This window comes from Neisseria basseii, from assembly GCF_962707005.1.
GTDB lineage: Bacteria > Pseudomonadota > Gammaproteobacteria > Burkholderiales > Neisseriaceae > Neisseria > Neisseria bergeri.
Window position 1 is genome coordinate 1 of record NZ_CAUIXH010000008.1, and the last position, 57,671, is coordinate 57,671.

At 52.6% G+C, this 57,671-nt stretch carries 50 protein-coding genes and 3 pseudogenes (1 of these 53 running past the window's edge); 23 read left to right on the forward strand and 30 right to left on the reverse strand.

The features are described from left to right. Both Q9I99_RS05635 and Q9I99_RS05640 read right to left on the reverse strand, forming a co-directional pair. Positions 1-875 (reverse strand): DNA-binding protein (locus Q9I99_RS05635; RefSeq protein WP_304666194.1); only part of this gene is annotated, 875 nt, incomplete at its 3' end. Positions 876-882: 7 nt separating this feature from the next. After that, positions 883-1,059 (reverse strand): DNA-binding protein, encoded by a 177-nt coding sequence (locus Q9I99_RS05640; protein ID WP_301668475.1) that lies wholly within the window; start codon positions 1,057-1,059, stop codon positions 883-885. Positions 1,060-1,164: 105 nt separating this feature from the next. On the opposite strand from Q9I99_RS05640, the gene Q9I99_RS05645 reads away from it, so the two are divergent. The 3 genes and pseudogenes from Q9I99_RS05645 to Q9I99_RS05655 form a co-directional block, all read left to right on the forward strand. Beyond that, positions 1,165-1,524 carry a helix-turn-helix domain-containing protein gene (locus Q9I99_RS05645; RefSeq protein ID WP_118846636.1) on the forward strand — a complete coding sequence of 120 codons (360 nt, stop codon included), beginning with the start codon at positions 1,165-1,167 and terminating at the stop codon, positions 1,522-1,524. Between the two features lie 161 nt (positions 1,525-1,685). After that, entirely contained in the window at positions 1,686-2,039 is a 354-nt protein-coding gene (locus tag Q9I99_RS05650; RefSeq protein ID WP_301668474.1) for a helix-turn-helix domain-containing protein, read from the forward strand. 64 nt (positions 2,040-2,103) lie between these two features. After that, positions 2,104-2,360 (forward strand): annotated as a pseudogene (locus tag Q9I99_RS05655) (S24 family peptidase); the annotation flags it as partial. 149 nt (positions 2,361-2,509) lie between these two features. Here Q9I99_RS05655 and Q9I99_RS05660 read toward each other — a convergent pair. The 4 genes from Q9I99_RS05660 to Q9I99_RS05675 form a co-directional block, all read right to left on the reverse strand. Further along, positions 2,510-2,746: an SWIM zinc finger family protein gene (locus Q9I99_RS05660; RefSeq protein WP_301668472.1), complete on the reverse strand. Its 237-nt coding sequence runs from the start codon at positions 2,744-2,746 to the stop codon at positions 2,510-2,512. Between the two features lie 284 nt (positions 2,747-3,030). Further along, positions 3,031-4,602: an ATP-dependent nuclease gene (locus tag Q9I99_RS05665; protein WP_301668471.1), complete on the reverse strand. Its 1,572-nt coding sequence runs from the start codon at positions 4,600-4,602 to the stop codon at positions 3,031-3,033. After that, a complete protein-coding gene (locus tag Q9I99_RS05670) occupies positions 4,584-7,484 on the reverse strand; it encodes a DUF3418 domain-containing protein (RefSeq protein WP_301668490.1) in 2,901 nt (966 codons plus the stop codon). The genes Q9I99_RS05665 and Q9I99_RS05670 overlap by 19 nt, the downstream gene beginning before the upstream one ends. A 66-nt stretch (positions 7,485-7,550) precedes the next feature. Next, positions 7,551-7,922 carry a helix-turn-helix domain-containing protein gene (locus Q9I99_RS05675; RefSeq protein WP_070679239.1) on the reverse strand — a complete coding sequence of 124 codons (372 nt, stop codon included), beginning with the start codon at positions 7,920-7,922 and terminating at the stop codon, positions 7,551-7,553. A gap of 139 nt (positions 7,923-8,061) precedes the next feature. Between Q9I99_RS05675 and Q9I99_RS05680 the strand changes: the two genes are divergently transcribed. Further along, a complete protein-coding gene (locus tag Q9I99_RS05680; protein WP_301668470.1) occupies positions 8,062-8,415 on the forward strand; it encodes a hypothetical protein in 354 nt (117 codons plus the stop codon). A gap of 226 nt (positions 8,416-8,641) precedes the next feature. On the opposite strand, the gene hrpA is transcribed toward Q9I99_RS05680, so the two are convergent. The 7 genes from hrpA to Q9I99_RS05715 form a co-directional block, all read right to left on the reverse strand. Next, positions 8,642-10,036 (reverse strand): ATP-dependent RNA helicase HrpA, encoded by a 1,395-nt coding sequence (hrpA, locus tag Q9I99_RS05685; RefSeq protein WP_301668489.1) that lies wholly within the window; start codon positions 10,034-10,036, stop codon positions 8,642-8,644. A gap of 227 nt (positions 10,037-10,263) precedes the next feature. Beyond that, positions 10,264-11,673 (reverse strand): chloride channel protein, encoded by a 1,410-nt coding sequence (locus tag Q9I99_RS05690; protein WP_301668488.1) that lies wholly within the window; start codon positions 11,671-11,673, stop codon positions 10,264-10,266. Between the two features lie 58 nt (positions 11,674-11,731). Next, positions 11,732-12,952 (reverse strand): bifunctional glutamate N-acetyltransferase/amino-acid acetyltransferase ArgJ, encoded by a 1,221-nt coding sequence (argJ, locus tag Q9I99_RS05695; RefSeq protein ID WP_301668469.1) that lies wholly within the window; start codon positions 12,950-12,952, stop codon positions 11,732-11,734. A gap of 66 nt (positions 12,953-13,018) precedes the next feature. Continuing rightward, complete coding sequence (locus tag Q9I99_RS05700) at positions 13,019-13,711, reverse strand: LrgB family protein (RefSeq protein WP_301668468.1); 693 nt, start codon at positions 13,709-13,711, stop codon at positions 13,019-13,021. After that, the gene (locus Q9I99_RS05705; protein ID WP_002219918.1) at positions 13,711-14,055 is read right to left on the reverse strand and encodes a CidA/LrgA family protein; all 345 of its coding nucleotides are present in this window, start codon (positions 14,053-14,055) and stop codon (positions 13,711-13,713) included. Before Q9I99_RS05705 ends, Q9I99_RS05700 begins: the two co-directional genes overlap by 1 nt. Before the next feature lie 144 nt (positions 14,056-14,199). Further along, entirely contained in the window at positions 14,200-14,418 is a 219-nt protein-coding gene (locus Q9I99_RS05710; protein ID WP_301668466.1) for a hypothetical protein, read from the reverse strand. 18 nt (positions 14,419-14,436) lie between these two features. Further along, positions 14,437-15,018 carry a C40 family peptidase gene (locus Q9I99_RS05715; RefSeq protein ID WP_301668465.1) on the reverse strand — a complete coding sequence of 194 codons (582 nt, stop codon included), beginning with the start codon at positions 15,016-15,018 and terminating at the stop codon, positions 14,437-14,439. A 245-nt stretch (positions 15,019-15,263) separates the two neighbouring features. Here Q9I99_RS05715 and hslO point away from each other — a divergent pair, with 245 nt between their 5' ends. Next, the gene (gene hslO, locus Q9I99_RS05720; protein ID WP_301668464.1) at positions 15,264-16,172 is read left to right on the forward strand and encodes an Hsp33 family molecular chaperone HslO; all 909 of its coding nucleotides are present in this window, start codon (positions 15,264-15,266) and stop codon (positions 16,170-16,172) included. 75 nt (positions 16,173-16,247) lie between these two features. Here hslO and mgtE read toward each other — a convergent pair whose 3' ends face one another. Next, positions 16,248-17,702 (reverse strand): magnesium transporter, encoded by a 1,455-nt coding sequence (mgtE, locus tag Q9I99_RS05725; protein ID WP_301668463.1) that lies wholly within the window; start codon positions 17,700-17,702, stop codon positions 16,248-16,250. 228 nt (positions 17,703-17,930) lie between these two features. Here mgtE and Q9I99_RS05730 point away from each other — a divergent pair, with 228 nt between their 5' ends. Then, entirely contained in the window at positions 17,931-18,725 is a 795-nt protein-coding gene (locus Q9I99_RS05730; protein ID WP_301668462.1) for a hypothetical protein, read from the forward strand. A 75-nt stretch (positions 18,726-18,800) separates the two neighbouring features. After that, the gene (locus tag Q9I99_RS05735) at positions 18,801-19,109 is read left to right on the forward strand and encodes a hypothetical protein (protein WP_301668461.1); all 309 of its coding nucleotides are present in this window, start codon (positions 18,801-18,803) and stop codon (positions 19,107-19,109) included. Between the two features lie 88 nt (positions 19,110-19,197). Here Q9I99_RS05735 and Q9I99_RS05740 read toward each other — a convergent pair whose 3' ends face one another. The 3 genes from Q9I99_RS05740 to purL form a co-directional block, all read right to left on the reverse strand. Next, positions 19,198-19,398, reverse strand: coding sequence for a hypothetical protein (locus Q9I99_RS05740; RefSeq protein ID WP_301668460.1), 201 nt, complete (start codon positions 19,396-19,398; stop codon positions 19,198-19,200). A gap of 15 nt (positions 19,399-19,413) precedes the next feature. Continuing rightward, positions 19,414-20,166, reverse strand: coding sequence for a hydroxyacylglutathione hydrolase (gene gloB / locus Q9I99_RS05745; protein ID WP_301668458.1), 753 nt, complete (start codon positions 20,164-20,166; stop codon positions 19,414-19,416). 92 nt (positions 20,167-20,258) lie between these two features. Continuing rightward, positions 20,259-24,215, reverse strand: coding sequence for a phosphoribosylformylglycinamidine synthase (gene purL, locus Q9I99_RS05750; RefSeq protein ID WP_301668457.1), 3,957 nt, complete (start codon positions 24,213-24,215; stop codon positions 20,259-20,261). Between the two features lie 223 nt (positions 24,216-24,438). Here purL and Q9I99_RS05755 point away from each other — a divergent pair, with 223 nt between their 5' ends. The 3 genes from Q9I99_RS05755 to Q9I99_RS05765 all read left to right on the forward strand — a co-directional run bounded on the left by Q9I99_RS05755 (position 24,439) and on the right by Q9I99_RS05765 (position 25,804). Continuing rightward, positions 24,439-24,774 carry a hypothetical protein gene (locus Q9I99_RS05755; protein ID WP_107819180.1) on the forward strand — a complete coding sequence of 112 codons (336 nt, stop codon included), beginning with the start codon at positions 24,439-24,441 and terminating at the stop codon, positions 24,772-24,774. Between the two features lie 123 nt (positions 24,775-24,897). Further along, positions 24,898-25,236, forward strand: a complete 339-nt coding sequence (locus Q9I99_RS05760; protein ID WP_002218119.1) for a P-II family nitrogen regulator — start codon at positions 24,898-24,900, stop codon at positions 25,234-25,236. A 94-nt stretch (positions 25,237-25,330) separates the two neighbouring features. Next, a complete protein-coding gene (locus tag Q9I99_RS05765; RefSeq protein WP_003713577.1) occupies positions 25,331-25,804 on the forward strand; it encodes a DUF2004 domain-containing protein in 474 nt (157 codons plus the stop codon). 32 nt (positions 25,805-25,836) lie between these two features. On the opposite strand, the gene Q9I99_RS05770 is transcribed toward Q9I99_RS05765, so the two are convergent. From Q9I99_RS05770 to fetA, 6 genes are all read right to left on the reverse strand, one after another. Beyond that, complete coding sequence (locus Q9I99_RS05770) at positions 25,837-26,595, reverse strand: iron ABC transporter ATP-binding protein (protein ID WP_301668487.1); 759 nt, start codon at positions 26,593-26,595, stop codon at positions 25,837-25,839. A gap of 84 nt (positions 26,596-26,679) precedes the next feature. Further along, complete coding sequence (locus Q9I99_RS05775; RefSeq protein WP_301668454.1) at positions 26,680-27,306, reverse strand: FmdE family protein; 627 nt, start codon at positions 27,304-27,306, stop codon at positions 26,680-26,682. A gap of 89 nt (positions 27,307-27,395) precedes the next feature. Then, positions 27,396-28,367, reverse strand: coding sequence for an iron chelate uptake ABC transporter family permease subunit (locus tag Q9I99_RS05780; RefSeq protein ID WP_301668453.1), 972 nt, complete (start codon positions 28,365-28,367; stop codon positions 27,396-27,398). Next, on the reverse strand, positions 28,357-29,325 hold the full coding sequence (locus tag Q9I99_RS05785) for an ABC transporter permease (RefSeq protein ID WP_301668452.1): 969 nt from the start codon (positions 29,323-29,325) through the stop codon (positions 28,357-28,359). Before Q9I99_RS05785 ends, Q9I99_RS05780 begins: the two co-directional genes overlap by 11 nt. A gap of 331 nt (positions 29,326-29,656) precedes the next feature. After that, complete coding sequence (locus Q9I99_RS05790) at positions 29,657-30,616, reverse strand: siderophore ABC transporter substrate-binding protein (RefSeq protein WP_301668451.1); 960 nt, start codon at positions 30,614-30,616, stop codon at positions 29,657-29,659. A gap of 135 nt (positions 30,617-30,751) precedes the next feature. Further along, positions 30,752-32,914 carry a TonB-dependent siderophore receptor FetA/FrpB gene (gene fetA, locus Q9I99_RS05795; protein ID WP_301668450.1) on the reverse strand — a complete coding sequence of 721 codons (2,163 nt, stop codon included), beginning with the start codon at positions 32,912-32,914 and terminating at the stop codon, positions 30,752-30,754. 1,272 nt (positions 32,915-34,186) lie between these two features. Between fetA and groES the strand changes: the two genes are divergently transcribed. The 5 genes from groES to Q9I99_RS05820 all read left to right on the forward strand — a co-directional run bounded on the left by groES (position 34,187) and on the right by Q9I99_RS05820 (position 39,117). Continuing rightward, positions 34,187-34,474: a co-chaperone GroES gene (groES, locus tag Q9I99_RS05800; protein WP_219195283.1), complete on the forward strand. Its 288-nt coding sequence runs from the start codon at positions 34,187-34,189 to the stop codon at positions 34,472-34,474. Between the two features lie 21 nt (positions 34,475-34,495). After that, entirely contained in the window at positions 34,496-34,738 is a 243-nt protein-coding gene (locus Q9I99_RS05805; protein WP_301668448.1) for a hypothetical protein, read from the forward strand. 18 nt (positions 34,739-34,756) lie between these two features. Next, positions 34,757-36,391, forward strand: coding sequence for a chaperonin GroEL (gene groL / locus Q9I99_RS05810; protein WP_301668447.1), 1,635 nt, complete (start codon positions 34,757-34,759; stop codon positions 36,389-36,391). A 1,101-nt stretch (positions 36,392-37,492) separates the two neighbouring features. Continuing rightward, entirely contained in the window at positions 37,493-39,028 is a 1,536-nt protein-coding gene (locus Q9I99_RS05815; RefSeq protein ID WP_301668446.1) for a sodium-dependent transporter, read from the forward strand. Next, positions 39,025-39,117: a methionine/alanine import family NSS transporter small subunit gene (locus Q9I99_RS05820; protein ID WP_010356218.1), complete on the forward strand. Its 93-nt coding sequence runs from the start codon at positions 39,025-39,027 to the stop codon at positions 39,115-39,117. The genes Q9I99_RS05815 and Q9I99_RS05820 overlap by 4 nt, the downstream gene beginning before the upstream one ends. A 50-nt stretch (positions 39,118-39,167) precedes the next feature. Here Q9I99_RS05820 and Q9I99_RS05825 read toward each other — a convergent pair whose 3' ends face one another. The 3 genes from Q9I99_RS05825 to lptM form a co-directional block, all read right to left on the reverse strand. Beyond that, positions 39,168-39,599, reverse strand: coding sequence for a toxin-antitoxin system YwqK family antitoxin (locus Q9I99_RS05825; RefSeq protein WP_301668443.1), 432 nt, complete (start codon positions 39,597-39,599; stop codon positions 39,168-39,170). 204 nt (positions 39,600-39,803) lie between these two features. Beyond that, entirely contained in the window at positions 39,804-41,024 is a 1,221-nt protein-coding gene (gene lysA, locus Q9I99_RS05830) for a diaminopimelate decarboxylase (RefSeq protein ID WP_301668442.1), read from the reverse strand. 10 nt (positions 41,025-41,034) lie between these two features. Continuing rightward, complete coding sequence (gene lptM / locus Q9I99_RS05835) at positions 41,035-41,205, reverse strand: LPS translocon maturation chaperone LptM (RefSeq protein ID WP_301668441.1); 171 nt, start codon at positions 41,203-41,205, stop codon at positions 41,035-41,037. Between the two features lie 70 nt (positions 41,206-41,275). Here lptM and cyaY point away from each other — a divergent pair, with 70 nt between their 5' ends. The 6 genes and pseudogenes from cyaY (at position 41,276) to mnmE (ending at position 47,376) form a co-directional block, all read left to right on the forward strand. After that, a complete protein-coding gene (gene cyaY / locus Q9I99_RS05840; RefSeq protein WP_301668440.1) occupies positions 41,276-41,599 on the forward strand; it encodes an iron donor protein CyaY in 324 nt (107 codons plus the stop codon). Positions 41,600-41,631: 32 nt separating this feature from the next. Next, the gene (locus Q9I99_RS05845; RefSeq protein ID WP_301668439.1) at positions 41,632-42,051 is read left to right on the forward strand and encodes a DUF2251 domain-containing protein; all 420 of its coding nucleotides are present in this window, start codon (positions 41,632-41,634) and stop codon (positions 42,049-42,051) included. 21 nt (positions 42,052-42,072) lie between these two features. Continuing rightward, positions 42,073-42,579, forward strand: coding sequence for an S-ribosylhomocysteine lyase (luxS, locus tag Q9I99_RS05850; protein WP_050894943.1), 507 nt, complete (start codon positions 42,073-42,075; stop codon positions 42,577-42,579). A gap of 78 nt (positions 42,580-42,657) precedes the next feature. Next, the gene (locus Q9I99_RS05855; RefSeq protein WP_308447953.1) at positions 42,658-42,927 is read left to right on the forward strand and encodes a hypothetical protein; all 270 of its coding nucleotides are present in this window, start codon (positions 42,658-42,660) and stop codon (positions 42,925-42,927) included. Positions 42,928-43,119: 192 nt separating this feature from the next. Next, positions 43,120-45,819, forward strand: a pseudogene (gene glnE, locus Q9I99_RS05860) (bifunctional [glutamate--ammonia ligase]-adenylyl-L-tyrosine phosphorylase/[glutamate--ammonia-ligase] adenylyltransferase); the annotation flags it as partial. A 210-nt stretch (positions 45,820-46,029) separates the two neighbouring features. Then, positions 46,030-47,376, forward strand: a complete 1,347-nt coding sequence (gene mnmE, locus Q9I99_RS05865) for a tRNA uridine-5-carboxymethylaminomethyl(34) synthesis GTPase MnmE (RefSeq protein ID WP_301668437.1) — start codon at positions 46,030-46,032, stop codon at positions 47,374-47,376. Positions 47,377-48,491: 1,115 nt separating this feature from the next. Here the strand turns inward: mnmE and hupB are convergent. Both hupB and hupA read right to left on the reverse strand, forming a co-directional pair. Continuing rightward, complete coding sequence (gene hupB, locus Q9I99_RS05870; protein ID WP_301668435.1) at positions 48,492-50,924, reverse strand: hemoglobin-haptoglobin-utilization protein HupB; 2,433 nt, start codon at positions 50,922-50,924, stop codon at positions 48,492-48,494. Between the two features lie 30 nt (positions 50,925-50,954). After that, positions 50,955-51,969 (reverse strand): annotated as a pseudogene (gene hupA / locus Q9I99_RS05875) (hemoglobin-haptoglobin-utilization protein HupA). A 176-nt stretch (positions 51,970-52,145) separates the two neighbouring features. On the opposite strand from hupA, the gene Q9I99_RS05880 reads away from it, so the two are divergent. After that, the gene (locus tag Q9I99_RS05880; RefSeq protein WP_301668434.1) at positions 52,146-53,663 is read left to right on the forward strand and encodes a surface lipoprotein assembly modifier; all 1,518 of its coding nucleotides are present in this window, start codon (positions 52,146-52,148) and stop codon (positions 53,661-53,663) included. A 60-nt stretch (positions 53,664-53,723) separates the two neighbouring features. Here Q9I99_RS05880 and Q9I99_RS05885 read toward each other — a convergent pair whose 3' ends face one another. Further along, positions 53,724-55,610, reverse strand: a complete 1,887-nt coding sequence (locus Q9I99_RS05885) for a bifunctional chorismate-binding protein/class IV aminotransferase (protein WP_301668433.1) — start codon at positions 55,608-55,610, stop codon at positions 53,724-53,726. Between the two features lie 168 nt (positions 55,611-55,778). Between Q9I99_RS05885 and ppk2 the strand changes: the two genes are divergently transcribed. Continuing rightward, entirely contained in the window at positions 55,779-56,708 is a 930-nt protein-coding gene (gene ppk2, locus Q9I99_RS05890; RefSeq protein WP_003711028.1) for a polyphosphate kinase 2, read from the forward strand. Positions 56,709-56,789: 81 nt separating this feature from the next. Here the strand turns inward: ppk2 and aldA are convergent, their stop codons facing one another. Continuing rightward, positions 56,790-57,671, reverse strand: partial view of an aldehyde dehydrogenase gene (gene aldA, locus Q9I99_RS05895; protein ID WP_002214856.1) — the 3' portion only. It continues 561 nt past the right edge of the window; 882 of the gene's 1,443 nt are visible here — the last part of the coding sequence; its start codon lies beyond the right edge, outside the window — the gene reads right to left on this strand; the stop codon is at positions 56,790-56,792.

Below are 57,671 nucleotides of genomic sequence, written 5' to 3' on the forward strand. Positions count from 1 at the left end.
TGGCCGTCGCCGATCCAAACATCGTTCGGCTTCAAAGCCCCCCAATCACGTTTCACATAAGGCAGCAGCGATTTATAAGCCGCCCCCGTTTTCCTGCCGCGCTCCTGCATAATCAGCGGCAGCTTGCCCCAAACGCGCCGCACCATACTCAAGCTAGGCACATCATTGACCGGCATATTTTCCGCTTCCGCCCACTGCACAAACCGGCGGTAGCTGTGCGCCAATTTTGGCGCGGACGGAATATTGTGAAACTGCATAAATGTCGGCAACCAACCGTAGCTCTCAATCGGTTTGACCGCCTTAGTTACCTTCGGAGCCAAAGAGACCAACCGCTCCGTCGCGTTTTCCGCTTTCAAATAAGCAGAAATCCAGCCGTCTAAAGTACGTTCGCCAACCTTTGCCGACCGACTGCGGTCATTTGCTGTTTCCAAGTTGCCGAGCGTAACCTCGTCCAACTTACCCTCCGCCAGCAGCCTCAAAAACTGAGCCACCGCAACCTTGGCAGAGCAACCGTATTGGTATTTAATCCCCAACACCGCCGCCACCACCGCGCATCGCGCATCCGCCACCGACCGTTGTTTCTCGTTCAACAGCTTGTCCGCTTCAGCCAGTGCCTGAGCCGACATCGCCGTTCCAGGTCTGACTTGGGGCAGGGTTTTCGGCATCTTCTCCGCCAGATCGTCCGACTGCCGTTTCATAATGGCGGCGCGGATTTCGGCAGGGAGGGAAGCGATTAAGTATTGCTTGACTTTCCCGCCTTTGACTTGGCCGTCTGAAAATTTATAAAGCCAGTTTTCTTTTAAAGCTTTTTTGTCTAATGCTTGCCTTGATTTATTTAATATTTCAGATAACTCTCGGCTAGATATTTCATTCATATCAACCTCACTTCAGCCCAAGTTTTCTCGCAATTTCAAAACCCTTGCCGTATTTAGCCTTATTCTGCCCGCCGACAACTAAGTAAACTTCGCGTGGCTGATAGCCGTTTTCACGAGCCCAAGAAGCCAGAGTCTTGCCTTCTTTTTTAAAATTTTCTTTTAATTTCTCGACAGTTATCAACATAGATAGTCCTTTCTGACTGTGTTAGAATACATAACTAAATAAGCACTAGTGCTGTTCTCTTTTTTGAATTATGAGAAAAATATTTCTCTTTTTAATGATTATTTTATGGAAAATATTTCTCTTTTTGCTAATCGATTGAAAGTAGAAAGAAAAAAGTTAGGTTTGACTCAGTCTCAACTTGCTGAGAAATGCGGCATTACACGTGAGATGTGGGGAAAATATGAGCGTGGTCAATTTCTACCAAACTGTGAAATTATTTTCTCTTTTTGTGCATTAGGTGCAGATGTAAATTTTCTTTTCACAGGAAATAGGCCGTCTGAAAATTCAAACGAACTCAGCAAAGATGAATTAGAACTGCTTCAAAACTATCGACAATCAACAAATAAAAGTCGTGAGATTATTTTGACTATCGCCAAAACACAGGAGAAAAAAGAAGTCGGTATTACGGCTGGTGAAGTAGCCTGAAGGATAAGGCTAAGCAACTATTTTTAAAAAATTGGTTGCTTAGTTACAATTTTATTCAAAAATCATATTTATATATCTATATGATATTAAATAATTTTAACTAAGCAACCGAAAAAATTTTGTTGCTTAGTTAATTGCTTAAATATCTAGAAGGAAGAAGAATGGAAATTGTTTCTTGGTTCTCAAATCGTCTTCAAGCTGAGAGAAAACGTTTAAAATTGTCAGTACGTGAGGTCGCAAAAGCCTGCGAAGTAACTGCTGCAAAATGGACTCGTTTTGAAAAAGGTGAAGAAGCTCCAGAAGCTAAGACGTTATTTTTATTTGCTGAATTAGGTGCAGATATGAATTATGTTTTTAAAGCAGAATTTCTTGATAAAGAAGAAATACAGTTAATAGAAAAATACAGAGAAGCTGACCTAATAGGTAAGGCCGCTATAGATTATGTTGCGCAAGGTTGTAACAAAGATTATGCTCCTGGTTCAAGCATTCAGTGCATTATTAAATTTCTAGAATAATTTCAATAGACTAGTACGACACCATAGGCTCCCGTCAACCTGTCAGAGTTTGTATTCGTGCCGCGCTACAAAAGGCGATTCAATGGAGGGCGTGCTCAATCCATTCTCATCAATCACGCCAAAACCGACCCGCGTGACGGCCTGTACGTCCTACGCATAGGAAACGACCTGTTTGTCAAAAACATCCAACGCCTGCCCGGACGGCTCTTGGTTAAATCCGCCAATCCCCTCTACGAACCTTTTGAAATCGACCTCACAGCCGACAACATCGATACAGCCATCATCGGCCGGGTAGAATGGTTCGGCCGTACCGTAAACTGATTTTAAAACCCTCTTAAAATAGTTTTAAAAAATTCCCAATCCCGTCAGCTTTCAACAAAAAACCGCGCATTCCGGCGCGGTTTTGTGAAAAAGCTGGCGTAACTTTTCCGGATACAAAAAAACGCCGAAATCCACGTCTTTAGAAGATTTCAGCGTTTTTTTACTCTATTTGTTCCTTGTGCAAAAACTAACAGTCCCCCACATTTAATGTACAAATCACTATCCAGCTTCAGCCATACCCAATAGTTTTCCGAACCGCATACCTCCGCCCGATAATGCCCAGCGGAAGTTTTTTGGATATCGCAAACCTTACCCTGCTGAAAATACAGCAGACCACGTTCGACGATGTGGGGCGGGAACAGGTGGAGCGGATGGATACGGGGCATGGTTGGTTTCCAAGAAGTTTTTGAAATATGGGGAGTTTACTGGTTTGGACGACGTTTGGGGTGGCGGCGGGAATTCTTGTTTGGCAAAGAGGTAAAAGGTCGTCTGAAAATGGGTTTCAGACGACCTTTGGGGGTGGTTGGGAAAGGAGTAGTTTAGAAAGACCATGTGCGTACCTCACACACGCTACACACGGATTACAAGTTTTGCGTGATTTGTAGGTGGAATGTGTTCCGAAAGGCACGCACGCGGTTTGATGCAGGCTACGGGTTGCTTGTAATTTAGTTCATAATGCCTGAAAGTTTTGAGTATTTAGAATAGATAACATAGATTGAATGGATTGTTTTAGCTCTAATGGCGTAAAAGGTGGGTTCAACGTGTTTTCTGGATGATGAATAGCATGTCTAATATAAGTCATTAAAGTTACTTGTTCAGTTACTTGGTTTCCATTTCGCAGGATTCTCTCTCGAGATTTTGTAAATGGGATATTGCAATTCGCATTTGTCCATGTGTCAAATCTATTATTTTGGCTATTTTTTAAAATTCTTTCCTCAATATATCCATATAGTTCATTATGAAAATCATTGGAGATTATATTAAAAGCAAAATATCCAATTTCTGCTAAAGTTGGTGAAAATGTAAAGGTATCCATGCCTGAAACTGGGACAACAAGATTTTGCGGATCATTTTTTTGTGTTATTAAAATCTTTGTATTTTCATTTTTAAACATGCTTAGTAAATAGGCAGAATGTGTTGTAATGAATATTTGATGTTGATTTGCTATATTATTTAATGCATTAATTAGCATATCTTGTGCTTTAGGATGTAAAGATATTTCCGGTTCATCAATAAAAAAGAATAGTGGTTTTGTGAGATGTGGGTTATCTGGATGTATTGATAAGGATCGTGCATATACTTCAATAACTGACAATGCAAAAGCTCGTTGCATACCACTACCTTTTTCTGATAATAAAGTTTCTATTCCATCATCAATCTTTATATTACCAAGTTTTATAAATGAGGCTGGGTCAGGAATTGCAAAGTCAAGTTTAATGTTAGCATTTCCATAAAAATTACTTAATGAAGTTTCTAAATCTGAAATTAAATTCTGTGATTGATTACATAATGAGTTTTCATTATCAATAAATGCAGCCTTATGTGCTGCTGCAAAATCAATCCAAACTTGACTTTGTTCAAATTGATTACTCAATTCTTTTAATAATTTGCCTAAAATCTTGGTATTACCAAAATCTACTACATCATCAGCGTTCATATCCGACCATACAAAAATATTGTCAAATAGAGAGCCAATCGCTTTATCAAAACCTGTTGGATTCTCAAATTGTTGTGTGTTTGGGTTGAAAGTACAAATTTTCTTTTCATTTAATGTAACTGATCTATTATTTTGAGTAATTGTTATAGTCTGTGAGCTTCGACGTAATCTCATAGTTTCAATACCATTAGTATCAGTTTCTATATAATCTAAATATCTAGTTTCAGAAAAGTTATTAATTGTTTCAGTTAAGTTTCCTGAAATAGTAATCTCAACAAACACATCAGTATCTAGCTGATTTGTGTTTTTATAATCATCAATTGTTTTATCTTTTGTTACGCCATTACGTAAAAAATCTATAGCACGAAAGATTGTCGTCTTGCCAGTATTATTTTCTCCAACAAAGCAAATAATTGGTTTATCTGTATTAATTTCAACTTGATTAGCAAAAGATTTAAAATTACTAATAATAATCTTGGTAATTTTCATAATTTCCCTCATTTCCATAAAAATTAGATTAGGACAAACAGCTTTAGCTATCTGAAAATTTTCAGGTAGCCTTAAATTTATTTCAACCCCTCCCACTCCTTCAACAACCTCTTCACCGATACCGGATGCGGTGTCTTCAATTCCTGTGCAAACAGCGACACTCTTAATTCTTCAGTCATCCATTTAAACGCAGCGAGGCCGTCTGAAACGGGCTGTCCTTGTTTCACCAAACTGTCGGTTTTTTCCTGCCACATTTGTTCCAGCTCTTGGATATCAGCTTCGCGGGCCGCGTCTCGGGCGGGGTTGCCGCTGTATTTTTCGAGGCGCAGGGTCATGGCTTTGAGGTAGATGGGCAGGCGCGGCCATTGTGCCCACGGGGTGCGGGTGGCGAAGCCGGGGGCAAGCAGGGTTTGCAGGCGTTGACGCAGAAGGTGTGTAAGCGGGTGTTTGCCGAGTTTGCCGTTGAGTTCGGCATAGGCGGCGGCGGTTTCCTGCAGGTAACGACTGAGGGCTTCTTTGACGGCGGGCAGGCGGCTGCGGGCGCGTTTGATTTGTTCTTTGAAGGTTTTTTCGTTGCGCGGCAGCTCGTCTTCGCCGATAAAGGCGCGGTCGCAGACGGCTTGGGTGAGGTCGTCGCGCAGGGTGTCGGCGTTGATGTGTTTGAGCAGCATGGCGGCTTGGGTGAAGCCTTGGATGCCTTTGTTCAAATCTTTTACCTGCTCTTTTAATTGCAGCTTCATCAATTCGATTACGCCTTGACGGTGTGCCTGTTCGGCGGCTTCGTTAGTGTCAAACAGGCGCAGGGCGATGCGGCCGTCTTTTTCTTTTTGCAGGCCGAGATAGCCGGTGAGCTGTTGTTTGCCGCGTGCGAACTTGATGGATTCGGGCAGGGTGCCGATGTCCCATGCGGTAACGTTGTCGCGCTCGAATTCTTGGGTGTTGTCGCGGAAGGTAACGGCGGCGGCTTGGCCGAGTTGTTGTTGCAATTCGTGCAGTTTGCGGCCGCCGGCAAGCTCTTGTCCGCCGTCGTCGATAATACGCAGATTCAGATAGCAGTGTTCGGGCAATTCTTGCGCCGCCCATGCGTCTTGGTCGATTTGCTCGAGAATCCGCATATCGCCGGCGCTTTTGGCGATAAAGTGCGCCAACTGGGGAATGATGGCCGCTTGGCGGTCGGGATTGCTTTCGAGGAATTTGGTGATGAAATCGGGTACGGGCACGCAAATGCGGCGGATTTGCTTCGGCAGTGCTTTAATCAGCAGCTGGATTTTTTCGCGCAACATACCGGGCACCAGCCATTCAAGCGACGGCGCGTGCAGGCGGTTGAGGACGGTCAGCGGCACGGTCATGGTCACGCCGTCGAGCGGATGGTGCGGCTCGAAGCGGTAGGAAAGTTTGAACTTGCCGTCTGCGGTTTGCCAGAATTTGGGGAATTGCTCTTCGGTAATGTGCGCGGCGGCGTGTTGCATCAGATCGTCGCGGCTGAGGAACAGCAGGCGCGGATTGTCGCGCTCGGCGGTTTTGAGCCAGGCTTGGAAGGTGCGGATGTCGGCAAGGGGCAATGGTTTCAGACGGCCTTTTTGAGATGTAGGCTGCTTTTGGTGTTTGGGGTCGTCTGAAACATTTTGTCGGGTATGTGAACTCGGTTCACGCTCGCGGTTGGACGCATCTTTGGAATTCGCGTGCGCGGCTTGCGCCACATGCCCTGCATTGCGCTGGTTTGCTTGTCCGTTTTGTCCGGCTGTCTTGTCCGACTGGGTTTGTTCACCCTCTTCGCTTCCCAAAACGCCGCCTTTCGCGTCTTTCCACACCAGCTCGGGCAGCCGTTCGTTATAAAACGCAAACAGGGCTTCGTCATCGACCAATACGTCTTGCTTGCGCGATTTGTGTTCGAGTTCGGTAATTTCTTTAATCAGCTTTTTATTGTGGGCAAAAAAGGCCGTCTGAAGATTGCTTTCCTGCGCCACCAATGCGCCGCGGATAAAGATTTCGCGCGCTTCTTTGGGCGCAACTTTGCCGTAAGACACGGGGCGGCGCGGCAATACGGTCAGGCCGTAAAGCGTCACGCGTTCGCTGGCGACGACTTCGCCGCGTTTTTGCTCCCAGTGCGGCTCGAAATAGTGGTAGCGGACGAGGTGCGGCGCTTCCTGCTCTATCCATTCGGGCTGGATAACGGCGACGTCGCGCGCGTAAAGGCGCGTGGTTTCAACCAATTCTGCCGCCATCACCCATTTGGGTTTGGCTTTGAACAGGGCTGAGGCGGGGAAAAGGTGGAAACGGCTGCCGCGCGCGCCGGTGTAGTCGTTGCCGTCGGGCGATTTCATGCCGACGTTGGCGATAAGGCCGGTGAGCAGGGCGCGGTGGATTTGTTCGTAGCCCGCTTCTTTGGCGGCGCGGATTTGGGCGCGGTGTTGTTTCTTATCCAGTTGTTTTTGTTTGAGTTTAGCCGCCAAATCTTGGTCGCCTTGGCTTTCAGACGGCCTTAATTGTTCTTGGGAAGGAGGTCGTCTAAACGCGGCTTCTTTGGTGGTCAAACCCATTTCAATCGCGGTTTGGGCAAGCTGGTGGTGCAGCTCGCGCCATTCGCGCATACGCAGGTGCGACAGGAAATATTGACGACACCATTGCACCAGCTGCTTGTTGGACAAACCTTTGTCGCGCTCGCGCTGGAAGCTGTCCCAAATATTCAGATAGGCAAGGAAATCGGATTGCTTGTCGGTAAAGCGTTCATGCGCCTTGGCCGCGGCATCGCGCGCCTCCAGCGGCCGCTCGCGCGGGTCTTGAATCGACAGCGCGGACGCAATCACCAATATTTCCGCCATGCAGTCGTGTTTCTTCGCCGCCAATAAAATGCGCGCGATTTTCGGGTCGATGGGCAGGCGCGCCATTTGTTCGCCGAGTTTGGTCAGGCGGTAGCGTGGTTTGGGGCTGCCTGAACGGTTTTCAGACGGCGTGTTGGGAGTTTGGATGTTTTGCATGGTTTGTAAGTCAGGCATCTATATCTGGCGTTTTTTAAATTTACCAGTGCTTGTCAGGCTACTTGTTTACTTATTTTCTGTATTTTTTAGTAAATCAATTACCTGTCTTAAAGCGGCAATCTCATCATTTTTTGCTTCTAATAATTCTTTTAAATTTTTATTTTCTAACAATAGTTTTTCATCAGAACCCACATAGTTTTGGTTATTAGTATTGTCTCCGATAGAGAAGAAGAAAGATTTATCTTGTGTAGCAAATAATTCAACCACATCAATATTAAATATTTGTGCAATCTGCTTTAATTTTTCTATGTTGATATTGCTTTGTCCGCGTTCAATTTTGGCATATCCGTTGGGGGACATAGACAGTTTTTCAGCCATCTCTTCTTGCGACCATTGGTTAATTTCTCGCAGAACTCGGATTTTTTCGTGAATTTCCATTTTTATTCCTTAAAGTGTGGATTGTATGATTAAAAGTAGAGAATTTAGATACTGTTAGTTTGTGGATTACATAATTAGTTTTTCTTACTATACAACTGTTGTTGCCTATTTTTAACGTATTTTGACAAGGATTTAAATTATGAAAAAGGTTTATTTGGCTTTGATTGTAGCTGTTTTAAGCTCAACCGCATTTGCAGATATGTATGACTATGGTTACAGCAATGACACAACATATACGCAAATTGGTAATACTACCTATGAGAGTAATGGTACAAGTTACACCAATATTGGTAATACTACCTATGGCAGTAATGGTTCAAGTTATACACGAATTGGTAACACCACTTACGGTAATGATGGCTCAAGTTATACACGAATTGGTAATACCACTTATGGTAATGATGGTTCAAGCTATACCACAATCAGTAATACTACCTACGGCAGCGATGGGTCAAGCTGTACCCAAATAGGTAGCCAAATCTATTGCAGATAGAGCTAAAAATATGGGCGTTTATGTTACTGGGGCGATTATAACGTTTTGCCTTGTCGGTTGGGCGACAGGCGGAAGACAGCTTTTAACCCCTATCTTTATAGCACTTATCTGGCCACTTTTTTTGGTAGAACGGATTATTGTAATTTTGCTAATTGCTCTCGGAGTAATAAAAAAATAATTCCTACGCAAGGCAGCCTGAAAAACCTTTCAGGCTGCCTTTTCCTTTTCAGGCTGCTTCTTCCACCGCCCCCAATTCCAGCAACACCTGAAACCCGTCATTGATATACCTCGAATCGGGTATTTCTAAAAACGGGAATGCCGCCACATCGCCGAGTTTCAATGCCGCCATGCGCAGGATGACGGCGGCGAGGTTGCTGCGGACGATTTCGGGGTCGGTGAATTCGGTGCGGCTGTTGAAATCTTCTTCTGAAAACAGTCGGATACACACGCCTGCGGAGACGCGTCCGCAGCGGCCGGAGCGTTGGCGCGCGGCGGCTTGGGAGATTTTTTCGATATGAAGCTGCTCCACTTTCGCCCGTGCGGAATAGCGTTTAACACGCGCGAGGCCGGTGTCGATGACGTATTTGATGCCCGGCACGGTAAGCGAGGTTTCGGCGACGTTGGTTGCCAGCACAATGCGGCGTTTTACGCCTGAGGGGTGGAAGATTTTGTGCTGTTCGGCGTGCGACAGGCGTGCGAACAGGGGCAGGATTTCGTCGTTGCGGCGCAGCGTGGATTTGCGCAGGGCTTCGGCGGCTTCGCGGATTTCGCGCTCGCCCGGCAGGAACACCAAAATATCGCCTTCGCCGTGTCGCGCCAATTCGTCCGCCGCATCGACAATCGCGTCGGTCAGCTCCACTTCGGCATCGTCTTCGTCTTTGCTGGTCAGTGGGCGGTAGAGGATTTCAACGGGATAGGTCCGTCCGCTTACTTCTAAAACTGGCGCGCCGTTGAAATGTTGGGAGAAGCGTTCTGCGTCTATGGTTGCCGAGGTGATGATGACTTTCAAATCGGGGCGGCGCGGCAGCAGCTGTTTCAAATAGCCCAAGAGGAAGTCGATGTTCAGGCTGCGTTCGTGTGCTTCGTCGATGATAATCGTGTCGTAGGCGGCGAGATAACGGTCGGTCTGCGTTTCCGCCAGCAGGATGCCGTCGGTCATCAGCTTGACGCAGGCATCGCGCGAAGTATGGTCGGTGAAGCGCACTTTATAGCCGACCGCGCTGCCGATTTCGGATTTCAGCTCCTCGGCAATCCGTTCTGCTACGGAACGCGCGGCCAAACGGCGCGGCTGGGTATGCCCGATTAGCCCCGCCGCCCCGCGCCCGAGTTCCAGACAAATCTTGGGCAACTGCGTGGTTTTGCCCGAACCGGTTTCGCCGCAAATAATCGTTACCTGATGTTCGGCAATGGCTTTTTTGATTTCCTCAAGCTTCTCGTGAACGGGCAGGGTGTTGTCGAATTCGGGTTTGGGCAATGCTGCCAAACGTTTCAAAAAGATTTCGTGCGATTTTTGGTATTTTTCTTCGACTTTGGCCAAGCCGCCGTATTTGTTGGGATTTTTGAAGGCGGATTGCAGGAAGTGGCGGTCTTTGGAGAGGGTTTGGGAGAAATCAGGGAACATGATTGGTGCGTGTGCGGTAAAAAATAGAATTATAGCAAACGCTTTGGTTGGGTTCGGGCAATATCGGGATGGGGAAATGCCGTCTGAAAACCGCATTCTGTCGTTCAGACGGCATTGTTGCTGAAGTTTCAAGCGGCGGCGGAATGGTATTCGAATCAAGGCGGTTTGCCCTGCGCCCCGTCCCGGCTGTGTGAAGGGGCGGCTGCCGGCGTTTGATCGGGGGCGTTTTAATTTTCAGACGGCATTCCCGCTTTGCTGTTTGCTGTTTGCAGTCCTGCGGGTGCATTGCCGGTTTGGGCGGCGGTTTCCTGCAGCACGCGTCGGCGGAAGCGCATTCCCGATGCGTGGTAGAACGGACGCGGCGAAAACTGGCGCGAAACCTGCGAGGCGAAAATGCAGGCAATCAGCATCCAAAACAGCAGGCTTTGTCCGCCCGTCATTTCCATGACGACGACGGCGGAAGTTATCGGGGATTGTGTCGCGCCCGCTAAAAATGCCGCCATGCAGATGAGGACGATGATGTTTGCACCGGCGGATACGTCGGCGGCGGAGGTGATATGTTCGCCTAAGAATGCGCCTATGGTCAGCGAGGGAGTGAAAATGCCGCCCGGAATGCCTGCCCAATAGCTGAATACGGTGGCGAGCCATTTCGCCGCCGCCAGACCGAAGGGGGCTTCGTAAACGCCGTGCAACGCCTGTGCGGCCTCGTGGTAGCCGGTGCCGTAGGTTTTGCCCTGATAAAGCGTGCCCAACGCGGCAAGCAGCAGCCCCATGACGGCCGCGAGCAGCAACGGACGGTTGCGGACGAAGCCTTGGATTTTGCGCGGGGAAAATGCCGCCGCGCCATGATAGAGCAGCCGTCCGAACAGACCGCCCGCCGCGCCGCAAACCAGCCCGGCCGCCACAACCCACATCAAAATATTTTCCAACACGCCGCCGTTGAAACCGGAAAAATACGGGTTGTTGCCCTGAATGGCGACCTGTATGAAGCCGGAGGCGAGCACGCCCAAAAGAATCTGCCGCTCCCAACGCAGCATAATGCCGCGCCCGAGTTCCTCAATGGCGAAAATCACGCCTGCCAAAGGCGCGTTGAATGCGGCTGCCAAACCGCCCGCCGCGCCCGCCGCCATCAAATCGTTTTCCTGCATCCCTTTGAATGCCAAACCGTGTTTTTTGCACCACGCGCCCCACGCGCCCATTACTGCCGAGCCGACTTGGACGGACGGGCCTTCGCGCCCGATGGACGCGCCGAACAGCATACCCAAAAAGGTCAGCGGGATTTTCAACAGTGTCGGTTTGAGGCGGATCAGCCGCGTTTTTTGTGCGCCGTAGGGCAGCGACAGCGAGGCGATGACCTGCGGGATGCCGCTGCCCGAGGTATAGGGCGCGTATTTGCGCGTGAACCACGCAATAAGCGGCAAACCTAAAGGAAGCGCTACCCACGCGAACCACGGGTATTTTTGCACCCACGCGGCATTCAGTTCGAGGGCGTAGTCGGCAAGGTGGGCAAAAAACAGCGCGGTCAGGGCAACGAGTGCCGAGCCTGCCAGGAGGAACAGAAAGGCGATGCTTTTGCGCGACAGGCGGCGGGTTTGGCGGATTTTGTGGGCGAGGCGGCGGGGGAATGTGGAGGTCATGGTATGTTGTCCGGCGGTTCGGACGGCATTTATGTATGCCGTCTGAAGCCGTGTCGGGTCAGGAACGGTAGTCGGCGTTGATGGAAACATATCCGTGCGACAGGTCGCAGGTATAGACGGTGGCGGCGGCTTGTCCGCGATGCAGCTTGATGCGGACGGTGATTTCGTCCTTCGACATCACTGCCTGCCCTTGTGCTTCGGTGTAGCTTGCGGCGCGTCCGCCGTGTTCGGCAACCAAAATATCGTCGAGATACATTTCCACGAGGTCGGTATCGAGGTCGGCAACGCCGGCATAACCGATGGCGGCGAGCAGCCTGCCGAGGTTGGGGTCGGAGGCGAAAAAGGCGGTTTTGACCAGCGGCGAACGTGCCACGGTGTAGGCGGCTTGGCGGGCTTCGTCGCGGGTTTTGGCGTTTTCGACGCGGACGGTGATGAACTTGGTCGCGCCCTCGCCGTCGCGGACGATGGCTTGGGCGAGTTCGAGCGCAAGGCTGCACAACAATTCTTTGAGTTGGGCGTAACGCGGGTCGGCGATGTTGTCGATTTCGCTTTGGCTGTTTTTGCCGGTGGCGATGATGACGAAGCTGTCGTTGGTGCTGGTGTCGCCGTCAACGGTGATGGTGTTGAAGGTTTCGTCGGCGATTTCCTGCGTCATCAGTTGGAGGACGGGTTGGGAAACTTTGGCATCGGTGGCGATGAAACCGAGCATGGTCGCCATATTGGGATGAATCATGCCCGAGCCTTTGGCGATGCCCGTGGCGCGGACGGTGTGTTTGTCGCCGACCTTGCCTTCGCGCGAGGCGGCTTTGGGAACGGTGTCGGTGGTCATGATGGCGCGTGCCGCTTCGTTCCAGAAGGCAGGCTGCATTTTGGGCAGCGCGGCGATGATTTTGTCTGCGGGCAGCGGTTCGAGAATCACGCCGGTGGAGAAGGGCAGCACCTGGTTCGGTTTGCAGCCGATTTGCCGGGCGGCGGCGGCACACACTGCCAAAGCATCGATTCTGCCCTGTGCGCCCGTACCCGCGTTGGCGTTGCCCGTGTTGATGACGAGGGCGCGCACGCCGTCTTCGTCGAAAAGGTGCGATTTGGCGATGTGGACGGGCGCGGCACAGAAACGGTTGGTCGTGAAGACTGCACCGACGGTGCTGCCGGCGGCTACGGCAATCAGTGTCAGGTCGGTATGCCCGGGCTTCTTCACGCCTGCTTGGGCGGTGTAGAGGGCAATGCCGTCGATGTCGGGCAGTTGTTCGGCGGTTTTTTCGGTCAGGTTGACAGCCATAACGGTTCTCCTTGCGAGTGTGTCGGCGTTCAGACGGCATGGGCTGAAATGCCGTCTGAAACGGGTTCAAAATCCCAAAACGGGGATAAGCAGCGGCGCAATCAGCGCGGTCAGTACGCCGTTGAACGTCAGCCCCAGCCCCGCGTATGCCGCCATGCGGCGGCTGCGTTCGAGCGAGGCGGCAATCCCCATCGCGTGCGAAGCCGTGCCGAGCGACATACCCACGGACGAGGGCATGACGACTGTGTTCTTCAGCATTTTGTAACCGGCAATCTGTCCGACCAGACCGGCAATGATGACGGTGGCGGCGGTAATGGCGGGAATGCCGCCGATGGAGCGGGTGATTTCAATGGCGATGGGGTTGGTAACAGATTTGGACGCGAGCGAGAGGACGACTTCGCGTTCCGCGCCCAGCCATTTGGCAAAATACATCCCCGTAACAATGCCCGTAACGCTGCCCGCAAGCTGCGAAACGATGACGGGCAGCCACTGGTTGAAGATTTTACGGCGGTTTTGGTAGAGCGGGACGGCAAGTACGACGACGGCGGGCTTGAGCCAGAAATCGATAAACTGCGCGGCGTTGTGGTACACCGCATAATCGATACCGAGGATTTTCAGGTAGGCAATCAGCACCACGGTGCTGACGAGTACGGGGTTGCAGAAGATATTGCCCGTGCGCGTGCGCACGATAATCGCAAGCGCGTACACGGCAAGCGTGAGAAAAAGCAGGATGCTGGGCTGCCTGAGGATTTCGTTCATCAGATAATGCTCCGTATCCAGCGGTGAACCTTGCCCGTAACCAGCAGTACGCACAAAGTGCTGGCGGAGGCGGAAACCAGTATCGAAAACCAATCGTCGGCAATCAAATCCAAATAGCTGATGACCGCCACGCAGGGCGGAACGAGAAACAGCGTCAGATTCGCCATCAGCGCGTCGGTAAGCTGTTGCAGCCAAGACGTTTTGACCCAACCCGCCTGCAAAAGCGCAAACAGCACGCCCATGCCGACGATGCTGCCGGGCAGTTTGATGCCTGCTAGGAAAACGGCGGTTTCGCCGGCGGCGAGGCAGCCGAGGATGATGAGGAGCGCGCGGATGATGTTCATGTTGTGTGTCTGTCTTTGGACGGCGTTGTGATAAATTTTGTTAACTGTTTAATCATAACGTCAAATATGCCGTCTGAAAAGCCGAAGCCGCGCACAAACGCAAAAACGGCACGGATAAACCGTGCCGCAGCAACCGGGGCGTGTTCAGACTTTGCGGTAGGGATTTTCCAAACCTTCAATCAGCGCGAGCAGGTAATCGCGCAACTGACGTTCGCCGCAACCCATCAGCAGCGCGTCTTCAAACGCGTCTTGTGCCGTCTGATACAGCTCGGTCATATTTTCGGACATCACTTTGACCTTTTCGGTACAGGACACGATCTGTCCGTCATCGTCGTACCATTTGGGCATTTCGGGCATACTCATTGCGTATTCCTTGTGAAATCAGTTCAGAAAGCGGGATGGGTCGTTTTTCTTGACCCGGCGGGCGAACGCATATTTGCCGTTCCAATATTTGTGGCTCAGGCTGGTGATTTCGATATTTTTCCCTGTGCGCGGCGCGTGGATGAAGCGGTCGTTGCCGATATAAAGCCCGACATGGGAAATGCGGCTGCCGCCGAGCGTGCGGAAAAACACCATATCCCCGGGCTGCAATTCGCTTCGGGCAACCGGCATACCCATCTGCGCCTGTTCTGCCGACGTGCGCGGCAGGTTGATGCCCATGGCGCGTTTGAAGATGTGCTGCATGAAGCCGCTGCAATCAAAACCGGTAGAAACCGATGTACCGCCGTAGCGGTAGGCAACACCCAAAAGCCCCATCGCATTGCCGATAAGTTCGTCGGCGGAACCTGAAGTACGGTCATTATTAGTGCGGGCGGTTTGGGTGTATTGCCCGTTTTCGGCAAACTGTTTGAGAATCTGCTCGCGGCTGCTGAGCAGGTTGGTCAACTCATCGGCAAGGGCGGGGCGGACGGCAAACATCAGCCACAAAACCGCCCAAACTGCCGGTTTGAAAAAAGAATCCATATCGGTGTTTCCGCGCAGGAGGCATCGTGCCGCCGTGCGATGTTATGCTGTATCAATCGAAAATATCTTGTTGATTGTATATAAAAAAACGGCTGTTTGGCAAAAAACGGCTTGTTAGATTGAGTTAATATGTTGATTTTTATATAATTTATTGAGAACTTGGGAAAACGCATCCGCCGTCCGCCTTGTTTTCGCGCCGACCGCAACCATATATCCGCCATCCGAACAATCAATCAGAGAGAATAATGAATCAAACCTCCATCAACCGCGCCGATGTGCGTACCCGCTTTATCTTCGACGATATGCCCGTGCGCGGGCTGCACGTCCGTCTGGAAAACGTGTGGCAGCACATTGTAAAACAGAAAAACTATCCCGCCGCCATCCGCCGCGCCTTGGGCGAGTTGTTGGCTGCCGGCGTTCTGCTGTCGGGCAACCTCAAAAACGAAGGCACGCTGATTGTGCAGGTTCAGGGGCAGGGGCGGCTGAAAATGCTGGTTGCCGAGGCGACTTCCGACCGTACCGTCCGTGCGACCGCGCGGTGGGACGAAACCGCAGAAATAGCCGATGACGAAAGCCTCGGCGATCTTTTGGGCGAGGGCGGCGTGTTCGTATTGACGCTGCAGCCCAAAGACGGCGAACCCTGGCAGGGCGTAGTGCCTTTGGAAGGCGACGGTATCGCGCAAATGTTGGTGAACTATATGAAACGTTCCGAACAGCTTGATACGCACATCGTCCTGTCTGCAAGCGACGAAGCGGCGGGCGGGCTGCTGGTGCAGCGTCTGCCCGAAGAAGAGCTGGCGGAAGAAGCGTGGGAACACGTCAGTACGCTGGCGCGCACGCTGACGGCGGGCGAGCTGGCAGAATTGGATGCGCAACATGTTTTGTACCGCCTGTTCCACGAAACGCCGCCGCGCGTATTCGAGCCGGAAACGTTTGAATTTTCATGTACCTGTTCTCGGGGCAAGGTCAGCGATATGCTGCTGATGCTGGGCGGGGAAGAAGTCGGCGGCGTGGTGGCGGAACAAGGCAGCATCGAAGTCGATTGCGACTTCTGCCACAGCAAATACGTGTTTGACGAAACCGATGTCAATGCGCTGTTCGGGGAGGATGTGGTCGGCGTTGCCCGCGAACAGTCGGAACGCACCGTCCAATAATGCGCCGCAACGCAAAAATGCCATCTGAAGCAGCTTCTGCTTCAGACGGCATTTTTGCGTGGGTCGAGACGGCATTTAAAGCAGGAACAGGGTAGCGAGCCCCAAGAAAATCAGGAAGCCGCCGGAATCCGTTACCGCCGTAATCAGCACCGAGCTGCCCAACGCGGGGTCGCGTCCGAACTTTTCCATTACCACGGGAATCAATACGCCGACGGTTGCCGCCAGCAGCAGGTTGAGCGTCATCGCAGCAATCATAACCAGCCCGATGCCGAGGCTGCCGTAGAGCAGCCATGAAACCGCGCCCATGACGGTTCCCCAGATAATGCCGTTGACCAGGGCGACGCCGACTTCTTTTTTCAACAGCCTGCCTGCCTGCATGCCTGTCAGTTGCCCCATCGCCATGGCGCGGACAATCATGGTAATCGTCTGGTTGCCCGAGTTGCCGCCGATACCGGCGACGATGGGCATCAGCGCGGCGAGTGCGACGATTTTTTCGATGCTGCCTTCAAACGCGCCGATGACGCGGCTGGCGATAAACGCCGTACAGAGGTTGACGGCGAGCCACATCCAGCGGTTTTTGACGGAATCCAAGACGGGGGCGAACAGGTCTTCCTCTTCCTGCAAACCTGCCATGTTCAACATATCCGCTTCGGATTCTTCGCGGATGACGTCCACCATCTCGTCAACGGTAATCCTACCGATGAGTTTTTTGTTTTCATCGACGACGGGCGCGGTAACCAAGTCGTAGCGTTCAAATGCCTGCGCGGCCTCTTCCACATCATCTTCGGCACGGAAACGTACGATATCTTTCGCCATCACGTTTTCCACCAAATCTTCGGGATCGGCGACCAAAAGTTTGCGGATGGGCAGCACGCCCTGCAACACATCGTTTTCATCGACCACAAAAATCTTGTCGGTATGGTCGGGCAGGCTGTCGAAGCGGCGCAGATAACGCAGCACCACTTCACAGGCGACATCGGCGCGGATGCTGACCAACTCGAAGTCCATAATCGCGCCGACTTGGTTGTCTTCATACGACATTGCCGCCTTGACTTGGGCGCGTTCTTCCTCATCGCGCGTCTGTAAGGCTTCATAAACCACTTGGTGCGGCAAATCGTCTGCCAGTTCCGCCAATTCGTCCGCGTCCAAATCATCGACCGCCGCCAACAATTCGTCCTTGTCCATCGACTCGATCAGCGTTTCGCGCACCGCGTCGGACACTTCCAGCAATACTTCGCCGTCGTCTTCGGGTTTGACTAAAATCCAGACGATATTGCGTTCGCGCGGCGGCAGCGATTCCAATACCGCCGCCACGTCGGCAGGGTGCAGCTCGCTCAAGAGGACAGTCAGCTCGGTCAGCTTGTCGCGCAGCGGCGCGTCTTCGAGCGGTGTGCCGTTTTCGATTTGTTCAAAAGCAGGTTCGAGGATTTCGCAGAGGGAGTGGACACGGTCGAAATCGGCGGAAGGGCGTTCGGCATGGTTTTGACCGGTTTCGCCGTCGTGTGTCGGAGGAGTGTGTTCGATGCTCATAAATGCTCCGCCCGCCGTGTGCGGGGAGGCATTTCGGCGGGATGGTTATTGTCGTTTGGAATCGGAAGGGGCGTTCAGTAAAAACGAACTGGGAAGGTCCATAATAAAAGCCTGACGGTACAGGCGCAGGGTTGGAAACGGCACTATTCTACTCCTTTTTGGAACGGTTTACTATTTGAAGAGGAATACGAGGAAGACAAGGCGAAAAAACAGAAAGCCGAAAAACGCATGTGGGAAGGTGTGACAAAAAATAACGTGGAAACCTTGAAACACGCTATTGAAGATACATTGAAACACGCGAATGCAGAGCGCCAGTTGCAACAAGTGTTGACCTTATTGTTGTTGGGGGACGAGAAGTTCCGTCGTGAAGCAAATGAAGTTTTCGGCAATATGGAGCGCAATGCAGATGAAAATGTAGACAGTGAATTATTGGAGATGCGTTATGCTGCCATTAGACGTATGCCGCCGGAATTACAAAAACAATTTAACGATTTGATTCCTAAACTTAGACATGAGTACGAGCCATTATTTCAAGGGCACAACCTTTCTGAAGAGCAAAAACAAAGTTTTGCAATTCAAGGCGCGGCGCTGGAAATTGCGTACAAATCAAGAGAGGGGCGAGAGTTAATTGATAAACAATTACAACAAATATTGAGTCCGGAAAAATATCAACAGTTTAAAAATGACATGTCGCAAAAACCGCCAAAAAATTTTGGTGCTTCATTGTTTCAGGTAGCAGGTGCTGACAAAGTAATGCAATTGCTTACACAGTCGGCACATAATGGTATTGAACTAAAAGAGTATCGAAACAACCCAATTGGTGCGCAGTATGCGATTGTTTTATCTCCTGATTTGGAGCTATCACGAAGAGCATTGGCACATGAAAGCCAATTAACCGGTATGCCGTTATCCAATGAACAAATGGTAAATACTACAGCACTTGATATGAGTGCAGCACAACAAAATGCACAAGAACAAAATGTTGGTCAACAAAACAACACTAACCGACCAACAATGATTTGACATCTTCACAAAATCGTGCATGGCACGAAAAAATAAGTATAATAATCGCATTGAAAATGAATTTTGGAGAAAATCATGTTGAAGAAAGTTTTCGTTCTTGCTGTTTGTGTGTTGGCTGTGTCCCCTGTCTTTGCCAAACCCAATCATCAAAGACAAGCAGAACCGCAATATAAAGAGTTCCACTTGTGGAGTGACAGGGCAAACAATTATGTAACCCGCCAAGATGGAAAATGGGTCTACTGCACAAGAGGTGTCGGTTGTGTATCTGAACAAACAGTAGCAAGTGGTTATCAACCGAACGGTGAGCCTTACTTTTTTTCGCCAATGAAAAACAATCTGATGCGCCAGCGTATTAGAGAGACTGGCAGATTATTTAGACACTAATTTTAAACCGCCTATCAAAGGCGGTTTTTGCTTTCATTTCAATTTAAAAGGAGACCCATCACAGGTCTCCTTTTTCACACCAAATCAATCAGTGTTCTCGAATATCCTCAACCGCACGTTCACGCAGTGTTTGGAAATTGTCTTCCACCAACAATTTGCCATCCTTAAAGATAGTCTGCATCACGTCATCAGAGTAATCACTGTCCGAATACAGGTTATCCACCCAAACGTTCAAAGATTTCCATCTTTTAACGCAAATGCCGTCTGAAACGTGGGTTTCAGACGGCATTTTTCGGAGGGCAGGTCAGCGGTAGGCGTTTTTCAGTTCGCGCAGGGCGGAGAAGACCGCCAAACCGTTGTTTAAGGTTTGACCCGTCAGGGTTTCGGCACGTTGGCGGACGGCGGGGATTTCTGTCCGCAAAAACGGGTTGACGCGGCGTTCGTGCGCGAGGGTAACGGGCAGGGTGGGCGTGTGTTCCGCCGCTTTCAGTGCCGTCTGAATGTCGGCGTTGTCCGGCTCGATATGGGCGGCAAAACGCAGGTTGGCGGCGGTGTATTCGTGCGCCGGGTAGAACAGGGTGCCTTCGGGTAATTGGTTGAACCGTTGGAAGCTGTCGTAAAGCTGTTCGACCGTACCGGTGAACACGCGTCCGCAGCCGGCGGAAAACAGGGTGTCGCCGCAAAAGACGTGTATGCCGTCTGAAGTTTCCATGAGGTAGCTGATGTGGCGGTCGGTATGGCCCGGGGTTGCCCAAACGGTGATTAACCCTTCGCCGAAGGTAAATTGGGTGCCTGCGGTTACGGTGTGGGTGGCGGCTTCGATGTCGGTTTCACCGTAAACGGGCGATTCCATGTAGCCGCGCCACAGTGCGGCAGCACCGCCCTTGTGGTCGGGGTGGGGGTGCGTTACCCAGGTCTGGGCGAGCATGAGGCGGTTGCGGACGAGGAATTCCAATACGGGTGTGGGGTCGGAGGGGTCGACGCAGACGGCATGGTTGCCTTCCTGTATCATCCAGATGTAGTTGTCGGTCAAGGCTTTGACGGGTGTGATTTTCATGAGTGTTCCTCGGTGGACGGATACCGTTTAAAGGATGGTATGCCGGAATGCCGTCTGAAAGACCTTTCAGACGGCATCGGTTCGCGGGGCGGTTAACCCAAAGCCTTTCTTGCGCCGGCGAAGAGGCGGTACCAGCCGGACAGTTCCGTCCAGCCTTCCGGTTTCCAGCTCATTTGCGCGGCGCGGTACACGCGTTCGGGGTGGGGCATCATAATGATAACGCGGCCGTCGGCGTTGGTAACGCCGGCGATGCCCTGCGGCGAGCCGTTGGGGTTGAGCGGATAGGTTTGGGTAACCTGGTTTTGACCGTCCACATATTGCAGCGCGATGCCCAAATCGGCGGAAATATTGCCGCCGTGAAGTGCGAAATCGGCGCGGCCTTCGCCGTGGCTGACCACTACAGGCAGGCTGGAGCCTTGTATTTCGTTCAGAATCAGCGACGCGGATTTGGGGACGTGAACCATACTCAGGCGCGCTTCAAACTGTTCGCTCAAGTTGCGTTTGAACTTCGGCCAGCCTGCCGTGCCCGGGATAATCTCGGCAAGGTTGCTGACCATTTGGCAGCCGTTGCACACGCCCAATGTCAGCGTGTCCGGGTCGGCGAAGAAGGCGGCGAACTGGTCGCGCAAGGTGGGATGGAACAGGATGGATTTCGCCCAGCCTTCGCCCGCGCCGAGTACGTCGCCGTAGCTGAAACCGCCGCACGCTGCCAGCATTTTGAAGTCGGCAAGGCGGACGCGACCTGCCATTAAATCGGACATATGTACGTCGTAGGCATCGAATCCGGCGCGGGTGAAGGCGGCGGCCATTTCGATTTGTCCGTTCACGCCCTGTTCGCGCAGGATGGCGATTTTGGGTTTCGCGCCGCTGTTGACGAAAGGCGCGGCGATGTCTTCGTTTACATCAAATTTCACGTCGGCAAACAATGCGCTGCGTTCGTTGTCACCAATCAGTGCGAACTCGCTGTCGGCGCAGGCGGGGTTGTCGCGCAGTTTTTGGATGGCGTGAGAAGTTTCCTGCCATGCGCGTTGCAGGTCGGCTCGGGTTTGTTCTAGGAAATAACCGTATCCAAAGAAAGAAATAGATTCATTGTCAAAATCAGGAGAGCCAATCCAGCTTACTGCATCGATTAAGTTAGCTGCTTTAAATGCCGCATCAATATAATCCCTATCTTGTTGGCGGATTTGGATAACCGCACCTAATTCTTCATTGAATAAGATTTTAATGGCGGCATGATTATAAAGTTCGTCAGATAAGTCCTCGGCCGGGTCGCCTTGGAAATCCGGGTGATGAATCGGCAGGAATTTATCCATCAGGCAATCTATATCGGCACTGATACCGCATCGCCCCGCAAACGCCATTTCCGCCAGCGTCGCAAACAAGCCGCCGTCGCTGCGGTCGTGGTATGCCAAAAGTTTGTCTTCGGCGACAAGCTGTTGAATCACGTTGTAAAACGCTTTCAGACGGCCTGTGTCGTCCAAATCGGGCGCATCGCCGCTTATGTTGTTGTACACCTGACCGAACGCCGAGCCGCCCATACGCGCTTTGCCGAAGCCCAAATCGATAAACAGCAATACGCTGTCTTCGACGTTTTTCAATTCGGGCGTAACGGTTTTGCGCACGTCTTTGACAGGCGCGAACGCGGAGATAATCAGGCTCAACGGCGAAACGACGGATTTTTTCTCTTCGCCGTCCTGCCAAACGGTTTTCATCGACAGGCTGTCTTTGCCCACGGGAATGCTCAAATCCAATGCCTGACAGGCTTTAGAAACCGCTTCGACGGTGCGGTAGAGTTTTTCGTCTTCGCCTTCGTTGCCGCACGCCGCCATCCAGTTGGCGGAGAGTTTGATGTTGCCGATGTCGCCGATATTGACCGCCGCGATGTTGGTGATGGCTTCGCCGATGCACATTCTGCCCGAGGCGGGCGCGTCAAACAGGGCGACGGTCGGTTTTTCGCCCATAGACATCGCTTCGCCGCGATAGGTGTTGAAACCCATCATGGTAACGGCGCAGTCGGCTACGGGGGTTTGGTATTTGCCGGCCATTTGGTCGCGGTGGGTCATGCCGCCGACGCTGCGGTCGCCGATGGTAATCAGGAAGTTTTTGGAGGCTACGGCAGGCAGGCGCAAAACGCGGTAGGCGGCTTCGGTGATGTCGATATTGCCCGCGTGAAACGGTTTTTTAGACGGCGTAACCGTTTTGTCGGTACGCGTGGTTTTGGGCGGTTTGCCGAGCAAAACGTTCAACGGCAAATCGACAGGGTTGTTGGCGAACAAATCGTCGCGCACTTTCAAATGGCCGTCATCGGTCGCCGTGCCGACTACGGCAAACGGGCAGCGTTCGCGTTCGCAGATGGTGCGGAAGGTGTCCAAATCTTTTTCCAAAATCGACAACACATAACGCTCTTGCGATTCGTTGCACCAGATTTGCAAAGGCGTTAAACCGTGTTCTTCCAACGGCACTTCGCGCAGCTTGAATACCGCGCCGCGTCCGGCATCGTTGACCAGTTCGGGGAAGGCGTTGGACAGACCGCCCGCGCCGACGTCGTGGATGGAGATAATCGGGTTTTTGTCGCCAAGCTGCCAGCAGCGGTCGATGACTTCCTGCGCGCGGCGTTCGATTTCAGGGTTGCCGCGTTGCACGGAGTTGAAGTCCAAAGACGCGTCGTTTGTGCCGGTATCCATCGAAGAAGCCGCGCCGCCGCCCAAGCCGATAAGCATACCCGGGCCGCCCAGTTGGATCAGCAACGCGCCTTCGGGGATTTCGTCTTTATGCGTCTGCTGCGCCTGAATGCTGCCCAAGCCGCCGGCAATCATAATCGGTTTGTGGTAGCCGCGAATCTGACCGTCAAACTTCTCTTCAAAAGTGCGGAAGTAGCCCAAGAGGTTCGGGCGGCCGAATTCGTTGTTGAACGCCGCGCCGCCGATGGGGCCTTCAATCATGATGTCCAGCGGCGAGGAAATATGTTCCGGCTTGCCGTAGTCTTGTTCCCACGGCTGTTTGAGGTCGGGGATGTTGAGGTTGGACACGGTAAAGCCGGTCAAGCCTGCTTTCGGACGCGAACCTTTGCCCGTTGCGCCTTCGTCGCGGATTTCGCCGCCCGCGCCTGTTGCCGCGCCCGCAAACGGCGCGATGGCGGTCGGGTGGTTGTGCGTTTCCACTTTCATGATGATGTGCGTGTCTTCTTCGTGGAAACGGTAGCCTTGGTTTTCCGCCGCATTCGGATAGAAACGCTCGATTTTCGCGCCTTCGATCACGGACGAATTGTCTTTATAAGCAACGACCGTACCTTCGGGATGCGCGTTGTGCGTGTCGCGTATCATGCCGAAGAGCGATTTCGGCTGTCTTTCGCCGTTGAGGATGAAATCGGCGTTGAAGATTTTGTGGCGGCAGTGCTCGCTGTTTGCCTGCGCGAACATCATCAGCTCCACATCAGACAGATTGCGCTGCAAAGCCTGATAATTTTCAACCAGATAATCGATTTCGTCGGCGGAGAGTGCCAAACCCGTTTCGGTATTGGCTTTGACCAAAGCCTCTTTACCGCCGCCCAAAACATCGACGGTGGAGAAGGTTTCGGATTCGAGATGGTGGAATAATTTGGCGACCGTCTGAAAATCGGGCAATACGGATTCGGTCATGCGGTCGTGCAGCAACGCCGCCCATTGTTGTTTCTGTTCATCATTCAGACGACCTTCCAGCCACACCGCCATGCCGCGTTCGATGCGTTCGATGCCTGCCAAACCGCAGTTTTCCGCGATATTGGTCGCCTTGGAAGCCCACGGCGAAATCGTACCCAAACGGGGCGTTACCAAAAATAAATGCAAGCCCTCGCGCGCTTTTGGCGTTTGTTCAACGCTTTGCGCCGCCAACAAGGCTTGCAGTTTTTCGACAGTCGCGGCATCCAATGCTTTCTCGCTGCCGACGAAATACCAAAATTCGCTGCTTAATTTGACTTCGGGCAGACCGAGTGCGGCGGCTTTTTGCAAGAGTTTTTCAACACGGAAATCGGAAAGGGCGGTAACGCCGCGCAAGGGCAACACAACAGACATAATTCGGCTCTCAAATGCGGTTGGGAAAATGTCATTATACGCGAAAAGGACGGTTTCGTTAGCGCGTGTAAGCGAAAAAATGTTTACAATTTTACAAATACAATCAATGTAAAAACCTTTGTCATGTCAGTCGCGTTCTGAGAAATGTGATTTATATTCTGGAATATAGTAAAATCGCGTCCGCTTTTGAAATTGTTTGGACAAGCTAAGAAGGAGTTATGCAATGTTTATTGTTTGGAGTGGGAAGGGGCTTTTGGTTGTTTTGTCTCTGATTATCGGAGTTATCTGTGGTTTTGCCTTGGGAGATTGGTTGAAAGATGCAATTTCCTCAAATTTCGTTTTTATGTTAAGCCTTTGTATTGCTGCACTTTGCAACTACTTCTTTAGTAAGTGGTTTATTTCCGATAAAGTAAAAACCTATACTGACAATGAAACAGGAGAAATAATCGGCGTGAGAGACAACTCAAGCTTGTTTTTTCTGCGCAACCGGTATTGGACATGGATTTTCGTCTTTTTGGCTGCTGTTTCTTTTGTAATGTTTATAATCGAACAATTTTAGCAACGAAGCATTGATATGTATGTTTTGCATGTCAAACACATTGTTTTATCGGACAGTAATCCCCGCAGGATGTCGACTCAAGAATTTCCGTAGATGCAAATATGGAATCCTAAAGGAACAATCATGAAAAAAATCGAGGCGATTGTCAAACCGTTCAAACTCGACGACGTGCGCGAGGCGTTGACGGAAATCGGCATCACGGGCATGACCGTCAGCGAGGTCAAAGGGTTCGGCAGGCAGAAGGGGCATACGGAGATTTACCGCGGCGCGGAATACGCCGTCGATTTCCTGCCCAAGGTCAAAATCGAGCTGGTGTTGGCGGATGACGCTGTGGAACGCGCGATTGACGTGATTGTCGAGGTGGCGCGTTCGGGCAAAATCGGCGACGGCAAGATTTTTGTGCTGCCGGTCGAGGAGGCAATCCGTATCCGCACGGGTGAACGTTCGGACGCGGCGGTTTGAGCGTTTGGAATGGAAATGCCGTCTGAAACGCGGAATACCCCTTTTCAGACGGCAGGAAAACACCACCCCGCCAATAATTCAAGGAAAACCAATTATGCCTGTTTCACATCCTTATTTTGAAACCTTATCGGCAGGAAGCCCGGAAAACGGACCGGACGTTTGCTGGGAACGCGAGCTGCCTGTCAACGGCGATACCGTCGAAGTTTGTTTATGGACTGGCGGCGACGATGAACTGACTGCCGAAAAATTAGACGCATTCGCCGCGTTTTTAGCGCGTTTGGAAGAAGCGGACAAAATGGCCCGCGCTGCCATTGCCGAATATTTAACCGAAGACGGCGAATATTTGAATTTCCACATCACTGAAATAGAAGATGCGGACTACCCCGACAACCCCGAAGAATTTGCCCGCGCCATGCGTTTGGAGAGCATCTCTTTATGGACGGAGGAACTGCCAGACTGCGACTCGATTGTGATGGACTACATGATAGACCGAGAAAAAAGCGACGAAATACTGGCCGTCAAACTGTTCGCCGACGGCGGCATATGCGGCATCGACTGGGAAAGTTAGCCCCTTTTCAGACGGCATTTTCTTTTTGAGCTTCAGATGTGGTGGACGATGAGTTTTTTGCCTTCGTAGTCGAGTACGTCCACGTCCATGTCGAACAGTTCTTTGATGTTGTGTACGGTGAACACTTCTTCGGGCGTGCCGGTCAGGGCGACTTGGCCGTTTTTCATGGCGACGACGTGGTCGGCGTAGGCGGCGGCCTGGTTGATGTCGTGCAATACGGCGACGGTGGTGCGTTTGTGTTCGCGCGTGAGCTTTTGCAGAATCTGCATGAGCGAGCGGGCGTGATACATATCGAGGTTGTTCAGCGGTTCGTCCAAAAGGACGTAGTCGGTGCTTTGGCAGAACACCATCGCAATCATGGCGCGTTGGCGTTGTCCGCCGGAGAGTTCGGTCAGATAGCGGTCGGAGAGGTCCTGCAGGTGGAATTCTTCGATTGCGCCGTTAACGATACGGCGGCATTCGGTAGTCGGTCTGCCTTGATGGTAGGGGTAACGTCCGAACATCAGCAGGTCGCGCACGGTGATGCGGCTCATGATGCTGTTTTCTTGGGTGAGGATGGACAGGGTTTTGGCGAGTTCGGCGGTGGGGGTGTCGGCAAGGTTTTTGCCTCGGTAGGCGATGCTGCCGCTTTCAAGCGGGCGCAGCCGCGCCATAAAGGAAAACAGGGTGGATTTGCCCGCACCGTTGGGGCCGACGAGGGCGGTAATGCCGCCTTCGGGGATGTCGAGGCTGACGTTGTCGAGGATGGGGCGTGTGCCGATGCGGTAGCTGACGTTGCGGATGGTAATCATGGCGGATGCTTTTCGGGCGTAGGTTTGTTGTATGTTTGGCGGTGGTTCAGACGGCATTTGAAATTCGGAATGCCGTCTGAACGCTCACACTTCGCGGACGATGACGAACTGCGGGTCGTCCGCCGATTCGGTCAAAAATGCTTTAACGCGCGCCTGCCAGAGTTGTCCGAAGCGTTCGAGTTCTTCTGCGCTCGCGCTGCCGCCGACGGCTTTGGGCATGAGTTCGCGCATTTCGGGTGCGAAGGGTTGGAGGGCGGCGTTGAGGCCGACGGCGACGGTTTTGCCGTTGTCTTTGCGGCGCAGGGTCAGTGTGCCGTTGATTTCGCCTGCACCAAAGGATAAGAGGTTGCGGCGGGCAAAGCGTCCGGCCGGGCCTACGCCGCCAAAGCCGGTTTCGGGTGCCGCGCCGGTCAGGAGCTGGACGACGGACGCGGTAACGCCGGTCGTGCCTTCGTCTCGTCCGCCCTGCATAAAGGCTTCGATGTCGCCGCGTTGCGGCAGCTCTGCGCCGTAAAGGGCTTTGAGTCCTTTGACGACCATCAGGTAGGCACCGGCGACGGTCGGACAGGAGTGGCCGCACAGGCGCACGGCATCGGCGTAGCGGTAAGTGAGGATGCCGTTTTCGGCCGCGCCGAGGAAGTCGGCCAATGCGTCTTGGACGGTAATGGTCGGGGCGTCATCGAAGAATGAAGGGAGGCGTTCTTGTGTCATGAGGGTTGTCCTTTATGGGTTTGCTTAGGCCGTCTGAAGGTTTCAGACGGCCTGAATTTAATTTTTGCGAGTGTTTGGACACGTTTAATTTATTTCTTTTTCAACACCAAATATAAAAATACCAATCCGCCTGCAAATTCAACGACCACGCTCAATACGGCCTGCATGCCGAGGAAGTGTTCGAACACGGTTTGCCCACCGACCAACAGGATGCCGCCGACACAAAAAGTCATGGGCAGGCGGACGGAATGTTTGACCGACGGGGAAAAATGGTTGGCAAGCGAGGCGGCGAGAAGCCCGAAAAAGCTTACCGGACCGACAACGGCGGTCGCCGTCGCCACCAATGCGGCAATCCAAAGCAGTATCCATAAGGTGTTGCGCGTGTAGCTGATGCCCAAATTGACGGCTTGGTCGCGCCCCAAAAGGTGTACGTCCAAGCGGTAGCGTTCGCGCCAAACGACCGCCGCGCTGACAATCAGAATCAGCGCGCCTATGCCCAAAAGCTCGCTGTGGACGGTATTGAAACCGGCAAACATATTCGCCTGCGCCGCCGTAAATTCTTCGGGATCGATCATGCGCGAAAGCAGCGACGACAGGCTGCGGAACAAAATCCCGAAAATCACGCCGATTAAAATCATGCGCGACAAATCGCGTCCGCCCTGTTTGATGAGCGTGTAGAACAGCAGCAGCGAGCCGCCCATCATGACGACCAGTTCAAAGCCGAATTTGCCCGTCAACGGCAGGGAAGCATAGCCCACACCGCCGAGCGTAAACACCAGCAAAGTCTGCAAAAACACATACAGCGAATCGAAACCCAAAATCGAAGGGGTCAGAATCGGATTGTTGGTCAGCGTTTGAAAAAGCTGGGTGGAAACGCCGACCGCATAGGCGACCATCAGCAGTGCGGCAAGTTTGGTCAGACGTAGGTGCAGTACAAAGTCCCAATCGCCTTTGACGTTGAGCGTCATAAACAGGACGCAGGAAACCAGCAACAGCGCAAAGGCAACCCACAACGGACGGCTGCTTCCTGCCATAAAACCGATATTTTTTTCAGACGGCATGAGCAGGTTTCCTTAATAAAAGCCACAAAAACAACGCCGTACCCAACACACCAAAAACCGTAGAGACCGGAATTTCAAACGGAAACACAATCACGCGTCCGACAATATCGCACAATAAAACCAAAGACGCGCCCAGCAAGGCCACCGCAGGCAGGCTTTGGCGCAGCCTGTCGCCTATCAGGCGGCTGATGATGTTCGGCACGACCAGCCCGATAAACGGAATATTGCCGACCGTTACGACCACCAAAGACGTAATCAGCGCCACAATAATCAGCCCCGACCACAGAATCGCCGTCCGGTTCAGCCCCAAGTTCACGCTCACCGTTTCGCCCAAACCCAAAATCGTCAGCCGGTCGGCAATCAAATAGGCAAACAAAGCCAAAACCCCAGTTGCCCACAACAGCTCATACCGCCCGAGCAACACGCCGGAAAAATCGCCCTGCTGCCACACGCCCAGCATTTGCAGCATCTCAAACTCATACGCGACAAACGTCGCCACTGCCTCAACCACGCCGCCGAAAATCATCCCCACCAGCGGCACCATCAGCTGCGCCGTCGGCGGCAGGCGGCGGATCAGCAGCATAAAGACCAACATCCCGATCAGCGCGGCAACGGCGGCAACCGACATTTTTGCCAGCAGCGGCGCAGCCGGCAACAGCAAGGACATCAACAGCAAACCCAAAGCCGCACTTTGGCTTGCGCCCACCATAGAAGGTTCGACAAAACGGTTACGCATCAAAATCTGCATAATCATCCCCGCCACCGCCATAGACGCGCCCGTCAGCACGATGGCGAATGTGCGCGGCAGGCGGCTGATGAACATAACCTGCTGGCTGTCGGATAGAGAAAACACATCAGACCAGCGGAAATCGGCAACGCCCACCGACAGGCTGACGGCAAACAATACCGCCAGCAGCAGGAGGTTGGTCAGGTTGAGGGAAAAAGGTTTGGCAGTCATAAACAGAAGGGAAAAGCGTTAAGGCGTAGAAGATTCAAACAAGGCAGTCCGAACCGTCGGAGCGGAAAGCCTTGTTTGAAGCCTCCGTATCGGGCAGAGGATAGGGCAAGTTCCAATATAGTGGATTAACAAAAACCAGTACGGCGTTGCCTCGCCTTGCCGTACTATTTGTACTGTCTGCGGCTTCGTCGCCTTGTCCTGATTTTTGTTAATCCACTATAAAAACGCTTGCCGCCATTCCCGAGATAACGCCCGTATCGGGCAATGCCGTCTGGAACACAGGAAGCGGTTTGCATCCGTGTTTCAGACGGCATCGAATGCCGCCGTTTCATTATTTTGCCGCGTTAAAAGCGTCGGCAACCTGTTTGCTTGCATTCAGCAGCTCTTGCGCGCCACCGGCCGCCAAATAGGTTTCAGGAACAAGGTAAACCACCTGTCCTTTTTTCCAGGCATTCGTTTCAGCGACCAGCGGATTGTTCAACACATCTTTCGCCGCCTGCCCCTCTTCGCCGATGGCCGCGCTGCGGTCAAGGACAAACAGCCAGTCGGGATTTTTCTCTTTCAGGTATTCAAAGCTGATAGGCTGGCCGTGGCTGCCTTCTTTAATTGATTCATCGACAGCGGGAACGCCGATGTCTTTGTGCAGCCAGCCGCCCAGTCGTGAAGACGGGCCGAAGGCGGACATCTTGCCGCCGTTGACCAAAATCACCAAACCTTTGCCTTTGCCTTGCGCGGCAGTTTTCGCGGCTTCAAAAGACGCATCGATTTCCGCCTTCAGCTTGTCGGCTTCCGCCTGTTTGCCGAAGATTTGCGCCAGCGCGTCGATACGCTCTTTGGCACTTTCTTTGAGGTTGGCGGTATCGGCGGTCATTTCGATGGTCGGCGCGATTTCGTTCAATTTGTCAAACGCTTTGGCTGCGCGGCTGCCGATGATGATGAGCTGCGGTTTGTAAGCGTTAAGTGCTTCGTAATCCGGCTCGAACAGCGTGCCGGCAGGTTTCGTGGATTTGAAATATTCGTCCAAGTAGGGCAGGCGGTTTGTGTCGACGGACAAACCTGTTTTCACGCCCAATTTGTTTAAAGTATCGAGCATACCCAAATCGTAAACGGCGATACGCTCCGGATTTTGCGGCACGTTCGCATCGCCGCGCGCCGTTTTGACGGTCAGGGACGCGCCTTCGGTTTGGGCGGCAGGAGCGGTTTGCGCGTTTTGGTTTGAAGCGGAATCTTTCGGAGAACACGCACCCAAAGCAAGGGCGCAGCATACGGCTAAAGCAGTTAAACGTAACATAGGATAATTTCTCTGTTGTGGGATTCGAGGATGCAGGCAAGACAGGCCGGGCATTAATATCCGACCTGCAATATCCGAATGCCGCCTTCAACGCCAAACGGGTTTCAGACGGCATCCGGATTTTACACTATGTTTTTAGAACTTGTAGTTCACACCCAAGCGTACATCACGTCCGGTACCCGGCAGGGTATTGGTCCAGCGTTGGCTGTGCGGATAGTAGAACTTGTTAAACACGTTGTTGACTGAAAGATTGACATTGAGCGTGTCTTTGCCCAGCGGTTTCCAGTTGGCGAAGACATCGTTCACACCGAAACCTTGGCGTACAACGTTTTCCAGTTTGCCGTCGCGACCTTTTTGACCTGCCACCAATATCGAACCCTCAGCTTTTTGAACATAACGGCCGCGCCAGCCGATTTCCAGATTCGGGTTTTTGAAGCGGTAGGCAAGGGAGGCTGTCCAAGTGCGACCGACTTGTGCGCCAAATTCAGGGTTCGCGCTCAACAGCTTGTCTTTGTGCGTATCGTAAAAGCGCGGTTTGCTGTAGCTTACGCCGACTTTGGCAGTCAAGCTGCCGGTGCGGTAGGATGCGCCCAATTCGTAACCGTGGTTTTTGATGTAACCGGCGTTAACGGCTTCACGGACGGCGACAGAGTCGTGGCGGTTTTGCGGATTGGCAAGCGCGTCTTTGATGGTCTGCCAGAAGTAGCTGCCGTTTGCGGCAAACGTGCCGTCGTTGTAGTTGAAGCCGATTTCGGTATTTCGTGCGCGTTCGGCTTTTGTGCCGTCGGCAATCGAGATGATGCCGCGTTTACCGTGGGTTTGCAGCGCGTCATACAGGCGCGGGCTGCGGCTGGCGTAGTTGTGGCTTGCGCTGAAGCTCCAGTATTCGTGCGGCTGCCAAATTACACCGAAACTCGGGTTAAGGTTGCTGCTTGAAACGGTTTTGCCGTCGTGGGTTTTCACCTTGAAGCGGTCGTAACGCAGTCCGCCGGTCAGGGTAAAGCCGTTAATTTCGTGAATGGCTTCGATATACGCGCCGGTATCGGTTTTGGTCGGATTAGACAGTTTGTAGGAATGGACAAAATCCATATCTTTCTTGTCTTTCGCTTTTTCTTCATCGGTCTTATCTATTTCTTTTTTGGGATTGCTTGGGTCTGGTTTCTTATCGGAGATCTTAAATTCGCCGTTCAAAAATGCTTGAGGTTTGATTTCCTGATGGCGGTAGTTGATACCGTATTTCAACAGGGTTTGTTCGGCAAGGCGGCTGTCGAAGTTGAAGTTCGCACCATGAGTGGCAATTCGGGTATGGTTAGGACCTTTTACATTGCCTGCGTAACCGCTGCCGCTGTCATCGGCGGAATAGCGTTCGTTTTCCAACACATAGGCGTTGGCGTTCAGTTTTTCGACAAAGCCCAGGTTTTTACCCGTGTACTCCAAGTTGGTGTTGGATTGGGTAGTTTCACGGTATGAGGGTTTCTGCCTGTCTTTTGCAGGGTCGGACTCGAAGATTGTAAACTCTTCACGCACAGTACGGATGCCCCGGTGCTGGTCTTTCATGTGGCTCAACACGATGCGGTGGTCGCCGTCGCCGAAGGTTGTTCCGATTTTGGCGAGGTAGCTGCGTTTGTCCAGTGCGCTGTAAGGTACGGTTTTGCCGCCGTTGGGACTTTTGTAGCCTTTACCTGCTTCGTAATCTTTTTCATCGTTGCGGTTGTAAGAGAACAAACCGTCGAAGTTGCCCTCTTTTCCGAATACGCTTGCGCCGTAGTTTACGCCGTCATTAGAGGCATAGCCGCTGCTGAGGCGCACGCCCCAGTTTTTATCCAAGCCTTTGAGCAGGTCTTGGGCATCGACGGTTTTGGCGATAATCGCGCCGTTGGTTGCGCCGATACCGGCAGAGGCGGAACCCGCGCCTTTTTGTACGGAAACGACTTTAACCAAAGCGGGATCGACAATAAATCTGCCTTGGTGGTAAAGGATTTGGCTGTCGGAATAGGCGTTGTCCACCTTAATATCCACCGAGTTCTGACCCATACCGCGCAAGGTCATGTGTTGGGACGTGCCGTTGCCGCCGCCGAAATCGATGGAGGGCTCTTCTTTTAAGAGTTCGCGCATATCGGTTGCGGTGCTTTCGTCTTTTTGTTGAAGCGTAACGATGTTGGTACGGATTTTGCTGCCTTGGCGGTCGCCTTTTACGGTAATGGTATCCAATGCGACATTGGCGTTGCCTGCCGCGTGGGCAAAACCTGCCGCAAGTGTGAGCGAGAGCAGGCTGAGACGGAACAATGGGGTATTCATTCAATCGTCCTCTTGAGTATATGAAGGGAAGTAAATCCAAACCGTTAAGATTTGGCAGGATAAGAAAAATAATTAATAATTATTTTTATTTATATTAACAGGGGGGGGGGGATTTTTGCAAAGCTGATTATCGTTTTTATTTGCGAAGTGTTGTTTTTTGTTGACAGGTTTTGTCGGAAATGTAAAAAACGGCGGAAATATAGTGGATTAACAAATGCGGGAATGACGAAAAGCAACCTTTCCGCGTCCTTCCCGCGAAAGCGGGAATCTAGAACCCCTAACGCGGCAGGAATCTATCGGAAATGACTGAAACCGAACGAATCTAGGAACTCAAAGCTGCAAGAATGTATCAGAAACAACTGGAACTCAAAAAACTAGAACCCCTAACGCGGCAGGAATCTAGGAACTCAAAGCTGCAAGAATTTATCAGAAACAACTGGAACTCAAAAAAACTAGATTCCCGCCTGCGCGGGAATGACGAGGCCTGCGCGGGAATGACGAAAAGCAACTTTTCCGTGTCATTCCCGCAAAAGTGGGAATCTAGAACCCCTAACGCGGCAGGAATCTATCGGAAAAAACCGAAACCGAACAGACTGGATTCCCGCCTGCGCGGGAATGACGAAAAGCAACTTTTCCACGTCATTCCCGCGAAAGCGGGAATCTAGAACCCCTAACGCGGCAGGAATCTATCGGAAATGACTGAAACCGAACGAACCTAGATTCCCGCCTGCGCGGGAATGACGAAGCCTGCGTGGGAATGACGAAAAGCAACCTTTCCGCGTCATTCCCGCGAAAGCGGGAATCTAGAACCCCTAACGTGGCAGGAATCTATCGGAAATGACTGAAACCGAACGAACCTAGATTCCCGCCTGCGCGGGAATGACGGCGGAAAGGTTGCTGGTTTTCCGATAAATTCCTGCCGCTCTTCGTTTTTGGGATAGCGGGAAATATAGTGGATTAACAAAAATCAGGACAAGGCGACGAAGCCGCAGACAGTACAAATAGTACGGAACCGATTCACTTGGTGCTTCAGCACCTTAGAGAATCGTTCTCTTTGAGCTAAGGCGAGGCAACGCTGTACTGGTTTTTGTTAGTCCACTATAAAAAACGGCGGAAATAAATTTTTTCCGCCTCACTTGAATTTGCCCGCACACACCCTAATTTTGCCGACTTATACGGGCAGCCGCTTGACGGCTGTCCGGTTTCCACTTCAATCTGTCCGAACCGTTCGGGCAGATGATTGTTTTCAAACCATTTTATCGGAGCATAGATATGACCATCCGTCCTTTACACGACCGCGTCGTCGTCAAACGCTTGGAAGCTGAAGAAAAAACCGCCTCTGGCATCGTTTTGCCGGGTGCGGCCGCCGAAAAACCCGATATGGGCGAAGTGATCGCCGTGGGTGCGGGCAAAATCGGCAAAGACGGCAGCCGCCGTCCGCTGGATGTCAAAGTCGGCGACAAAATCATCTTCGGCAAATACAGCGGCCAAACCGTCAAAGCCGACGGCGAAGAGCTGTTGGTAATGCGCGAAGAAGATATTTTCGGCATCGTGGAATAATTTTAAAAGGAGTAAATTTATATGCCTAATGCGCAATTAAAATGCAAACAAATTGAGTTATTGAAGACTTATCTTCGCGATTGCGGAGGGGTTGGTAAACGGATTGACCATGCTGAACAATTTGAATTTTCATGTGGTCTATTAGTGAATGTATATGATTCCACAACTGTTACTTTTCAAAATCTAGCCCATAGTACAGATTTGGTTAATAAAATTAAAAAATTTATTGACCAGTTAAATTCTTCTCAATCTTCACAATCTTAAATTTTGGAGCTATAAAACATGGCAGCAAAAGACGTACAGTTCGGCAATGAAGTCCGTCAAAAAATGGTCAGCGGCGTGAACACTTTGGCAAACGCCGTGCGCGTAACCTTGGGCCCCAAAGGCCGCAACGTGGTGGTTGACCGCGCATTCGGCGGCCCGCACATCACCAAAGACGGAGTAACCGTCGCCAAAGAAATCGAACTGAAAGACAAGTTTGAAAATATGGGCGCGCAAATGGTGAAAGAAGTCGCGTCCAAAACCAACGACGTGGCGGGCGACGGTACGACTACCGCCACCGTATTGGCGCAATCCATCGTTGCCGAAGGCATGAAATACGTTACCGCCGGTATGAACCCGACCGACCTGAAACGCGGTATCGACAAAGCCGTTGCCGCTTTGGTTGACGAGCTGAAAAACATCGCCAAACCTTGCGATACTTCCAAAGAAATCGCCCAAGTAGGCTCGATTTCTGCCAACTCCGACGAACAAGTCGGCGCGATTATCGCCGAAGCGATGGAAAAAGTCGGCAAAGAAGGCGTGATTACCGTTGAAGACGGCAAATCTTTGGAAAACGAGCTGGACGTGGTTGAAGGTATGCAGTTCGACCGCGGCTACCTGTCTCCTTACTTCATCAACGATGCGGAAAAACAAATCGCCGGTCTGGACAATCCGTTTGTATTGTTGTTCGACAAAAAAATCAGCAATATCCGCGATTTGTTGCCTGTTTTGGAACAAGTGGCCAAAGCCAGCCGTCCGCTCTTGATTATCGCTGAAGACGTAGAAGGCGAAGCCTTGGCGACTTTGGTGGTGAACAACATCCGCGGCATCCTGAAAACCGTTGCCGTTAAAGCCCCTGGCTTCGGCGACCGCCGCAAAGCCATGTTGCAAGACATCGCCATCCTGACCGGCGGCACCGTGATTGCCGAAGAAGTCGGCCTGTCTCTGGAAAAAGCGACTTTGGAAGACTTGGGACAAGCCAAACGCATCGAAATCGGTAAAGAAAACACCACCATCATCGACGGCTTCGGCGACGCCGCCCAAATCGAAGCGCGTGTTGCCGAAATCCGCCAACAAATCGAAACCGCAACCAGCGATTACGACAAAGAAAAACTGCAAGAGCGCGTTGCCAAGCTGGCAGGCGGTGTGGCAGTGATCAAAGTCGGCGCGGCGACCGAAGTGGAAATGAAAGAGAAAAAAGACCGCGTGGAAGACGCGCTGCACGCTACCCGCGCAGCCGTTGAAGAAGGCGTGGTTGCAGGCGGCGGCGTAGCCCTGTTGCGCGCCCGTGCCGCTTTGGAAAACCTGCATACCGGCAATGCCGACCAAGACGCAGGCGTACAAATCGTCTTGCGCGCCGTCGAGTCTCCGCTGCGCCAAATCGTTGCCAACGCAGGCGGCGAACCCAGCGTGGTGGTGAACAAAGTGTTGGAAGGCAAAGGTAACTACGGTTACAACGCAGGCTCCGGCGAATACGGCGACATGATCGAAATGGGTGTACTCGACCCCGCCAAAGTAACCCGTTCCGCGCTGCAACACGCCGCGTCTATCGCCGGTCTGATGCTGACTACTGATTGCATGATTGCTGAAACCCCTGAAGAAAAACCTGCTATGCCTGACATGGGCGGCATGGGTGGTATGGGCGGCATGATGTAAGAAATGCCGTCTGAAGCTTTCAGACAACAAACCGCACGGTCAACGCCGTGCGGTTTTTTTTGCGAATAAGTGCGGCTAAGGCGCAAACCTTAAAATTGCCAACGCCGTTCTTTGCATTGTTGTTTTTTGATACGCACGCTTTTGTTTTATTTCCCGCCATTCCAAAAAACGAAGAGCGGCAGGAATTTATCGGAAAAACAGCACCTCTCCGCCGTCATTCCCGCGAAAGCGGGAATCTAGGTTCGTCCGGTTTCGGTTATTTCCGATAGATTCCTGCCGCGTTGGGGGTCTGGATTCCCGCCTGCGCGGGAATGACGGGACTTTAGGTTTCTGTTTTTCTGTTTTTGCGGGAATGACGAATTTAAATATTGTAGGAATTTATCGGAAATTTAATATTCCACCATAGGAATTTATCGGAAAAACAGCAACCTCTCCGCCGTCATTCCCGCGAAAGCGGGAATCTAGGTTTGTCCGGTTTCGGTTATTTCCAATAGATTCCTGCCGCGTTGGAGGTCTGGATTCCCGCCTGCGCGGGAATGACGGGACTTTAGGTTTCTGTTTTTGTTTTTCTGTTGTTGCGGGAATGACGAATTTAAATATTGTAGGAATTTATCGGAAATTTAATATTCCACCATAGGAATTTATCGGAAAAATAGTACCTCTCCGCCGTCATTCCCGCGAAAGCGGGAATCTAGGTTTGTCCGGTTTCGGTTATTTCCGATAGACTCCTGCCGCGTTGGGGGTCTGGATTCCCGCCTGCGCGGGAATGACGGGACTTTAGGTTTTTGTTTTTTTGTTTTTGCGGGAATGACGGAACTTTAGGTTTCTGTTTTTGTTTTTCTGTTTTTGTGGGGATGACGGGGAAGTTTGCGGTTGTTTCTTATGAAGTGGTTTTTGTATTTGGATAAAAAATTTTTTCGTTTTCAAGCCTTCACCGCTTGCCATCGGCGTTAAATTTTTTTACGATAAGCACATAGATTGTAAACAATCGGCCACAAGCCGGTTTGTTTTTTCAGAAGACATTATCCCTGTCAGACGCTGTTTCTATATATGTTTTCCTATAACGGCTTGTTTTTAATAAATAATTCAAGAGGTATCAACGTGTCTGATTCCAAAACGAAAGAACGCGCCACATTCAACAGCCGCCGCGCGTTCATGGTTGCCGCCATCGGGTCCGCCGTCGGCTTGGGCAACATCTGGCGGTTTCCCTACATTGCTTTCGACAACGGCGGCGGCGCATTCATCCTGCCCTATCTGGTCGCGCTTCTGACGGCGGGCATCCCGCTTTTGCTGCTCGATTATGCCATCGGCCACCGTTATCGCGGTTCTCCTCCGCTTGCTTTCCGCCGCCTCGGACGCTGGTTTGAGCCGGTCGGCTGGTGGAACGTGATGACCAATATCGTCATCTGCATCTATTACGCGGTGATTATCGGCTGGTCGGCAAGCTATGCCTATTATTCGTTCGATGCCGCCTGGGGTGCGAATCCGCAGGATTTCTTCTTTAAAGATTTCCTGCAAATGGCGGGCGCGGACGCGTTGGGCTTGGATTTTGTCGGCAAAGTTGTCGGTCCGCTGATCGGCGTGTGGATTTTCACTTCCGTCATTATGGCTTTGGGTGTGCAAAAGGGCGTGGCGGGCGCATCGTCGTTCTTTATGCCGCTGCTTTTGGTGATGTTTTTGATTATGGTCGGCATTTCGCTGACGCTGCCGGGCGCGGCAAAAGGTTTGGACGCGCTGTTTACGCCCGACTGGTCGAAGCTCTCCGACCCCAAGGTCTGGGTTGCTGCTTATGGTCAGATTTTCTTCTCTCTTTCCATCTGTTTCGGCATTATGGTTACTTATTCTTCTTACTTGAAGAAGAAAACGGATTTGGGCGGCACGGGCTTGGTAGTCGGGTTTGCCAACAGCAGTTTTGAGTTGCTCGCGGGTATCGGCGTGTTTGCCGCACTGGGCTTTATGGCGCAGGCAAACGGGCAGGCGGTTAATGAAGTTGCCTCCAGCGGTATCGGTTTGGCGTTTATCGCTTTTCCGACCATCATCAATCAGGCTCCCATGGGTGCACTTATCGGCGTATTGTTTTTCGGTTCGCTGGTGTTCGCCGGCGTTACGTCGATGATTTCCATTCTTGAAGTGATTGTGGCGGCGATTCAGGACAAACTGAACATCGGGCGCGTCAACGCCACGCTGCTGGTCTGCATTCCGATGGGCATTGTTTCCACGCTGTTGTTTGGTACGGCGACGGGGCTGCCGGTTTTGGACGTGATGGACAAATTCGTCAATACCTACGGCATTGTGGCATCCGGTTTCTTGTATGTTTTGGCGATTATCGTATTTCGCAGGCTGCCGGAGTTGCGCAAGCATCTTAACGCCTTGTCCTCCATTCGTGTCGGCGGCTTGTGGACGGCCTGCGTCGTGTTTACCGTCGTGATGCTCGGCTATATGCTGTATCAGGACACCGCCGGATTGTTGGAGAAAAACTACGGCGACTATCCGGATGGTTTCCTCAATATTTTCGGCTGGGGGATGTCGGCGGCGTTAATCGTGTTCGGGCTGCTGCTGTCGCTGCTGCCTTGGAAACACGGTCAGGATTTTAATGTTAAAGACGAACACGAACATGAACAAGGAGGAGAAAAATGAGTACTTCCGCCATTGTGATGATGGTTGCCGCCATCGCGGTGATTTGGGGCGGGCTGCTGCTTTCCCTGTTAAGGCTGCCGGAAGAGTAAGCCTTTAGAGCGTTAAAAATGCCGTCTGAACTGTTCAGACGGCATTTGTTTTACGGCTGCCATTCGCGTTCCACCTTGCCCGACGCATCCAAAGTTTGCGCTCGGACGATATGCCCGTCCCGGTACAGGATGCGCGTCCGCAATATGCCCTGTTCGGTATAGCCTTGCGACCAACCTTGCGCCACGCCGTTTTCAACCGGCGTGTGCGAATGCAGTTTGCCGTTTGGATGGTAAATATCGACAAAGCGGTCGAACACGCCGTTTTTGACGATGCTTTTCAAGACGCGCCCGTTTGAGGCGCGGATGCTGAATGCGCCGTCCGGCGTGCCTGAAGGCGGCCGGCTGTATGGGTTGGCGGGTTGGATGGGCGCGCTTTTCGGCAGGGTGTGAAGCGGCGGCCGGTCGGAGGGAAGGGCGGTGCAGCTCGCCGAAAGGAGGGCAGACAAAGCGGCAAGCAGGAGGATAATCGGGGCGTGTTTCATTTCAATTCCTTAGATATTGCACCCCATAAAAGGGGCGCGTAATTTTTTTCAACAATTCCCTTCGTCAGCCGGGCGAGACGGGGATTTGTTGCGTCGTCATTTGAAAACAGGCTGTGTTTGAATATTCCGCCGATGCAGCCCTAAGATGTAACTTTAAACGGGCAATGCCGTCTGAAGGCTTCAGACGGCATTTTGATGTTCGGCTTACAGGCAGGCGAGTTCGTTTGCCATTTGTTGTTCCAAGGTTTCGCGCCGGCGGATGAGTTTGTATCCGCCGCCGTCAACCAACACTTCCGCCGCACGGTTGCGCGCGTTGTAATTGCTCGCCATGCTGGCACCGTATGCGCCCGCGCTGCGGATAAGCAGCAAATCGCCTTCTTCGCAGGTGATGGTGCGGTCTTTGCCGAGGAAGTCGCCGGTTTCACAAATCGGGCCGACGATGTTGGCGGTCAGCGGCGCGATGTTTTTGGTTTCAACCGCTTCGATGTGGTGGTAGGCATCGTATAGGGCGGGGCGCATCAAATCGTTCATCGCCGCATCGACCATCACAAAGTTTTTCTCTTCGCCGTGTTTGACAAACTCGACGCGCGTCAGCAATGCGCCTGCGTTGCCGACCAAGCTGCGGCCGGGTTCGAGGATGAGTTTCAGACGGCGTGTGCCGATCAGTTTTTGAACCGCCCGGGCATACGCGCCCAAGTCGGGGACGCTTTCGTCTTTGTAAACAATGCCGACGCCGCCGCCCAAGTCCAAGTGTTCCAACACAATGCCTTCGGCGGCAAGCGCGTCAACCAAAATCAAAATGCGTTCGCAGGCTTCGACCAGCGGGCTTAAGTCGGTCAGTTGCGAACCGATGTGACAGTCGATGCCGATGATTTTCAAATTGGGCTGTTGTGCGGCGTGGCGGTAGGCTTCGAGCGCGTCGGCGTAGGCGATGCCGAATTTGTTGGCTTTCAGGCCGGTGGAGATGTAAGGATGGGTTTTGGCATCGACATCGGGGTTGACGCGCAGGGAGACGGGCGCGGTTTTACCCAAACGCGCGGCAACTTTTTGAATGCGGTCGATTTCGGGAATGCTTTCCATATTGAAGCATTTCACGCCCGCATTCAGGGCAAACTCGATTTCCGCCTCGCTTTTGCCTACGCCTGAAAATATGGTTTTTGCCGCATCGCCGCCTGCCGCCAAAACGCGTGCCAATTCGCCACCGGAGACGATGTCGAAACCGCTGCCCAGAGAAGCAAAGTGTTTGATGATGCTCAGATTGCCATTGGCTTTAACCGCATAGCAGACGAGCGGGGAAAGCTCGGCAAAGGCGGTTTGATAGTTTTCAAATGCTTCGGTCAGCGCGGATTGGCTGTACACATAAAGCGGCGTGCCGAATGCTTCGGCAAGGCGGGGGTAGGGGACTTGTTCGCAAAACAGGGTCATATTTTCGTTTTCATTTTTGGGTTGGTTGGGCGGATTGCGGTTTGCCTTGAAGCTGCAAACCGGTTTGGATTGCGCCGAAACGCGCCGTATCGCCTTCTTTGGGCAGGTAGAGGTCGCCTTTGTAACCGCAGGCGGAAAGCAGGAGGGCGGTTGCCGCCGCAAAAAATACGCCGTATTTCATCGGTAAACTTCCTTCATAAGCGCGAATGTGGCAAGATTCGGCATCTTAAACAAAAAACACGCAAAAAGCTATGATGACCGAAAGCGAGTTTATCCGCGCGAGCGAAGCATTGTTCGAACACATCGAAGACCAAATCGACGAAAACGGCTGGGATTTCGACTGCCGGTTTGCCGGAAACGTACTGACCATCGAAGCCGAAGACGGCACGCAAATCATCGTCAACCGCCACACGCCCAACCAAGAATTGTGGATTGCCGCAAAAAGCGGCGGCTACCATTTCGCCGAGCAAAACGGCAAATGGCTGGCAACGCGCGACAGCCGCGATTTTTATGATGTTTTAAACGAAGCCCTGAGCGCGGCTTCGGGCGAAACGGTTGAGATTGTCGAATTGTGATTTAATTTTTGATATAAAAAGATTGTTACCCAATGGCACAATTATCTCTATATCGGACTGCCGAAATCGAAAATTTTACTGTCGGCACGCCTAAAGTTTTGGAATCATTTTCCAAACATATCCCTTATGGTGTCGTCTTTGAAGACGACGGCGACACAGGCTACTTCTATGCCGCTTCGCAAGACGGGATTCTAGATGCCTTGCACATCTACAATGTCGAAGATGTATCCGACAAACATATCCCCAATCATGTCTTGATTTTATGGGATGATGTCTGCACCATAGCCGCATTGTGTATCAACGACTACATTCATGCCGTCTATGATTTTGTCGAACAGGCAGGATATTGCCGCAACGGCTTCCCTGAAGCAGGCGGCGAATGGGTGAAAGTCGAAAACCGCATCTTGGACGATGAATTGCTGGACAAAATCCTATCCCGAGAACCTACATAACCCACACAAAAGGATAACCCAATGCCCCTGTTAGACAGTTTTAAAGTCGATCACACCCGTATGCACGCCCCTGCCGTACGTGTGGCGAAAACCATGACCACGCCCAAAGGCGACACCATTACCGTATTCGACCTGCGCTTTTGCGTTCCCAACAAAGAAATCCTGCCCGAAAAAGGCATCCATACGCTGGAGCATTTGTTTGCAGGTTTTATGCGCGACCATTTGAACGGCAACGGCGTGGAAATCATCGACATTTCCCCGATGGGCTGCCGCACCGGTTTTTATATGAGCCTTATCGGCACGCCTTCCGAGCAGCAGGTTGCCGATGCGTGGCTGGCTTCGATGCAGGATGTTTTGAATGTCAAAGACCAAAGCAAAATCCCCGAGTTGAACGAATACCAATGCGGCACTTATCAAATGCACTCGCTTGCCGAAGCGCAGCAAATCGCGCAAAACGTGTTGGCGCGCAAAGTGGCAGTTAACCGAAACGACGATTTGGCTTTGGATGAAAGCCTGCTGAACGCTTAATCTGTTTTGAAATGCCGTCTGAAAGTCAGAATCTGTCTTCAGACGGCATTTTGTTTTCCGACAGTTTATAAACTGTCGTTGTTTCTTGACAGAAACAACGACCTTATTTATTTGAAACGATTGGAGAACATGATTATGGGTTTTTGGGATAGCGTGGCAAATTTGGCAAAAGAAGCAGGAGAAGGCGTAAAGCAATTTAACGAGAGAAGCCGTAAATTGCAGAACGAATATCAGCAGGAATCCAGTGAAAAATTACGCCGTGTCGTAAAAAGCGAAGGTTTTTTCGGTAATTCGGCACAAGAAAAAGCCATTGCCCGCAAAGTTCTGAAAGAACGTGGCGAAGGCTAAACAAGGGCAGCGGCATTTGCCGCTGTTTTTTATCGGCAGGCATCCGTCCGAATATCGGGGTAAGGTTTCAGACGGCATCGAAGGTTGCTATGATATAGTGGCTTGACTTTAAACCAATACGGCATCCCCTCGCCCTGTCCTGATTTAAAGTTAAGCCACTCTACTCTAACATTCCCGTCATCCTTCCAAACGGAATCCAAAATGTCCGACAACCGCCTCGACACCGCCCGCCGCCATTCCCTCTTCCTTGACCGCCTGCTCGACAACGGCAAACTCAAGCCCGAAATTTTCCTGCCCATGTTGGACAAGGTGTTGACCGAAGCGGATTTCCAAGCCTTTGCCGACTGGGACAAAATCCGCGCGGAAGAAAACGAGGAAGAATTGGCGCGGCAGTTGCGCGAGTTGCGCCGTTATGTCGTGTCGCAGATTATCGTGCGCGATATAAACCGTATCAGCGATTTGAACGAAGTTACCCGCACGATTACGCTGTTTGCCGATTTTGCCATCAATACCGCGTTGGATTTCGCCTACGCCTATTATCAGGACATGTACGGCACGCCGATCGGGCGTTATACCAAATCGCCGCAGCATTTGAGCGTGGTGGCGATGGGCAAGGCGGGCGGCTATGAGTTGAACGTGTCTTCCGACATCGATTTGATTTTCATCTATCCCGAATCGGGCGACACCGATGGCAGGCGCGAACGGGGGAATCAGGAATTTTTCACCAAAGTCGGGCAGAAACTAATTGCGTTGCTGAACGACATTACCGCCGACGGGCAGGTGTTCCGCGTCGATATGCGGCTGCGGCCGGACGGCGATTCGGGCGCACTGGTGTTGAGTGAAACCGCGCTGGAGCAATATCTGATTACGCAAGGGCGCGAATGGGAACGCTACGCGTGGTGCAAAGGCCGCGTGGTTACGCCGTATCCGAACGACATCAAATCGCTGGTACGCCCCTTCGTGTTCCGCAAATATCTGGATTACAGCGCGTATGAGGCGATGCGTAACCTGCACCGCCAAATCCGCAGCGAAGTCAGCAAAAAAGGCATGGCGGACAACATCAAACTCGGCGCGGGCGGCATCCGCGAAGTCGAATTTATCGCCCAGATTTTCCAAATGATACGCGGCGGACAAATGCGCGCGCTGCAACTGAAAGGCACACAGGAAACGCTGAAGAAGCTTGCCGAGTTGGGCATCATGCCGTCTGAAAACGTCGAAACCCTGCTTGCCGCCTACCGCTTCCTGCGCGACGTCGAACACCGCCTGCAATACTGGGACGACCAGCAAACCCAAACCCTGCCCTCCTCGCCCGAACAGCAGCAACTGCTCGCCGAAAGCATGGGTTTCGACAGCTATGCTGCTTTTTCAGACGGCCTCAATGTGCATCGGAACAAAGTCAATCAGTTGTTCAATGAAATCTTGAGCGAACCCGAAGAACAAACGCAAGACAACAGCGAATGGCAATGGGCATGGCAGGAAAAACCTGACGAAGAAGAACGGCTAGGCCGTCTGAAAGAATATGGGTTTGATGCCGAAACCATCGCCACGCGGCTCGACCAAATCCGCAACGGCCATAAATACCGCCACCTTTCCGCACACGCCCAGCCGCGTTTTGACGCCATTGTGCCGTTGTTGGTACAAGCGGCGGCAGCGCAACCCAACCCGACCAATACGCTGATGCGGCTGTTTGACTTCCTCGAAAACATCAGCCGCCGCTCCGCCTATCTCGCCTTCCTCAACGAGCATCCGCAAACCCTGGCGCAACTGGCAGAGATTATGGGCCAAAGTTCTTGGGTGGCGGCGTATCTGAACAAATATCCGATTTTGTTGGACGAACTCATCAGCGCGCAATTATTAGATACGGCGTTTGACTGGGACAAACTCGCCGCCGAACTTTCAGACGGCATCAAAGCCTGCGGAGGCGACACCGAAGCGCAAATGGACACCCTGCGCCATTTCCAGCACGCCCAAGTCTTCCGCCTCGCCGTCCAAGACCTCGCCGGACTGTGGACGGTAGAATCCCTCTCCGACCAGCTCTCCGCCCTCGCCGACACCATCCTCGCCGCCGCCCTTTCGTGCGCGTGGGCGGATATGCCCAAAAAACACCGCGATACCCCGCAATTCGCCGTCATCGGCTACGGCAAACTCGGCGGCAAAGAACTCGGCTACGCCTCCGATTTGGATTTGGTTTATCTCTACGACGACCCCCATCCCGACGCGGGAGATATTTACGGACGGCTCGCCCGCCGCCTGACCGGCCGGCTTTCCGCCGCCACCGGCGCGGGCAGCCTCTACGAAACCGACCTGCGCCTGCGCCCCAACGGCGACGCCGGCTTTCTCGCCCACAGCATCGCCGCCTTTGAAAAATACCAGCGCGAAAACGCGTGGACGTGGGAACACCAATCCCTTACCCGCGCCCGTTTTATCTGCGGCTCGCCCGAGATTCAGACAGCCTTCGACCGCATCCGCACCGAAATCCTCACCGCCGAACGCGACCAAACCGCCCTGGCAGGCGAAATCATCGAAATGCGCGAAAAAATGTTCCCCACCCACCCGCCTGCCGACAGCAACGTCAAATACGCGCGCGGCGGCGTGGTCGACGTCGAATTTATCGTCCAATATCTGATACTTGCCCATACCCGCCAATATCCGCAACTTCTCGACAACTACGGCAACATCGCCCTCTTGAACATCGCCGCCGACTGCGGCCTCATCGACAAAACCCTCGCCGAACAAAGCCGCACCGCCTACCGCTTCTACCGCCAGCAACAGCACAACACCAAATTGCGCAACGCGGCAAAAACCGAAGTAAGCGACGAATTACTGTCCCATTACGGCAATGTCAGGAAATTGTGGTGGGAAGTGTTCGGGGAGGAAGCCAAAACGCTTTGAGCTTAAAGCAAGTTCAGATAAGAACGCCCATGCCGCAAGGGCATTCGATACGACAGAAACGCACTGTAGCGGCGGGTTTCACACCCGCCCAAACTACGTCCGTTCCGACATCTTCCAAGCGACCGTAAAAAATGCCGTCTGAAAGCCGAACCGTCGGACTTCAGACGGCATTTGCTATAATCGCGGCTGTTTTGAATTTTCGGGGGTTTTATGTCGGATAACGTTCCAACGATTGCGGCAGTCGCTACCGCGCCCGGACGCGGCGGCGTGGGTGTGATACGCATATCGGGGAAAAACCTGCTGCCGATGGCAGAGGCTTTGTGCGGGAAAACGCCCAAACCGCGCGTGGCAACCTATGCGGATTTTACGGACGCGGACGGGCAGGCAATCGATAGCGGGCTTTTGCTGTTTTTTGCCGCGCCGGCAAGTTTTACGGGCGAAGATGTCATCGAGCTTCAGGGACACGGCGGGCCGGTAGTGATGGATATGCTGCTGAACCGCTGTTTGGAACTGGGCGCGCGCCTTGCCGAGCCGGGCGAGTTTACGAAGCGTGCGTTTTTGAACGACAAACTGGACTTGGCACAGGCGGAAGGCGTGGCGGATTTGATTGACGCATCCAGCCGTTCGGCGGCGCGTCTGGCGTTGCGCTCGCTCAAGGGCGATTTTTCGCGGCGGATACACGGTCTGGTCGAAGATTTGATTACCTTGCGGATGCTGGTCGAAGCGACGCTGGATTTTCCCGAGGAAGACATTGATTTTCTCGAAGCGGCGGATGCACGCGGCAAACTGGACGGCTTGCGCCGCGCCGTGGATGATGTGCTTGCCAACGCGCAGCAGGGCGCGATTTTGCGCGAAGGTCTGAATGTCGTATTGGTCGGCGCGCCGAATGTCGGCAAATCCAGCCTGTTGAACGCGCTGGCGGGCGACGAAGTGGCGATTGTTACCGATATTGCCGGAACGACGCGCGACGCGGTCAGGGAACGTATCCTGATTGACGGCGTGCCGGTGCATATTGTCGATACGGCAGGTTTGCGCGAGACGGACGACGTGGTCGAGCGTATCGGCATCGAACGCAGCCGCAAGGCGGTATCGGAGGCGGATGTTGCGCTGGTGTTGGTCGATCCGCGCGAAGGCGTGAACGACAAGACACGGGCGATTTTGGACGCGCTGCCGCCGGAGTTGAAACGCATTGAAATCCACAGCAAATCCGATTTGCACGCACACGCGGCAGGCGGGTTCGGTACGGGCGCGGAAACCGTCATCGCGTTGTCGGCGAAAACCGGCGACGGCTTGGACGCGCTGAAACGGACGCTGTTGCGCGAGGCCGGTTGGCAGGGCGAAAGCGAAGGGCTGTTTTTGGCACGGACGCGGCACGTCAACGCACTTAAAGTGGCGCAGGAAGAATTGTCGCTGGCGGCATTGTGCGGCAACCATCAAATCGAGCTGTTTGCCGAACACTTGCGGCTGGCGCAGGTCGCGTGCGGCGAAATTACGGGGGAATTTACCGCAGATGATTTGCTCGGCGTAATTTTTTCGAGATTCTGCATCGGAAAATAAACGGATCGAAAGCATCGTGGCGGTGTCCGGCTGAACATTCCGTTATCCCATAAAAACGGGAATCCGATCCGTTTGGTTTTAGTTTTTTTTGAATTTCGGGCAACGCTTAAATCCTCATTCCGCGCAGGCGGAAATTATCGGCGCGGTACGGCAACTTTTTTCAATACTGAAGGCCCCGTCATTCCTGTAAAAACAAAAAAATCAAAAACAGAAAACTGAAATATCGTCATTCCCGCGCAGGCGGGAATCCAGCCCCGTCGGCACGGAAACTTATCGGGAAAACGGTTTCTTTAGATTTTACGTCCTAGATTCCCGCTTTCGCTGGAATGACAGGATTAAAGTTTCAAAATTTATTTTAAATAACTGAAACTCAACGAACTAGATTCCCACTTTCGTGGGAATGACGAATTTTAGGTTGCTGTTTTTGGTTTTCTGTCCTTGTGGGAATGACGGGATTAAAGTTTCAAAATTTATTTTAAATAACTGAAACTCAACGAACTAGATTCCCACTTTCGTGGGAATGACGAATTTTAGGTTGCTGTTTTTGGTTTTCTGTCCTTGCGGGAATGACAGGATTAAAGTTTCAAAATTTATTCTAAATAACTGAAACTTAACGAAATAGATTCCCACTTTCGTGGGAATGACGAATTTTGGGTTTCTGTTTTTGGTTTTCTGTCCTTGTGGGAATGATGAAATTTTGAGTTTTAGGAATTTATCGGAAAAAACAGAAACCGCTCTGCCGTCATTCCCGCGCAGGCGGGAATCCAGCCCCGTCGGCATGGAAACTTATCGGGAAAACGGTTTCTTTAGATGTTACGTCCTAGATTTCCACTTTCGTGGGAATGACGTGGTGCAGGTTTCCGTGCGGATGGCTTCGTCATTCCCGCGCAGGCGGGAATCCAGGTTCGTTGAGTTTCAGTCATTTCCGATAAATTCTTGCAGCTTTGCGTTTCTAGATTCCCACTTCCGTGGGAATGACGGAGAGTCGCGGGAATGACGGAGAGTTGAGGGATTGGGCTTGGTACAAGCCTGAAAGGGGGCGGCGGTGCGACCGTAAAAAATGCCGTCTGAAACCCAAATCATCGGGTTTCAGACGGCATTGGCACATCAGGAGCTTAGAACTTCGCTTCGATAGTGAAATTGTAGCTCCTGCCCGGCGAGGTAAAGCGTTGGATGCCGGCGTGGGTGTTGTTGTCAACGCGGTTGACCGTGCCGAACTCGCGGATGCTGCGTAAAGATTCCCAAGTGTAGTACTGCTTGTTGGTAATGTTGTACGCGGCGGCGCGGAGCGTAACCTGTTTGCCGATGTTGAGGTAGGCGGAAAGGTCGAACAGCGTATAGGCCTTGCTGTGTTTGGCATAAGGCCACGGGTTGTTCAAGTCGTCGTTGCTGTGGACGGTGTCGGACGGCTTTTTGGCGGCGGTGCGCGTGGCGTAGGCGTTGATGCCCCAGCGTTTGGAAGGCGCGTCATAGCCCAGGCTGTAAACCGCCGTCCACGGCGAAAGCGCGTTGATGGGCGTTTCTTTGCCGTTGTTTTGCGTTGCCTTGCCCTTGATGTAGCTGACGTTGAGGCCGGTATGCAGCCCTTTGGGCAGGCCGATGCTGTCGAGGTTCCAAGTGCCGTTAAACTCTATGCCTTTCACCCAGGCGGCGGAGCGGTTTTGGTTTTGCCAAACGGGCGAGCTGACCAATGCCGTGCCGTCTGAAAGCGGGGCGTATCTGGGGTTGTTTTTATCGTCTGACGAAACGCCCATGTAGGTCAGTTCGATAAAGTCGCGGTATTTGGTTTTGAAGCCTGAGAGCTTGAAGTTGCCCGCCTTGCCGCTGCCCGCCAGACCCAATTCCCAGTTTTTGGCTTTTTCCGCTTTCAGTTCGGGGTTGGCTTTCAGGTAGAAATCGGGGTGTGGGAACAATAGCCAGGTTTCGTCTGAAGTTGGCGCGCGGAAGCCGGTGCTGTATTTTGCCAACAAGTGCAGATGCTTGGTAAACCGCCAGTCGAACCCCGTGCCGTAGCTGAAGCCGGCGTGCGCGCGTTCCGAACCCAAATGGGGAATCTGCCCCCGGATGGCGGTGGTGTATTTCGGATCGTCTTTCGCGCTGCTGCTGTTTTTGTCGTAGCGTATGCCCGCATTCAGGCGGAAGCGGTCGTTGCCGCCCAAGTGAAACGCATTGTTCCAATAGGCAAATTTATATTTCGACCGGTTTTCGATCAGCATCGTGATTTTGCCATCGTTGCTAGTGAGGATTTTGGGGTCGTACAGTTTTGCGAAATAGCTGTAATCCGAGTTGGCATTGTCCCCTTTGCCGCCGCCCAAGCCGTATTGCGCCGCCCAAACGGCTTTGGAAAAGTCGAGTTGTTTTTCAAAATCGGCAGTCCATTGCGCGGTGTTTTGGCGGATATGCCGGAACGAATGGTAAACCTCGCCGTTGATGCCTCTTTTATCGTAATTTTTCGGGATGTCCCAAGTCCAAGTGTTCATATCGATGCGTTGTTTGTCGTAACGCAGCTTGAGGCTGTCCCACGGGCCGTGTTCCAATTCGTTTTTGTATTCGACGCCGGAGCGGCGGCGGTAGCTCACGTCTTGGCGGTGGCGGAAGTCGCCCGTCGCGGCAGCCGTGGTCGTACCCGTCCACAAATTAGACAGCTCGTTGGTAAAACGGTCGGTGCGCGAGTCTTCAAAAATCCAGCCGATGCGGTTTTGATCGTTGAAATTGTAGCCCAGCTTGAACAGGGTGCTTTTGTTTACCCATTCCTGTGGGTCGGGTTGGGAGCGCGCAACCCCTGTGGCTACATAGGTCAGGTACTTGCTGGGTCCGCCTGTATCGGTCGGGTTATAGACATATCCGTCGTTTTTAATTTCGATATCGCCCTCGGTCGAGCGGTTTTTGGTTTCTTTGCCGAAGCGGCGGGTATAAACCAATAAGGCATCCAAACCAAAGAGCCTGCCGGCGGCGGTGATGCTGCTGAATTTTTGGCTGTTTTTGCCGACGCTGCCGCCCTTTATCCCCAAATGGTAGGGCTTGTCTTCGGAAACATAATCGCTTGCGGATTTGGTTTGGTAATTGACTGCGCCGCCCAATGCGCCGCTGCCGGATTTGAGCGAGTCCGCGCCTTTGGTGATGGTAACTTCGGAGAAGTTTTCCGGCTCGGAAGTGTTGCGGTTGGCGTTGAAGTTGCCGTACGCGCCGAACAATTCTTGGAAGGCTTCGGAAGAGCGGCTTTCCGCCTGCGCCAGCCCGTCAACGTTGATGGCGACGCGGTCTTTATCGACACCGCGTATGGTAAAGCCGTTGGAGCCCGCCCTGCCGCCTTCGACGACGGAAATGCCGGGGTCGTAGCGCACCAGGTCGTGTTCGTCGTTGACCAAGAGCTTGTCTAAGGTTTTGCGGCGGATTTTTTCTTCGCCGAGTTTTTGGGTTTTGTGCGTGCCGGTAACGGTGATTTCGTTCAGCGTTTGGGTGGACTGCGGCGCGGGGTCTGCCGCAAAGGCGGGAAACGCTTGGGCGATGGCGGCGGCAGCCAATACGGGCTTGAAAGGGATGTGCATAAGAAAACCTTTTTAAAAGCGGATTAATTATTATTTTGTGAGATGGGTGGTATCTTGACTGGTTTTGTCATCAAGTTTTTTCTCATAAATCACGCCGCCGAATACGGTATCGAGGGAGCGGTCGTCTTTAAAAGTGATTTTGCCGCCTATGCCGGTGTCGCTGCTGCGGGTGCTGTCGAACTTGCCAAAAAACTTGCCGTCCAATTTGCCGGTTTTGCCGCCGGACGTGGCATCGCCGGAAAAGGATAGTCCGTTAATCGTTGCTTCTTTAATTTCCACATCCGGCCCGTAATCGCTGTTGCCGAGGATTTTGCCTGCCAGTTTGTTGCTGTTGAAATTGGCGGTGATAAAGGAAAGGACGGGGGTGTTGGTAGGTTTGTACAAATAAGAACTACTGTTTTTCGGCGGCGTATAAGAGGAGGTAACAAATTGCCCGTCTTTGACGCGGATGCCCCAAACCTGATAAGTGATTTTGCCTGTGCCTTTGGTTTCGGGTGTGTGGCTGCCCCATTTAGGCGGCGGCGTTTTGCCGACGGGGAAGCCGCCGGCGAAGAGGTCGATTTCGCCGTTGGGGCCTATCCACGCCCCGAATTTCATATAATCTTGTTTGGTAATTTCCGCATACGTAGTAGCCCCGGAGTCGCTGCAGCAGATAAAGATGCGGCTGCCGTCGGCAAGCCGCTGCCCGGCGTGGCGGTCGGGAATTTTGAAATCGGGAGAGGAGTAGCTGGGGGTTAGGGGGTCGGCGTAGGATGAAAGGGCGTATTGCGCGCCGCCGGGTGTTTTGAAGATGAAAGGTTTGTTGCCGAAAAGTACTTCTACTTCCCGCTGCTGAATGGAAATGCCGGATGTGCTTCCGGTGCCGGTACCGGCGGTGTTGATGTTTTCGATGTTGCTGCTATCGCTTGATAACGTTACCTCGCCGGCGGGCAGCGGCGTGGCGGTGGGAATGGAGAAGGGGACGTGCGGTTCGGCTACCCCCCCCCCCGGCACAGGCGGCAAGGGCGGCGGCAAGCGGCAGTAAGGACAGGGCTTTGTATTTCATCGCATACTCAATCTTGATGATGTGTTAATAATAGTTTTGATTATCAGTTTAAATGTTATATGATGTCAACTGTTTTGTGGGGCGATGCAAAACCGGTTTTCACGGTTTTCTGCCTGTTTTTCGGATGGTTTGACGTGTTTCGGCGGCGTGTTTGCCGGAAAGGTAAATGACAGGGTATGTTGTATTTCAGATACGGTTTTTTGGTTGTTTGGTGTGCGGCAGGTGTTTCTGCCGCCTATGGGGCGGATGCGCCTGCAATTTTGGATGACAAAGCTTTGTCGCAGGTGTGGCGGTCGGTGTCGGATAAATGGGCGGAATCGGATTGGAAAGTTGAAAATGATGCCCCGCGCGTGGTTGATGGGGATTTTTTGTTGGCGCACCCGAAAATGTTGGAACATAGTTTGCGCGACGCGCTCAACGGCAATCAGGCGGATTTAATCGCTTCGTTGGCGGATTTGTATGCCAAGCTGCCGGATTATGATGCAGTTTTGTACGGCAGGGCGCAGGCTTTGCTGGCGAAATTGGCGGGAAGGCCGGCGGAGGCGGTGGCGCGGTATCGGAAGCTGCACGGGGAAAATGCGGCAGACGAGCGGATTTTGCTGGATTTGGCGGCGGCGGAGTTTGACGATTTCCGGCTGAAGTCGGCAGAAAGGCATTTTGCCGAGGCGGAAAAATTGGATTTGCCGGCGCCGGTTTTGGAAAATGTGGGGCGTTTTCGGAAAAAAGCGGAGGGGCTGACGGGCTGGCGTTTTTCGGGCGGTATCAGCCCGGCGGTCAATCAAAACGCCAATAATGCCGCGCCGCAATATTGCCGGCAAGACGGAGGCAGTCAGATATGCAGTGTCAGCCGGGCGGAGCGGGCGGCAGGCTTGAATTATGAAATCGAGGCGGAAAAGCTGACGGCGTTGGCGGACAATCATTATTTGTTGTTCCGTTCCAATATCAGCGGCACGAGCTATTATTTCAGTAAAAAATCAGCTTATGACGACGGGTTCGGCAGGGCGTATTTGGGTTGGCAGTATAAAAATGCGCGGCAGACGGCGGGGATTTTGCCGTTTTATCAGGTGCAGTTGTCGGGCAGCGACGGCTTTGATGCGAAAACAAAACGGGTAAACAACCGCCGCCTGCCGCCGTATATGCTGGCGCACGGAGTCGGCGTGCAGCTGTCCCATACTTACCGCCCAAACCCGGGATGGCAATTTTCGGTCGCGCTGGAACATTACCGCCAACGCTACCGCGAACAGGATAGGGCGGAATACAATAACGGCAGGCAGGACGGGTTTTATGTTTCGTCGGCAAAACGTTTGGGCGAATCGGCAACTGTGTTCGGCGGCTGGCAGTTTGTGCGGTTTGTGCCGAAACGCGAAACGGTGGGCGGCGCGGTCAATAATGCCGCCTACCGGCGCAACGGTGTTTATGCCGGCTGGGCGCAGGAGTGGCGGCAGTTGGGCGGTTTGAACAGTCGGGTTTCCGCGTCTTATGCCCGCCGCAACTATAAGGGCGTTGCGGCTTTCTCGACAGAGGCGCAACGCAACCGCGAATGGAATGTCTCGCTGGCTTTGAGCCACGACAAGTTGTCGTACAAAGGTATCGTACCGGCGTTGAATTATCGTTTCGGCAGGACGGAAAGTAATGTGCCGTATGCGAAACGCCGCAACAGCGAGGTGTTTGTGTCGGCGGATTGGCGGTTTTGAATGGTGTGATAATGCCGTCTGAACCTTGTGGAAACAGGTTCGGACGGCATTTTTGCGCGTTCAGGCAAGGGCGGCGGCAAATACGCCGCGCAGGGCGTTGGAGAGGCGGATTTCTTCGGCTTCTTGCAGTGTTTTTTGTGTGATGTGTGTTTCGATTACTTGATTTGTGTGCAAATATTTTTGCGGTTCGTCCAACACGGCTTGGCGCATCACGCCGTTTAAAATGTCCAAATCTAAAGAGGGCGTAAGCCATTGTCCGCGATGTTTGACGAACACGTTGCTTCTGCCGCCTTCGAGCAGAATGCCGTCCGAGTTGAAAAACAGGCTGTCGAACGCGCCTTGTGTTTCGGCGGTTTGCCACGCTTGGTCGAAGAGGGCGCGGCAGGTGGTTTTGAAGCGGCGCAGGTAGTTTTGTGCGGGCAGGACGGCGGGCGAAATGATGACGCGTTGTTTGTCGGTCAGACGGTTTAAAACGGCGCGGGACAGGCTGATGCCGTCTGAAGCGAGCAGGGCTTTGATGCGGAACACGCCGTCGGGCAAGCGGGCGATGTATTGTTTGATTTGATTTTCGCAACCGTCGGGCAGGGGCAGGTTGAGGGCTTGCGCGGAGGTTTTCAGACGGCATAGGTGGCGGTCGAGCAGGGTGCAGCGTCCGTTTTCCGCGCGCAGGGTTTCAAAAATGCCGAAATCGGGGCGCAATTCGTTGAGGAAACGGGCTTTCCAGCCGCATTCGCGATATTCGGCGGCAGGGTCGCTGTCGATGACGATGCCGGAACCGACCCCGTACACGCCCCGATACGGCGGATTGGTTTCAAACGGATGCGGCGTTGCCCCGCCTTGCCCTGCCGTTCGGGCTTGCGCGTTTGAATCCGGGTCGCCGATGACTGAAACAATGCCGTCTGAAGCCGGGTTTGAAGCGGGTTTGAGCGACAGGGTGCGGATAACGACGTTGAATATGCCTTCAAACCCCAAGCCGCCGGAACACGGGTTCAAATAGCCGATGCTGCCCGTATAAAGTCCGCGTGCTTCGGTTTCGAGTGTTTCGATAATCTGCATACTCATTTTTTTGGGCGCACCGGTGATGCTGCCGCAGGGGAAGGCGGCGCGGAGGATGTCGGCGACGCTAATGTGCGGCAAGGCTTGGGCTTGGATGGTGCTGGTCATCTGCCAGACGCTGCCGAAACGCGACACTTTAAACGGCTCGGGCACGCATACTTTGCCGGTTTGGGCGATTTTACCGAGGTCGTTGCGCAGTAAATCGACAATCATCACGTTTTCGGCGCGGTTTTTCGGGTCTGCTTGCAACTCGGCGGCACGGCGTTCGTCTTGTCCGTCGCCCAAAATCGGTGCGGTGCCTTTCATCGGTTCGGTGCTGATGGTGCCGTCTGAAGCGATGTTGAGGAAGAGTTCGGGCGAGAAACACAGCGTCCACACGGATTCCCCTGCCGCATCGGGCAGGTGGGACAAGACGGCATAGGGGACGGGCTGGCGCAGGCGGCGGTAGAGGCTGACGGGATTGCCGTAGGCTTGCAGGTGCAGGCGGGTGGTGTAGTTGATTTGATAGGTGTCGCCGCGCCGGATGGCTTCGTGGATTTGGCGGATGCGGTCGAGGTAATCGGTTTCGGATACGGAGGATTGCGGCGTGGAAATGCCGGCGGGGATGCCGTCTGAATGTCGGGCAAACCAGCTTTCGGCATCGATGTCGGCGCAGTCGGCAAACCAGTGCAGGGCAAGATTGCCGCCGCGTTCGGACTCAACCCCCATCAGCGGCAAACCGAATTCGTAGTCTGCAAACAACACGGCATGCAGCCCTTTTTGCCAGCCCTTTTGCAGCGCATCGTCCAGCAAATCCAGTTCCTTATAATGGAAAAAACGGCTTTCCACATGATTTTGACAGAGTTTTGCGCGGCCGCTTACGGCATCGTCAAACAGGGCGAAATAGGACATAGCAATCCGAGGCAAATTTTTTGATTATACGCTCTTTTTACACATATTTTCAGACGATTCGGCAAATATCGGCAAAATGTAATTTTATGTAGAGAAAGTGGGGGCGAAGGTGTAAAATTGTGAAAACAAATTTCGATTTCCAACCTGAAATACAATAAGGAGACCTTTATGGCAGACCACCAGCTGCAACCGTTTGAAAACGTAGAATTGGGCGAAAAGCAAGACCAGCTCCAAGTATTTGAAAAAGCTGTTTTGGAACACGAAGGCAAAGGTTCTGCCGAAGATTCCGGCACTGCCCCGCTGCCCGAAAACTACCCCTACCGCAAACGTATGCGCCGCGCCGCCTACGAAGCCGAAAAAGCCAAACTGCAAATCGAATTGCTGAAAGTGCAAAGCTGGGTCAAAGACTCCGGCCAGCGCATCGTCAGCCTGTTTGAAGGCCGCGACGCGGCAGGCAAGGGCGGCACGATCAAACGCTTTATGGAACATTTAAACCCGCGCGGCGCGCGCGTGGTCGCATTGGAGAAACCAACCACTACCGAACGCGGACAATGGTATTTCCAACGCTACATCCAAAACCTGCCGACTGCGGGCGAAATGGTATTCTTCGACCGCTCGTGGTACAACCGCGCCGGCGTGGAACGCGTGATGGGCTTTTGCGAACCCAACGAATATATGCTCTTTATGCGCCAAACACCCGAATTGGAACGTATGCTCGTCGCCAGCGGCATCCATCTGTTCAAATTCTGGTTCTCCGTATCCCGCGAAGAACAACTGCGCCGCTTCATCTCCCGCCGCGACGACCCCCTGAAACACTGGAAACTGTCCCCCGTGGACATCCAGTCGCTCGACCGTTGGGACGACTACACCGAAGCGAAAAACGCCATGTTCTTCCATACCCATACCGGCGACGCGCCTTGGGTCATCATCCGTTCCGACGACAAAAAACGCGCCCGTTTGAACTGTATCCGCTACTTCCTGCACCAGTTGGATTACCCGGGCAAAGACGTGAAAGCTATCGGCAAAGTGGATGAAAAAATCGTCCTCGTCCCCGATACGCGCTACAAAGACAAAAACATCGACCTCGGTCATGACTGATTGCCGGTGAAGCAATAAAAATGCCGTCTGAACCTGAAAACGGGTTCAGACGGCATTTTCTATCGGGGTTTTAAAGCGGCATTAAATGTCGGTTTCCAGATAAACGACTTGGGTTTGCAGATATTCTTCCAAACCGTGTTTGCCGTCCGCGCCGCCGATACCGGATTTTTTCCAACCGGCGTGGAAACCCTGCATCGCTTCAAAGTTTTCGCGGTTGATGTAGGTTTCGCCGAATTGCAGGCGGCGGGTAACGTAGAAGGCTTCGTTTAAATTAGTCGTATAAACAGAACTGGTCAGGCCAAACTCGCAATCGTTAGCCAGTGCGATGACCTGGTCGAGCGTGTCGAAAGCGGAAACGGGCAGCACGGGGCCGAAGGTTTCTTCTTTCATAATGTCCATACTGTTGTCGGTGTCGGTCAGCAGGGTAGGCTCGAAGAAATAACCGCGTCCTTCGGCGCGTTTGCCGCCGCAAACCAATTTCGCACCTTGTTTGACGGCCCGTTCCACTTTTTCGGCAACGGCTTTGACGGCGCGCTCTTCAATCAGCGGGCCCATTTCCAGCGCGCCTGCTTCGGCTTCGGCAGGGTTGCCGTAGCGTACGCCTTTCATGGCGGCGGTCATTTTTTCAATGAATGCGTCTTTCAGACTGCTGTGGACATAAACGCGCTCGGCGCAGTTGCAGATTTGACCAGTGTTGCCGACGCGCGAAGCCAAGATGGATTTCACTGCCAAGTCCAAATCCGCGTCTTTCAAAACGATGGCAGGTGCTTTGCCGCCGAGTTCCAGCGAGACTTTGGTGATGTTGGCAGAAGCGGCTTCCATCACTTGGCGGCCCGCTTCAACGGAGCCGGTCAGGCTGACCATATCGACTTGCGGATGGGCGGACAAGGCATTGCCGATTTCCGCGCCGGGACCGTTCACTACGTTGAACACGCCTGCGGGCAATCCGACCGCATCGACGAT

Excerpts from the sequence above, each read along its gene's own strand:
- Q9I99_RS05640 (WP_301668475.1), bottom strand. The coding sequence starts at position 1,059 with ATGTTGATAACTGTCGAGAAATTAAAAGAAAATTTTAAAAAAGAAGGC.
- Q9I99_RS05645 (WP_118846636.1), top strand. The coding sequence starts at position 1,165 with ATGGAAAATATTTCTCTTTTTGCTAATCGATTGAAAGTAGAAAGAAAA.
- Q9I99_RS05650 (WP_301668474.1), top strand. The coding sequence starts at position 1,686 with ATGGAAATTGTTTCTTGGTTCTCAAATCGTCTTCAAGCTGAGAGAAAA.
- Q9I99_RS05660 (WP_301668472.1), bottom strand. The coding sequence starts at position 2,746 with ATGCCCCGTATCCATCCGCTCCACCTGTTCCCGCCCCACATCGTCGAA.
- Q9I99_RS05670 (WP_301668490.1), bottom strand. The coding sequence starts at position 7,484 with ATGCAAAACATCCAAACTCCCAACACGCCGTCTGAAAACCGTTCAGGC.
- Q9I99_RS05675 (WP_070679239.1), bottom strand. The coding sequence starts at position 7,922 with ATGGAAATTCACGAAAAAATCCGAGTTCTGCGAGAAATTAACCAATGG.
- Q9I99_RS05680 (WP_301668470.1), top strand. The coding sequence starts at position 8,062 with ATGAAAAAGGTTTATTTGGCTTTGATTGTAGCTGTTTTAAGCTCAACC.
- hrpA (WP_301668489.1), bottom strand. The coding sequence starts at position 10,036 with ATGTTCCCTGATTTCTCCCAAACCCTCTCCAAAGACCGCCACTTCCTG.
- Q9I99_RS05690 (WP_301668488.1), bottom strand. The coding sequence starts at position 11,673 with ATGACCTCCACATTCCCCCGCCGCCTCGCCCACAAAATCCGCCAAACC.
- argJ (WP_301668469.1), bottom strand. The coding sequence starts at position 12,952 with ATGGCTGTCAACCTGACCGAAAAAACCGCCGAACAACTGCCCGACATC.
- Q9I99_RS05700 (WP_301668468.1), bottom strand. The coding sequence starts at position 13,711 with ATGAACGAAATCCTCAGGCAGCCCAGCATCCTGCTTTTTCTCACGCTT.
- Q9I99_RS05705 (WP_002219918.1), bottom strand. The coding sequence starts at position 14,055 with ATGAACATCATCCGCGCGCTCCTCATCATCCTCGGCTGCCTCGCCGCC.
- Q9I99_RS05710 (WP_301668466.1), bottom strand. The coding sequence starts at position 14,418 with ATGAGTATGCCCGAAATGCCCAAATGGTACGACGATGACGGACAGATC.
- Q9I99_RS05715 (WP_301668465.1), bottom strand. The coding sequence starts at position 15,018 with ATGGATTCTTTTTTCAAACCGGCAGTTTGGGCGGTTTTGTGGCTGATG.
- hslO (WP_301668464.1), top strand. The coding sequence starts at position 15,264 with ATGAATCAAACCTCCATCAACCGCGCCGATGTGCGTACCCGCTTTATC.
- mgtE (WP_301668463.1), bottom strand. The coding sequence starts at position 17,702 with ATGAGCATCGAACACACTCCTCCGACACACGACGGCGAAACCGGTCAA.
- Q9I99_RS05730 (WP_301668462.1), top strand. The coding sequence starts at position 17,931 with ATGTGGGAAGGTGTGACAAAAAATAACGTGGAAACCTTGAAACACGCT.
- Q9I99_RS05735 (WP_301668461.1), top strand. The coding sequence starts at position 18,801 with ATGTTGAAGAAAGTTTTCGTTCTTGCTGTTTGTGTGTTGGCTGTGTCC.
- Q9I99_RS05740 (WP_301668460.1), bottom strand. The coding sequence starts at position 19,398 with ATGCCGTCTGAAACCCACGTTTCAGACGGCATTTGCGTTAAAAGATGG.
- gloB (WP_301668458.1), bottom strand. The coding sequence starts at position 20,166 with ATGAAAATCACACCCGTCAAAGCCTTGACCGACAACTACATCTGGATG.
- purL (WP_301668457.1), bottom strand. The coding sequence starts at position 24,215 with ATGTCTGTTGTGTTGCCCTTGCGCGGCGTTACCGCCCTTTCCGATTTC.
- Q9I99_RS05755 (WP_107819180.1), top strand. The coding sequence starts at position 24,439 with ATGTTTATTGTTTGGAGTGGGAAGGGGCTTTTGGTTGTTTTGTCTCTG.
- Q9I99_RS05760 (WP_002218119.1), top strand. The coding sequence starts at position 24,898 with ATGAAAAAAATCGAGGCGATTGTCAAACCGTTCAAACTCGACGACGTG.
- Q9I99_RS05765 (WP_003713577.1), top strand. The coding sequence starts at position 25,331 with ATGCCTGTTTCACATCCTTATTTTGAAACCTTATCGGCAGGAAGCCCG.
- Q9I99_RS05770 (WP_301668487.1), bottom strand. The coding sequence starts at position 26,595 with ATGATTACCATCCGCAACGTCAGCTACCGCATCGGCACACGCCCCATC.
- Q9I99_RS05775 (WP_301668454.1), bottom strand. The coding sequence starts at position 27,306 with ATGACACAAGAACGCCTCCCTTCATTCTTCGATGACGCCCCGACCATT.
- Q9I99_RS05780 (WP_301668453.1), bottom strand. The coding sequence starts at position 28,367 with ATGCCGTCTGAAAAAAATATCGGTTTTATGGCAGGAAGCAGCCGTCCG.
- Q9I99_RS05785 (WP_301668452.1), bottom strand. The coding sequence starts at position 29,325 with ATGACTGCCAAACCTTTTTCCCTCAACCTGACCAACCTCCTGCTGCTG.
- Q9I99_RS05790 (WP_301668451.1), bottom strand. The coding sequence starts at position 30,616 with ATGTTACGTTTAACTGCTTTAGCCGTATGCTGCGCCCTTGCTTTGGGT.
- fetA (WP_301668450.1), bottom strand. The coding sequence starts at position 32,914 with ATGAATACCCCATTGTTCCGTCTCAGCCTGCTCTCGCTCACACTTGCG.
- groES (WP_219195283.1), top strand. The coding sequence starts at position 34,187 with ATGACCATCCGTCCTTTACACGACCGCGTCGTCGTCAAACGCTTGGAA.
- Q9I99_RS05805 (WP_301668448.1), top strand. The coding sequence starts at position 34,496 with ATGCCTAATGCGCAATTAAAATGCAAACAAATTGAGTTATTGAAGACT.
- groL (WP_301668447.1), top strand. The coding sequence starts at position 34,757 with ATGGCAGCAAAAGACGTACAGTTCGGCAATGAAGTCCGTCAAAAAATG.
- Q9I99_RS05820 (WP_010356218.1), top strand. The coding sequence starts at position 39,025 with ATGAGTACTTCCGCCATTGTGATGATGGTTGCCGCCATCGCGGTGATT.
- Q9I99_RS05825 (WP_301668443.1), bottom strand. The coding sequence starts at position 39,599 with ATGAAACACGCCCCGATTATCCTCCTGCTTGCCGCTTTGTCTGCCCTC.
- lysA (WP_301668442.1), bottom strand. The coding sequence starts at position 41,024 with ATGACCCTGTTTTGCGAACAAGTCCCCTACCCCCGCCTTGCCGAAGCA.
- lptM (WP_301668441.1), bottom strand. The coding sequence starts at position 41,205 with ATGAAATACGGCGTATTTTTTGCGGCGGCAACCGCCCTCCTGCTTTCC.
- cyaY (WP_301668440.1), top strand. The coding sequence starts at position 41,276 with ATGATGACCGAAAGCGAGTTTATCCGCGCGAGCGAAGCATTGTTCGAA.
- Q9I99_RS05845 (WP_301668439.1), top strand. The coding sequence starts at position 41,632 with ATGGCACAATTATCTCTATATCGGACTGCCGAAATCGAAAATTTTACT.
- luxS (WP_050894943.1), top strand. The coding sequence starts at position 42,073 with ATGCCCCTGTTAGACAGTTTTAAAGTCGATCACACCCGTATGCACGCC.
- mnmE (WP_301668437.1), top strand. The coding sequence starts at position 46,030 with ATGTCGGATAACGTTCCAACGATTGCGGCAGTCGCTACCGCGCCCGGA.
- hupB (WP_301668435.1), bottom strand. The coding sequence starts at position 50,924 with ATGCACATCCCTTTCAAGCCCGTATTGGCTGCCGCCGCCATCGCCCAA.
- Q9I99_RS05880 (WP_301668434.1), top strand. The coding sequence starts at position 52,146 with ATGTTGTATTTCAGATACGGTTTTTTGGTTGTTTGGTGTGCGGCAGGT.
- Q9I99_RS05885 (WP_301668433.1), bottom strand. The coding sequence starts at position 55,610 with ATGTCCTATTTCGCCCTGTTTGACGATGCCGTAAGCGGCCGCGCAAAA.
- ppk2 (WP_003711028.1), top strand. The coding sequence starts at position 55,779 with ATGGCAGACCACCAGCTGCAACCGTTTGAAAACGTAGAATTGGGCGAA.